Source organism: Mycolicibacterium pulveris (genome assembly GCF_010725725.1).
GTDB classification, from domain to species: Bacteria; Actinomycetota; Actinomycetes; order Mycobacteriales; family Mycobacteriaceae; genus Mycobacterium; species Mycobacterium pulveris.
On sequence record NZ_AP022599.1, the window covers coordinates 2,327,730 to 2,385,400 of the forward strand.

Annotated in this window: 52 protein-coding genes and 1 pseudogene (2 of these 53 cut by a window edge); 27 read left to right on the top strand and 26 right to left on the bottom strand. The window is 68.0% G+C overall.

The window, feature by feature from the left end; genetic code table 11:
* The 3 genes from gnd to dnaA form a co-directional block, all read right to left on the bottom strand.
* On the bottom strand, positions 1-172 hold the 5' portion of the coding sequence (gene gnd, locus G6N28_RS11195) for a phosphogluconate dehydrogenase (NAD(+)-dependent, decarboxylating) (protein WP_163900263.1). Its footprint begins 722 nt before the window's first position; the window shows 172 of its 894 coding nt (coding positions 1-172); it begins with the start codon at positions 170-172; its stop codon lies beyond the left edge, outside the window.
* Between the two features lie 28 nt (positions 173-200).
* The gene (gene dnaN, locus G6N28_RS11200; RefSeq protein WP_179962057.1) at positions 201-1,394 is read right to left on the bottom strand and encodes a DNA polymerase III subunit beta; all 1,194 of its coding nucleotides are present in this window, start codon (positions 1,392-1,394) and stop codon (positions 201-203) included.
* Positions 1,395-1,925: 531 nt separating this feature from the next.
* Positions 1,926-3,431: a chromosomal replication initiator protein DnaA gene (gene dnaA, locus G6N28_RS11205; RefSeq protein WP_163900267.1), complete on the bottom strand. Its 1,506-nt coding sequence runs from the start codon at positions 3,429-3,431 to the stop codon at positions 1,926-1,928.
* Positions 3,432-3,994: 563 nt separating this feature from the next.
* Here dnaA and rpmH point away from each other — a divergent pair.
* From rpmH to G6N28_RS11250, 9 genes are all read left to right on the top strand, one after another.
* Positions 3,995-4,138: a 50S ribosomal protein L34 gene (gene rpmH / locus G6N28_RS11210; protein WP_082933415.1), complete on the top strand. Its 144-nt coding sequence runs from the start codon at positions 3,995-3,997 to the stop codon at positions 4,136-4,138.
* Positions 4,139-4,159: 21 nt separating this feature from the next.
* Positions 4,160-4,519, top strand: coding sequence for a ribonuclease P protein component (gene rnpA, locus G6N28_RS11215; RefSeq protein WP_163900268.1), 360 nt, complete (start codon positions 4,160-4,162; stop codon positions 4,517-4,519).
* 53 nt (positions 4,520-4,572) lie between these two features.
* The gene (gene yidD / locus G6N28_RS11220; RefSeq protein ID WP_220097473.1) at positions 4,573-4,860 is read left to right on the top strand and encodes a membrane protein insertion efficiency factor YidD; all 288 of its coding nucleotides are present in this window, start codon (positions 4,573-4,575) and stop codon (positions 4,858-4,860) included.
* Entirely contained in the window at positions 4,853-5,956 is a 1,104-nt protein-coding gene (gene yidC / locus G6N28_RS11225; RefSeq protein WP_163900272.1) for a membrane protein insertase YidC, read from the top strand. Before yidD ends, yidC begins: the two co-directional genes overlap by 8 nt.
* Positions 5,957-5,990: 34 nt before the next feature.
* Positions 5,991-6,545, top strand: a complete 555-nt coding sequence (locus G6N28_RS11230; RefSeq protein WP_163900274.1) for a Jag family protein — start codon at positions 5,991-5,993, stop codon at positions 6,543-6,545.
* Between the two features lie 55 nt (positions 6,546-6,600).
* Positions 6,601-7,302 (top strand): 16S rRNA (guanine(527)-N(7))-methyltransferase RsmG, encoded by a 702-nt coding sequence (gene rsmG, locus G6N28_RS11235; RefSeq protein WP_170307893.1) that lies wholly within the window; start codon positions 6,601-6,603, stop codon positions 7,300-7,302.
* Entirely contained in the window at positions 7,299-8,300 is a 1,002-nt protein-coding gene (locus G6N28_RS11240; RefSeq protein ID WP_235674538.1) for a ParA family protein, read from the top strand. The genes rsmG and G6N28_RS11240 overlap by 4 nt, the downstream gene beginning before the upstream one ends.
* Positions 8,301-8,348: 48 nt before the next feature.
* Positions 8,349-9,347 (top strand): ParB/RepB/Spo0J family partition protein, encoded by a 999-nt coding sequence (locus G6N28_RS11245; protein ID WP_163900278.1) that lies wholly within the window; start codon positions 8,349-8,351, stop codon positions 9,345-9,347.
* A 218-nt stretch (positions 9,348-9,565) separates the two neighbouring features.
* Complete coding sequence (locus G6N28_RS11250) at positions 9,566-10,336, top strand: acetyltransferase (protein ID WP_163900280.1); 771 nt, start codon at positions 9,566-9,568, stop codon at positions 10,334-10,336.
* Between the two features lie 7 nt (positions 10,337-10,343).
* On the opposite strand, the gene G6N28_RS11255 is transcribed toward G6N28_RS11250, so the two are convergent.
* The 8 genes from G6N28_RS11255 to G6N28_RS11290 form a co-directional block, all read right to left on the bottom strand.
* Entirely contained in the window at positions 10,344-11,540 is a 1,197-nt protein-coding gene (locus G6N28_RS11255) for an N-acetylmuramoyl-L-alanine amidase (protein WP_163900283.1), read from the bottom strand.
* Between the two features lie 135 nt (positions 11,541-11,675).
* Positions 11,676-12,014, bottom strand: a complete 339-nt coding sequence (gene trxA, locus G6N28_RS11260) for a thioredoxin (protein ID WP_163900285.1) — start codon at positions 12,012-12,014, stop codon at positions 11,676-11,678.
* A gap of 15 nt (positions 12,015-12,029) precedes the next feature.
* Positions 12,030-13,001 (bottom strand): thioredoxin-disulfide reductase, encoded by a 972-nt coding sequence (gene trxB, locus G6N28_RS11265; protein WP_163900287.1) that lies wholly within the window; start codon positions 12,999-13,001, stop codon positions 12,030-12,032.
* A gap of 70 nt (positions 13,002-13,071) precedes the next feature.
* On the bottom strand, positions 13,072-13,677 hold the full coding sequence (locus tag G6N28_RS11270) for an RsmA family anti-sigma factor (RefSeq protein WP_163900290.1): 606 nt from the start codon (positions 13,675-13,677) through the stop codon (positions 13,072-13,074).
* 39 nt (positions 13,678-13,716) lie between these two features.
* A complete protein-coding gene (gene sigM / locus G6N28_RS11275) occupies positions 13,717-14,286 on the bottom strand; it encodes an RNA polymerase sigma factor SigM (protein WP_163900292.1) in 570 nt (189 codons plus the stop codon).
* A gap of 67 nt (positions 14,287-14,353) precedes the next feature.
* Complete coding sequence (gene murJ / locus G6N28_RS11280) at positions 14,354-17,956, bottom strand: murein biosynthesis integral membrane protein MurJ (protein WP_235674754.1); 3,603 nt, start codon at positions 17,954-17,956, stop codon at positions 14,354-14,356.
* A 110-nt stretch (positions 17,957-18,066) separates the two neighbouring features.
* Positions 18,067-20,511, bottom strand: coding sequence for a DUF6049 family protein (locus G6N28_RS11285; RefSeq protein ID WP_407664953.1), 2,445 nt, complete (start codon positions 20,509-20,511; stop codon positions 18,067-18,069).
* Positions 20,508-21,302: an NUDIX hydrolase gene (locus tag G6N28_RS11290; RefSeq protein ID WP_179962058.1), complete on the bottom strand. Its 795-nt coding sequence runs from the start codon at positions 21,300-21,302 to the stop codon at positions 20,508-20,510. The genes G6N28_RS11285 and G6N28_RS11290 overlap by 4 nt, the downstream gene beginning before the upstream one ends.
* Positions 21,303-21,387: 85 nt before the next feature.
* On the opposite strand from G6N28_RS11290, the gene G6N28_RS11295 reads away from it, so the two are divergent.
* Both G6N28_RS11295 and G6N28_RS11300 read left to right on the top strand, forming a co-directional pair.
* Positions 21,388-22,824 (top strand): CCA tRNA nucleotidyltransferase, encoded by a 1,437-nt coding sequence (locus G6N28_RS11295; protein WP_163900296.1) that lies wholly within the window; start codon positions 21,388-21,390, stop codon positions 22,822-22,824.
* A gap of 18 nt (positions 22,825-22,842) precedes the next feature.
* Positions 22,843-23,325: a pullulanase gene (locus G6N28_RS11300; RefSeq protein WP_163900298.1), complete on the top strand. Its 483-nt coding sequence runs from the start codon at positions 22,843-22,845 to the stop codon at positions 23,323-23,325.
* Between the two features lie 118 nt (positions 23,326-23,443).
* Here G6N28_RS11300 and G6N28_RS11305 read toward each other — a convergent pair whose 3' ends face one another.
* A complete protein-coding gene (locus G6N28_RS11305) occupies positions 23,444-24,220 on the bottom strand; it encodes a TIGR03084 family metal-binding protein (protein WP_163900300.1) in 777 nt (258 codons plus the stop codon).
* A 5-nt stretch (positions 24,221-24,225) separates the two neighbouring features.
* Positions 24,226-25,515: an MFS transporter gene (locus G6N28_RS11310; protein ID WP_163906120.1), complete on the bottom strand. Its 1,290-nt coding sequence runs from the start codon at positions 25,513-25,515 to the stop codon at positions 24,226-24,228.
* Between the two features lie 127 nt (positions 25,516-25,642).
* Between G6N28_RS11310 and G6N28_RS11315 the strand changes: the two genes are divergently transcribed.
* The gene (locus G6N28_RS11315) at positions 25,643-26,257 is read left to right on the top strand and encodes a YqgE/AlgH family protein (protein WP_163900302.1); all 615 of its coding nucleotides are present in this window, start codon (positions 25,643-25,645) and stop codon (positions 26,255-26,257) included.
* Here G6N28_RS11315 and G6N28_RS11320 read toward each other — a convergent pair.
* Both G6N28_RS11320 and G6N28_RS11325 read right to left on the bottom strand, forming a co-directional pair.
* Positions 26,254-26,628 carry a hypothetical protein gene (locus tag G6N28_RS11320; RefSeq protein WP_163900304.1) on the bottom strand — a complete coding sequence of 125 codons (375 nt, stop codon included), beginning with the start codon at positions 26,626-26,628 and terminating at the stop codon, positions 26,254-26,256. The genes G6N28_RS11315 and G6N28_RS11320 overlap by 4 nt on opposite strands.
* A 92-nt stretch (positions 26,629-26,720) precedes the next feature.
* Positions 26,721-27,719, bottom strand: coding sequence for an LpqN/LpqT family lipoprotein (locus G6N28_RS11325; protein WP_163900306.1), 999 nt, complete (start codon positions 27,717-27,719; stop codon positions 26,721-26,723).
* 176 nt (positions 27,720-27,895) lie between these two features.
* On the opposite strand from G6N28_RS11325, the gene leuS reads away from it, so the two are divergent.
* Complete coding sequence (leuS, locus tag G6N28_RS11330) at positions 27,896-30,790, top strand: leucine--tRNA ligase (protein WP_163900308.1); 2,895 nt, start codon at positions 27,896-27,898, stop codon at positions 30,788-30,790.
* Positions 30,791-30,885: 95 nt separating this feature from the next.
* Positions 30,886-31,743 carry a DUF559 domain-containing protein gene (locus G6N28_RS11335; protein ID WP_163900310.1) on the top strand — a complete coding sequence of 286 codons (858 nt, stop codon included), beginning with the start codon at positions 30,886-30,888 and terminating at the stop codon, positions 31,741-31,743.
* Between the two features lie 34 nt (positions 31,744-31,777).
* Here G6N28_RS11335 and G6N28_RS11340 read toward each other — a convergent pair whose 3' ends face one another.
* Positions 31,778-32,452, bottom strand: coding sequence for an SDR family oxidoreductase (locus G6N28_RS11340; protein ID WP_163900313.1), 675 nt, complete (start codon positions 32,450-32,452; stop codon positions 31,778-31,780).
* A 54-nt stretch (positions 32,453-32,506) separates the two neighbouring features.
* Between G6N28_RS11340 and ggh the strand changes: the two genes are divergently transcribed.
* Entirely contained in the window at positions 32,507-33,847 is a 1,341-nt protein-coding gene (ggh, locus tag G6N28_RS11345) for a glucosylglycerate hydrolase (protein WP_163906122.1), read from the top strand.
* A 7-nt stretch (positions 33,848-33,854) separates the two neighbouring features.
* Here ggh and G6N28_RS11350 read toward each other — a convergent pair whose 3' ends face one another.
* The 5 genes from G6N28_RS11350 to G6N28_RS11370 are packed head-to-tail and all read right to left on the bottom strand — an operon-like array spanning position 33,855 to position 38,432.
* On the bottom strand, positions 33,855-34,298 hold the full coding sequence (locus G6N28_RS11350) for a MarR family winged helix-turn-helix transcriptional regulator (RefSeq protein WP_163900315.1): 444 nt from the start codon (positions 34,296-34,298) through the stop codon (positions 33,855-33,857).
* 56 nt (positions 34,299-34,354) lie between these two features.
* A complete protein-coding gene (locus G6N28_RS11355) occupies positions 34,355-35,092 on the bottom strand; it encodes an amino acid ABC transporter ATP-binding protein (protein ID WP_163900317.1) in 738 nt (245 codons plus the stop codon).
* Complete coding sequence (locus tag G6N28_RS11360; protein WP_163900319.1) at positions 35,092-36,855, bottom strand: ABC transporter substrate-binding protein/permease; 1,764 nt, start codon at positions 36,853-36,855, stop codon at positions 35,092-35,094. Before G6N28_RS11360 ends, G6N28_RS11355 begins: the two co-directional genes overlap by 1 nt.
* Before the next feature lie 44 nt (positions 36,856-36,899).
* Positions 36,900-37,580, bottom strand: a complete 681-nt coding sequence (locus G6N28_RS11365; protein ID WP_163900322.1) for a GntR family transcriptional regulator — start codon at positions 37,578-37,580, stop codon at positions 36,900-36,902.
* A 60-nt stretch (positions 37,581-37,640) separates the two neighbouring features.
* Complete coding sequence (locus G6N28_RS11370; RefSeq protein WP_163900324.1) at positions 37,641-38,432, bottom strand: LLM class F420-dependent oxidoreductase; 792 nt, start codon at positions 38,430-38,432, stop codon at positions 37,641-37,643.
* Between the two features lie 86 nt (positions 38,433-38,518).
* Between G6N28_RS11370 and G6N28_RS11375 the strand changes: the two genes are divergently transcribed.
* Positions 38,519-39,703, top strand: coding sequence for a phosphotransferase (locus tag G6N28_RS11375; RefSeq protein ID WP_163900326.1), 1,185 nt, complete (start codon positions 38,519-38,521; stop codon positions 39,701-39,703).
* A gap of 92 nt (positions 39,704-39,795) precedes the next feature.
* A complete protein-coding gene (locus tag G6N28_RS11380) occupies positions 39,796-40,035 on the top strand; it encodes a hypothetical protein (protein WP_163900328.1) in 240 nt (79 codons plus the stop codon).
* Positions 40,036-40,099: 64 nt separating this feature from the next.
* Here G6N28_RS11380 and G6N28_RS11385 read toward each other — a convergent pair whose 3' ends face one another.
* From G6N28_RS11385 to G6N28_RS11405, 5 genes are all read right to left on the bottom strand, one after another.
* Positions 40,100-42,175 (bottom strand): PhoX family protein, encoded by a 2,076-nt coding sequence (locus G6N28_RS11385; protein WP_163900331.1) that lies wholly within the window; start codon positions 42,173-42,175, stop codon positions 40,100-40,102.
* Positions 42,176-42,244: 69 nt separating this feature from the next.
* Positions 42,245-43,144 carry an Rv0045c family esterase gene (locus G6N28_RS11390; protein WP_163900333.1) on the bottom strand — a complete coding sequence of 300 codons (900 nt, stop codon included), beginning with the start codon at positions 43,142-43,144 and terminating at the stop codon, positions 42,245-42,247.
* A gap of 83 nt (positions 43,145-43,227) precedes the next feature.
* Entirely contained in the window at positions 43,228-44,334 is a 1,107-nt protein-coding gene (locus G6N28_RS11395) for an inositol-3-phosphate synthase (protein WP_163900336.1), read from the bottom strand.
* A gap of 38 nt (positions 44,335-44,372) precedes the next feature.
* Positions 44,373-44,918 (bottom strand): PadR family transcriptional regulator, encoded by a 546-nt coding sequence (locus G6N28_RS11400; RefSeq protein WP_163900338.1) that lies wholly within the window; start codon positions 44,916-44,918, stop codon positions 44,373-44,375.
* 133 nt (positions 44,919-45,051) lie between these two features.
* Positions 45,052-45,921, bottom strand: coding sequence for a DUF1707 SHOCT-like domain-containing protein (locus tag G6N28_RS11405; protein ID WP_235674539.1), 870 nt, complete (start codon positions 45,919-45,921; stop codon positions 45,052-45,054).
* Positions 45,922-46,009: 88 nt separating this feature from the next.
* On the opposite strand from G6N28_RS11405, the gene G6N28_RS11410 reads away from it, so the two are divergent.
* The 10 genes and pseudogenes from G6N28_RS11410 to G6N28_RS11455 all read left to right on the top strand — a co-directional run.
* Complete coding sequence (locus G6N28_RS11410; protein ID WP_163900340.1) at positions 46,010-46,453, top strand: DUF5318 domain-containing protein; 444 nt, start codon at positions 46,010-46,012, stop codon at positions 46,451-46,453.
* Entirely contained in the window at positions 46,446-49,013 is a 2,568-nt protein-coding gene (locus G6N28_RS11415; protein WP_407664954.1) for a transglycosylase domain-containing protein, read from the top strand. Before G6N28_RS11410 ends, G6N28_RS11415 begins: the two co-directional genes overlap by 8 nt.
* Positions 49,010-50,626: a glycosyltransferase family 87 protein gene (locus G6N28_RS11420; RefSeq protein ID WP_163900344.1), complete on the top strand. Its 1,617-nt coding sequence runs from the start codon at positions 49,010-49,012 to the stop codon at positions 50,624-50,626. The genes G6N28_RS11415 and G6N28_RS11420 overlap by 4 nt, the downstream gene beginning before the upstream one ends.
* Positions 50,627-50,828: 202 nt before the next feature.
* A complete protein-coding gene (rpsF, locus tag G6N28_RS11425) occupies positions 50,829-51,119 on the top strand; it encodes a 30S ribosomal protein S6 (protein ID WP_163900346.1) in 291 nt (96 codons plus the stop codon).
* Between the two features lie 90 nt (positions 51,120-51,209).
* Entirely contained in the window at positions 51,210-51,716 is a 507-nt protein-coding gene (locus tag G6N28_RS11430) for a single-stranded DNA-binding protein (RefSeq protein WP_163900348.1), read from the top strand.
* 38 nt (positions 51,717-51,754) lie between these two features.
* Complete coding sequence (rpsR, locus tag G6N28_RS11435; protein WP_046752314.1) at positions 51,755-52,009, top strand: 30S ribosomal protein S18; 255 nt, start codon at positions 51,755-51,757, stop codon at positions 52,007-52,009.
* A gap of 13 nt (positions 52,010-52,022) precedes the next feature.
* On the top strand, positions 52,023-52,481 hold the full coding sequence (gene rplI / locus G6N28_RS11440) for a 50S ribosomal protein L9 (protein ID WP_163900350.1): 459 nt from the start codon (positions 52,023-52,025) through the stop codon (positions 52,479-52,481).
* 485 nt (positions 52,482-52,966) lie between these two features.
* Positions 52,967-55,624, top strand: coding sequence for a replicative DNA helicase (locus G6N28_RS11445; RefSeq protein WP_163900352.1), 2,658 nt, complete (start codon positions 52,967-52,969; stop codon positions 55,622-55,624).
* Positions 55,625-55,869: 245 nt separating this feature from the next.
* Positions 55,870-56,442 (top strand): annotated as a pseudogene (locus G6N28_RS11450) (TnsA-like heteromeric transposase endonuclease subunit); the annotation flags it as partial.
* A 160-nt stretch (positions 56,443-56,602) separates the two neighbouring features.
* On the top strand, positions 56,603-57,671 hold the 5' portion of the coding sequence (locus tag G6N28_RS11455; protein ID WP_235674540.1) for a S8 family peptidase. Its footprint extends 785 nt past the window's final position; the window shows 1,069 of its 1,854 coding nt (coding positions 1-1,069); it begins with the start codon at positions 56,603-56,605; its stop codon lies off the right edge, out of view.

Genomic DNA, 57,671 nt, shown 5'->3' on the forward strand with positions numbered 1-57,671 from the left:
CCATCACCCACACCACCCGCGGTGGCTGGAGCGCGGCAGCAAGGGCACCGAGCGACGGCACGTCACTGACTTCGGGCCTCGGGTCGAAGCCGATGACCTCATGCCCGGCCTTGCGCAGGCGCTCGCGCATGTTGAAGCCCATCTTGCCCAGACCGACCAGACCCAGTTGCATATCCGCCCCTCTCTGGCGATCGGGCCGGTCAGCCGGGAAGCCGCACCGGCATCAACAGGTAGACGTAGTCCGTCTGCGCGGCAGGGAACGGGCCCGTCGCCCCGACCTCGACGTCCTCGTCGCCGGCCGGGCGCAACACGGCGGGCCGACTGGGGGTGGTGAACCCGAACGTCACCCGATCCGAGTGCAATGACCCCAAGCCGTCGGTCAGGTATGTGGGGTTGAACGCAATGGTCAGCGGATCGCCGGCGAACGTGACCGGCAGATCCTCTTCCGCGCGCCCGACGTCGTCGGCGCCTGCCGACAGCCGCAACACATCGTCGGCGAACTCCATCCGCACCTGTGCACCACGGTCGGCGACCAGCGCGACCCGTTTGATGGCCTCGGAGAGCTCGGCGACGCCGATGGTCGCCACCGAGGTGTGCTCGGTGGGCAACAGCTGGCGGAACTTGGGGAACTCGGCGTCCAGCAGGCGGGTGGTGCTGCGCTTACCTTGGCTGCGGATCCCCAGCAGACCCTCCTGCCCGACGGCGGACCCGGCACCCAACGACAGGTGGACCTCGCCGCCGTCGGTGGCCGCCTTCGCCGCCTCGGCCAACGTCTTGGCCGGGACCAGAACCGCGGCTTCCAGATCTGCCGCCGCCGTGGACCAGGTCAACTCCCGAACGGCCAGGCGGAACCGGTCAGTGGCCGCCAAAACCACCTTCTCCCCGGCGATTTCCACCCTGATGCCGGTGAGCATCGGCAGCGTGTCGTCGCGGCCGGCAGCCACGGCGACCTGGCCGATCGCCTCGGCGAACAGCTCCGAGGACAGCACGCCTGTCTCCTCGGGGAGGGTGGGCAGGGTGGGGTAGTCCTCCACCGCCATCGTCGGCAGCGAGAACCGGGCGCTGCCGCAGGTCAGCGACACCCTGGTGCCCTCGACGCTGACATCGATCGGTTTGGCCGGCAGTGCCCTGGTGATATCGGACAACAACCGGCCTGAAACCAAAACGCTTCCCGGAGAGGCTATTTCGGCGGGAACCTGCACCTCGGCCGACACTTCGTAGTCGAAGCCCGAGATCGTCAGACCGTCGTCGGTGCCGGTGAGCAACACGCCGGCCAGTACCGGAACCGTCGGCCGGGTGGGGAGGTTTCGGGCTACCCAGGCCACCGCGTCGGCGAAGTCTTCGCGTACCAGCCGGAACTTCAAATCGGTGAGACCGACCGTTGTCGTCGCCACGTCCATTGGGTCCCTTCGATCATGAACACAACAAGCATTACGCAGCGGTTCACCGGTGTTTCACCCGCATTCGACCGACTGCGTCGCAACGACCGTAACGGCTGCCGCTGAACCACCGTAGAGCTTTCCGCGTCAACTTGAAAGCTAATCGATCGGGCTGACATGCAGGTCGGCGACCGGTTTGAAACCTGGACGAAAGGGTATCTCCCCAGCCGCCTTCTTCTGAGGACAGTCTCTTGAGATAACCAAGCAACAGTATTAGGTCCTGTGCACATTGGGGATAACCCGGTGTTGTCCCCAGCACAACGCGATTCGGTGCTGTGAATGACCTGTGGATGGGTCGTTGATGAAATGACAGCCGCTGTGGAATACGGCCGGGCTGTGTAGGACCAGGCCGGTGATTCAACGGTTGACCCCAGGCTGTCCACACCGATGTGCACAGCCTGCCGGTGTGACGACTGGTGCTGAAGATGCCAAAGATTTTTGCGAATTCTTGGCGGCAACGGACGTCGGGGGACGCCGGGGGTGGGTTCAGCGCTTGGCGCGCTGCCGGATCCTGGTGGTGAGTTCCTTGACGTGATCGAACACTTCGCGGCGCTCGGCCATCTCGGCGCGAATCTTCTTCTCCGCGTACATCACTGTGGTGTGATCACGGCCGAATGCCTGCCCGATCTTGGGTAGGGAGAGGTCGGTGAGCTCTCGGCACAGATACATCGCGATCTGTCGGGACTGGGCCAGTGCGCGGGTCTTTCCGGGGCCACGGAGTTCCTCGACGGTGGTTTCGAAGTACTCGGCGGTGGTGGCCATGATCGCGGCCGTGCTGATCTGCATGGTGCTGGCGTCGGAGATGAGATCGCGCAAGACGATCTCGGCCAGCGACCGGTCGATCGGGGTCTTGTTCAGCGAGGCGAAGGCGGTGACTCGAATGAGCGCACCCTCGAGTTCGCGGATGTTGCGCTCGATGCTGCTGGCGATGAGCTCGAGCACATCGTCTGGCACGTCGAGGCGGTCCATCTGCGCTTTCTTGCGCAGGATCGCGATACGGGTCTCCAGTTCGGGGGGCTGGACGTCGGTGATCAGGCCCCATTCGAACCGCGTCCGCAACCGGTCCTCGAGGGTGGCGAGCTGTTTGGGCGGCCGGTCCGAGGAGATGACGATCTGCTTGTTGGCGTTGTGCAGCGTGTTGAAGGTGTGGAAGAACTCCTCCTGGATGCCTTCCTTACCCTCGATGAACTGGATGTCGTCGACCAGCAGGACGTCGATGTCGCGGTAACTGCGTTTGAAGGAGGCCTTGCGGTCGTCGCGCAGCGAGTTGATGAAGTCGTTGGTGAATTCCTCGGTCGAGACGTATTTGACCCGCATCCCGGGGAACAGGCGCTGGGCGTAATTGCCCGCGGCATGGAGTAGATGGGTCTTGCCGAGCCCGGATTCACCCCAGATGAACAGGGGGTTGTAGGCGCGTGCCGGTGCCTCCGCGATCGCGAGGGTGGCGGCGTGAGCGAATCGGTTCGATGCGCCGATGACGAAGGTCTCGAAGGTGTAGCGGCGGTTGAGGTTGACCGCGGTGTCCTCGTCGGTGGTGGGATTGAGTTGCCGATTGGCGAAGTAGCGCGGCCAACTCTCTTCGGCGCTGGCCAGGGCTTCGGAGACTTCGTCGACCTCATCGGGCTCGACGGCCTGGGACGAGGTGGGTTGGTACCCGGCGGAACTGTCGTCGGTGTCGTCTGAGGACGGAGCGGCGATGCGCACGCCGAGTTCGACGCGCTGACCGAGTTGGCGGCTGAGCGCGGTGATGATCGGTTCGCGCAGGTGTCGTTCGATCTCGTTCTGCACGAACGGGGTGGGTACCGACAGCAGAGCAAAGCCTTCGGTGATGACAAGCGGTTTGACCAGCTTCAGCCACGCCCTTTGCTGAGGGGTGAGGGTGGGGATGGTCGGGTCCCCGTTGGGGGCGTCGGTCGGGCGGGATTCGCCGTTGAGTTCAGCGACGACGGCGTTCCACACCGAAACGAACGGGGGGTCGGGGTCCGCTGTCAATGACTAGTACCCCCTTTTAGGCCGACGCTGGGACGACCAAATGAACGATGACGAACTGTCCACATGGTTATCCACAGATTGTGGATAACGGACAACCGTCGTCGCTCTGTTGTCTGCCTGTCTGCCGGTGAGGAGGGCACGGGCCGGGGCGCGTCACAGTGCTGGTAGTGCCCCCGTGGGCTCGCGACTTTTCGGCCATCCTCATTTCGTTGTCTGTCGCCGTTTCGTTATCGAATCGGCCTTGGCAGAAGCTAACAGTTTTCTGGCCGAGTGCCAACCGTTCCGCGACATTGACGGAAGCGGATTTTCGCCCTGCACCGAGGCGGGGCAGTTGTGACGGATGTGACGATTTGCCCGGGGCGCCGGCGAGGTTTGACCCAGGCAAAACTCGTCAGTACCCTCGAACAGTCGCCCGCACGTGGCGGCACGGCTGCGACCCGGATCAAGTGGGGACCGCGCCGGTCAAGCGGGACGGACGAGCTTACCAACGGCAACCGCGTCCAGCACCACGATCGTCGATCGGTGTGGGCTGCGGATGCAAGACGCAACAAGGAGATAGAGCCGTGGCCAAGGGCAAGCGGACTTTCCAGCCGAACAACCGGCGCCGGGCGCGCGTGCATGGGTTCCGGCTGCGGATGCGGACCCGGGCCGGCCGGGCCATTGTGTCGAACCGGCGCCGCAAGGGCCGTCGCGCATTGTCTGCGTAGCCCGACTCAGGAGCTAGCGCGGTGCTTCCGGCGCGGTACCGGATGACGCGGTCGAGCGACTTCGGGGCGACGGTGAGCCGAGGGGTGCGCTCGGTGCAGCCCGATCTGGTCGTGCACACCTTGCGTGCGGACAATGGGGCAGAAGACGGTCCGAAAATCGGGCTGGTGGTTTCGAAATCGGTTGGTACCGCAGTGCAACGACATCGAGTGGCGCGCCGGTTGCGGCACGTGGCCCGCGCGGTGATCGATGAACTCAACCCGGCCGACCGGGTGGTGATCCGCGCGATGCCGAGCAGCAGGCATGCGATCTCGGCGCGGCTGGAGCAAGAACTTCGCTCGGCTCTGAAACGGCGCCGGTCCACCAGCGGAGCCCGGCGGTGAGGGCGGGTACCGCCGCGCGCGGGGTCATCTTCGTCATCCAGCTGTACCGCAACATGGTCTCGCCTCTGCGGTTGCCGACGTGCCGCTTCATGCCGACCTGCAGCCAGTACGCCGTCGACGCGTTGAGCGAGTACGGGCTCGTCAAGGGCGGCTGGCTCGCGGTGGTGCGGCTGCTGAAATGCGGACCGTGGCATAGGGGAGGATGGGACCCGATACCGGACCGCGAGGGTGAGTCGCACCAAAGTTGTGCGCACGCAAGCGAGTACGGCTCCGACGGGGCCACAGACACCCACCGCCGTGAAGCCCCGGCAGTGCGATCAGGAAGCGAGACGCGTGTTTAACTGGTTCAGCCTCGACATCATCTACTACCCGGTGTCGGCGATCATGTGGGTCTGGTACAAGCTGTTCGCCTTCCTGTTGGGGCCATCGAACTTCTTCGCCTGGGCGCTGTCGGTGATGTTCCTCGTGTTCACCCTGCGTGCGATCCTCTACAAGCCGTTCGTCAAGCAGATCCGCACCACACGCCAGATGCAGGAGCTGCAGCCCCAGATCAAGGCGCTGCAGAAGAAGTACGGCAAGGACCGGCAGCGGATGGCGCTGGAGATGCAGAAGCTGCAGAAGGAGCACGGCTTCAACCCGATCCTGGGCTGCCTGCCGATGCTGGCGCAGATCCCGGTGTTCATCGGTCTGTTCCACGTGCTGCGCTCGTTCAACCGGACCGGCGGCTACGGGATCGGGGCGCAGCACCTCGACCCCGCGGTGAACCGCACGCTGCCCAACTACGTCTTCAGCGCCACCGACGTCGGGCACTTCCTCGATGCGCACCTGTTCGGCGCGCCGATCGGGGCGTGGATGACCCAGCCCGAGGCGAGCACGGCGGCGTTCACCGTCTTCGACCGCGCAGCGGTGATCGCCGTCGGTGTGCCGATCATGGTGCTGGCCGGCGTCGCGACGTACTTCAACAGCCGGGCGTCGGTGGCGCGGCAGAGCCCCGAGGCCGCCGCGAATCCGCAGACGGCGCTGATGAACAAGCTGGCGCTGTACGTGTTCCCGCTCGGCGTCGTGGTCGGCGGACCGTTCCTGCCGCTGGCGATCCTGATGTACTGGCTGGCGAACAACATCTGGACGTTCGGCCAGCAGCACTACGTGTTCGGCAAGATCGCCAAGGAAGAAGAAGCCAAGAAGCAGGAGGCGCTGGAGCGCCGCGCCCAGAACGCGCCGCCGCCGGGGGCCAAGCCGAAGCGGGCGCGCAAGGGCCAGGCCGCGTCCGCGCAGACGACCGCGACCGCGAAGACGGAGAGCGCCAAAGCGGAGGACGACACCGACACCGCGGCCGGCACCAGCCCACGCAAGCCCACATCGGGCCCCAACAACCGCGCGCCACGGCCAGGGGCCACACCACGGCCGGGTGCGCGCCCAAAGAAGCGGAAACGTTGACCGGTCTACGCCGGTGGAATGAGGAGACACAGTCATGACGGACGCTGAGACGACCGAGCGCGACGACGACATCACCGACGAGAGGGACGCCACCGAGGCCGCGGCGACGCCCGTCGACGACGATCTGGAGGAGCGCTTGGTCGCCGAGGGCGAGATCGCCGGCGACTACCTCGAGGAGCTTCTGGATCTGCTCGACTTCGACGGCGACATCGATCTGGACGTCGAGGGGGACCGGGCCGTCGTCAGCATCGACGGCGGCGGGGACCTGAACAAGTTGGTGGGACGCAAGGGCGAGGTGCTCGACGCGCTGCAGGAGTTGACCCGGCTCGCGGTGCACCAGAAGACCGGTGAGCGCAGCCGGCTGATGCTCGACATCGCGCGGTGGCGGCGCCGTCGGCGAGACGAGCTCACGGCGCTGGGCGAGAAGGTCGCGCGCCGGGTGCTGGAGACCGGTGAGCGTGAGGAGCTGGCACCGATGACACCGTTCGAGCGCAAGATCGTGCACGACGCGGTCGCCGCGGTCGATGGTGTGCACAGCGAGAGCGAGGGCGTGGAGCCGTCGCGCCGCGTCGTCGTGCTGCTGGACTGACCGGCGAGTTACATCGATGTAGTTTAGGCGGCAGCGGCGGAGCGGGATCCGGAGGATGTTTCACGTGAAACATGACGAGGTGTCGCCGGCCCCTCCGGCCGCCGAGGCCTTGTTCGGGGGGCGGCTCGACCGCGCGCGGCGGTATGTGGAGTTGCTGGCGGATGCCGGGGTGGAGCGGGGCCTGATCGGCCCGCGCGAGGTCGACCGGCTGTGGGAGCGCCACCTGCTCAACAGCGCGGCGGTGGGTGAGCTTTTGGAGCAGGGATCCGAGGTCGCCGACATCGGCAGTGGGGCCGGGCTGCCCGGGATACCGTTGGCGTTGGCGCGACCGGACCTGCGCTTGACCCTCATCGAGCCGCTGCTGCGCCGGAGCGAGTTTTTGCGCGAGGTGATCGAGGAGTTGGCGGTCGAGGTGACGGTGGTTCGGGGCAGGGCCGAGGAGCCAGCCGTTCGCCGCCAGGTCGGCAAGCAGGACGCCGTGGTCTCGCGCGCGGTGGCATCGCTGGACAAGCTGACGAAGTGGAGCATGCCGCTGCTGCGTGTGGACGGGCTGATGTTGGCGGTCAAGGGGGAGCGGGCCGAGGAGGAGGTCCGAGAACACCGGCGTGTGATGACCACGCTCGGGGCGGCCGATGTAAGGGTGATGAAATGTGGCGCGGATTTCTTGGATCCACCCGCGACCGTCGTCGTGGCACGGCGTCGCGCTCCGGATCCACAGCCACCACAGCGCTCAACGACGGGCAGGAGAAGACCATGACCGCGGTTCCTGAGCGCGGCGGCCCCGCGCCGGGCGGCGCCGACGCCGGCGGGGGCACCGGACATGTTTCACGTGAAACCTGGGATCCGTCCGCACCGCCCGCCGAGGACTGGAAGGACTCGACCGCGGTGGACACCCCGATCGGCGCCGAGGCCGAGCGCGCCGTGCGGTTGTTGCATGCGGCGGCCAAAGGGGGCCTGCCCCGTCCGGCGCGGCAGCGCGTCTTCACGATCGCCAACCAGAAGGGCGGGGTGGGCAAGACGACCACCGCCGTCAACCTCGCCGCGGCGCTGGCGCTGCAGGGGCTGAACACGTTGGTCATCGACCTCGACCCGCAGGGCAATGCCAGCACCGCGCTGGGCATCGAACACCGCCCGGGCACGCCGTCCTCATACGAGGTACTGATCGGCGAGATCCCACTGCAGGAGGCGCTGCAGCGCAGCCCGCACAGTGAGCGGTTGTACTGCGTCCCGGCGACCATCGACCTCGCCGGCGCGGAGATCGAACTCGTCAGCATGGTCGCCCGGGAAGGCCGGCTGCGTACCGCACTGGCCGGGCTCAAGGACTACAACTTCGACTACGTCTTCATCGACTGCCCGCCCTCGCTGGGACTGCTGACCATCAACGCGCTGGTCGCCGCACCGGAGGTGCTGATCCCCATCCAGTGCGAGTACTACGCCCTGGAAGGGGTGGGGCAGCTGCTGCGCAACATCGAGATGGTCAAGGCGCACCTCAACCCGCAACTGGAGGTGACTACCGTGGTGCTGACGATGTATGACGGGCGCACCAAACTCGCCGATCAAGTCGCTGCCGATGTTCGGTCACACTTCGGCGATAAGGTATTGCGGACCGTCATCCCGCGCAGCGTCAAGGTCTCCGAGGCGCCCGGCTACGGCATGACGATCCTGGATTACGACCCGGGCTCGCGGGGGGCGATGAGCTATCTGGACGCCAGCCGCGAGATCGCCGAGCGCGGCCAGCCCGGGCAGGACCGGTAGGCGGGTGCCCGCAGGGGACCACACCCGGAGAACAGGGGAGAGAGTGCAATGACCCAGTCGCCATCACGCAAGCGCAGCGGCCTCGGTCGCGGGCTGGCCTCGCTCATCCCCACCGGGCCCGGTGACGGCGACGGCTCGTCGTACGGGCCTCGAATGGGCGACGCCGCCGCCGACGTGGTCATCGGCGGATCGGCGGACGGCAACGGCGCTTCCGCCGCGACCGATGTCGGCGCGGTCTACCGCGAGATCGACCCCGGCGCCATCGAGCCCAACCCGCGCCAGCCCCGTCAGGTCTTCGACGAGGAAGCGCTCTCCGAACTCGTCCACTCAATCCGCGAGTTCGGCCTCATGCAGCCGATCGTCGTGCGTACCCTGCCCGTCGCGCCCGGCGAGAGGCAGCGTTATCAACTCGTGATGGGGGAGCGCCGCTGGCGGGCCGTCCAGCAGGCCGGGCTCGACACCATCCCGGCGATCGTGCGCGAGACCGCCGACGACGGCATGCTGCGCGACGCCCTGCTGGAGAACATCCACCGGGTGCAGCTGAACCCGCTGGAGGAGGCGGCCGCCTATCAGCAGCTGCTCGACGAGTTCGGGGTCACCCACGATGAACTGGCCGCGCGCATCGGACGGTCGCGGCCCTTGATCACCAACATGATCCGGCTGCTGCGGCTGCCGATCGCGGTACAGCGGCGGGTCGCCGCCGGTGTGCTGTCGGCCGGCCACGCCCGCGCGCTGCTCTCCCTCGAGGGCGGCCCGGAGAAGCAGGAGGAGCTCGCCGCGCGCATCGTGGCCGAGGGGTTGTCCGTGCGCGCCACCGAGGAAGCGGTCACGCTGGCCAACCGCGCCGAAGGCGCCGCACCGTCGCCCCAGCGGCGCAAGCCCATCCACATGCCCGGCCTTCAAGATGTTGCTGAACGCCTCTCCACGGCGTTCGACACCCGGGTCACGGTCAGCCTGGGCAAACGCAAGGGCAAGATCGTGGTCGAGTTCGGGTCGGTCGACGATCTGCAACGCATCGTCGAGTTGATGACCGCCGCAGAGCGCTGACCAGCCACCCGCGGTAATTACGTCACTGTGACGCTGACCCCGGATACCGGCCCGCATGAAGCCCGGTGGGTAGCCAATCCCGCTGTGGCTCAACCGATTTCGTGCCTACGCCGGTCATCGGCACGGTGTGCTGAGGAAACGGAACCGCCGCCGCCGGAGCCTTCTATCCTGGAAGGGCAGCAGTACCTCTCGGCACCGCATGGAACCCGGGGAGTTTAGTGTCAGCACGAATCGCGCCGCTTCGGCTCGACGCCTTCGAGCAGCTACCCAAGCACGCCCGTCGCTGCGTGTACTGGGAGGTCGATCCGTCGACTCTCGAGACGGGTGCTGACGCCGTCCCCGCCAAAAGCGCCCACTTGTCGGACCCCGAATTCGAGAAGGAAGCCTGGCTGTCGATGGTCATGCTGCAATGGGGGCCGTGCGGGCAGATCGCGGTGCAGTGCCCCGACGGAGCCGAGGACGAACCGGTTATCCTGCGCGGTGACGAGCAGTGCCTGGGCTATGCGTTTTACGCTCCGCCGACCGCGGTGCCCCGCGCCCGTCGTTTCCCGACCGGACCGGTCAGCGCCGACGCGGTGCTCTTGACGTCGCTGGGGGTTGAGCCGTGCGACGACGCCGACACCTTGCCGCGCAGCCTGATCGCCGCGGTCGTCGGCGACCTGGTGCGCCGCGGCGCGCGCGCGTTGGAGGCGTTCGGTCACACCGCCGCCGTCAGTGAACTCGCTGACTCCGACGCGGTGACACCGTCGTTGCGCGCGGTGATGGACGTGCTCGGCGATTGTTCGGTGGACCAGTGCGTGATGTCCGTGGACATGTTGCAGGACGCGGGCTTCGTCGTCGTCGCTGCGCACCCGTACTTCCCGCGGCTGCGGCTCGAACTCGAACAGGGCCTCGGCTGGAAGGCCGACGTGGAGGCGGCGCTGGAACGGCTGCTGGAGAACGCGGCGCTGCAACAACCCGTCGGCGCGGGCGCCCGCTGGTCTGAGTAGGCCCGGGTCAGGACCGGCCGACCCGGCCGGCCTTTTCGACGGACAATTCGTGTGCCAGCAGCTCGGCGAACGTGAATGTCCCTGTGGGACGGTCGTTTTTACCGAGCAGGTAGAGCCGTTTGACCGCGGCGAGAATACCCTCGGCGATGGAGTCACGGGTCTGGGTGGACACCAGCATGTCGCGGTCACGGGGGTTGGTGACATAGCCGACGTCGACCTGCACGGTGGGCATCCTGGTCAACCGCAGCAGATCCCATGTTCGGCCGTGCGTGCGGCAGTCCCGTAAACCGGTGCGCGCCACCACTTCTCGCTGAATGAAGTCGGCCAGGTTGCGGCCGATCGTGGACACCGAGCCGTGCGAGTTGCCGAAGTGGAACGAGGCGACCCCGTTCGCCGCGGGCGTGGGTTGGGTGGCGCAGCGCAGGCTGATCATCAGGTCGGCGCCTACGGTGTTGGCGGTGGCGGCCCGTTCGGCGTCGGAGGGCGACGCGTTGGGCGGACGCGACAGAAAGGTCTCCATCCCGATCGCGGTCATCCGGCCCTCCAGCCGACTGGCCAAGTCCCACAGGATGTCTGCTTCGCTGATCGGTCCGTTCGGGCCGTCGATGATCAGCCCGTGGTCGGCGCCGCCGCGGCCCGGGTCGATGATGATGCGCTTACCCGACAGCCGCGGCCCGGACTGGCGCACCAGCTCCTCCTCGCGGATCGCGTGCGGCGAGCCGCCGGTGACGCGAGAACCCAGAAAGTACAAGGACCGCAACGTTTCCGGGCCGCAAATCCCGTCCGGGTACAGCCCGTACTCACGCTGATACGACATCAGTGCGTTGTGCGTACTCAACCCGAAATAGCCGTCGACCAGGCCGGTGTAGAAACCCAGATCCTGCAACCGGGCCTGCAGCGTGGCCACGTCGTCGCCGTACATCGGGGCGCCGAACTGGTGGTTGAGCGTGCGGGCGCCGAGCCGGTACGAAGCTTCTTTGAGCGCACGGTAAGTGGCTTCTCCGACGATGCCGTCGACCAACAGCCCCCGGTGCTGCTGAAAGGCGCGGACCGCATGATCCAGGTCGTCGTCGAACATGTCGGCCGCGACGTGCTTGCCGGTGGTGATCTCGTCGTCGGGGTTTTCGATCATGCCCAACGCAGCCAGCGCAGCCCGTATCTCGGCGACCGCGGCTTCGCGGTCACCGCGACGCAGACTCGACATGGGCGACCTTTCGATCACGGGTGTCAGCGGTTGCTCGCGCGCTGACCAGGCATCAGTGACTTAGCCAGCATTGTCTCAGACACCCGCGTGATTCGAGAAAACGCCAGGCGGGTGTTCGGCCGTCGGGTTGCGGCGTTACACCACGTCGTCGAGTTCGCGCAGCAGCGCGGCCTTGCCTTTTGCTCCGACGATGCGCTTGACCGGTTCGCCGTCCTTGAACAGGATCAGCGTCGGGATCGACACGACCTGAAAGTCGCGGGCGGTTGCCGGGTTGGCGTCGACGTCGATCTTGGCGACGGTGAGCTGGCCGGCCTTCTCGGCGGCGATCTCCTCGAGTACCGGGGCGACCATCTTGCACGGGCCGCACCACGTCGCCCAGAAGTCGACGAGCACCGGGGTGCTGCTTGACAACACGTCCTCGGAGAACGAGTCGTCGGTCACGGCGACGGTAGCGGAGGGGGTGGTCTCAGCCATCGGGTGGTACTCCAATCAGGCGGGGGTGGATGTCTCTTCATCGGCTGGGGCAGAACCGATTTCGGCGAGCCAGCGTTCGGCATCGATGGCCGCCGCGCAGCCGCTGCCCGCCGCGGTGATCGCCTGCCGGTAGACGCGGTCGACGAGGTCGCCCGCAGCGAACACGCCCTCGAGCGACGTGTGCGTCGTGCGGCCCTGGGTCAACACGTAGCCGTCCTCGTCGAGGTGGATCTGGCCGCGCACCAGCTCCGAACGCGGGTCGTGCCCGATCGCGACGAACACCCCGGTGACCGCCAGCTTGGACTCCTCGCCGGTGAGCTTGTTGCGCAACCGCACGCCGCTGACCTTGGGGCTGCCCTCGATCTCGACGACTTCGGTGTTCGTCACGAAGGTGATCTTGTCGTTTGCCCTGGCGCGCTCCAGCATGATCCGCGAGGCGCGGAACTCGTCGCGGCGGTGCACGATCGTGACGCTGCGGGCGAACCGGGTGAGGAAGGTGGCCTCCTCCATTGCCGAGTCGCCGCCGCCGACCACGATGATGTCCTCGTCGCGGAAGAAGAAGCCGTCACAGGTGGCGCAGGTGCTCACGCCCATGCCGATCAGTGCTTCCTCCCCGGGCACGCCGAGGTGGCGCGCCGCGGCGCCCATCGCGAGGATCACCGCGCGGGCCCGGTGGGTTTCGTCGCCGACGGTGACCGTCTTGATCGGCCCGTCCAGCGACACCGCCTCCACGTCCTCCATGCGCAGGTCGGCGCCGAAGCGCAGGGCCTGCTCACGCATCTGATCCATGAGTTCCGGACCGGTGATGCCGTCCTTGAAGCCGGGGTAGTTCTCCACCTCGGTGGTGGTCATCAGCGCGCCGCCGAACTGGGTGCCTTCGAACACCAGCGGCGACAGCTGCGCGCGGGCCGCGTAGATGGCGGCGGTGTAGCCGGCCGGGCCGGATCCGATGACGATCACGTCATGCACCGTGGATGTCGAGGTCATGGGCGCCTTTCTGCCGAGGACGGACGGCACGAGTACCAACACCAGCCTAAGCCCAGGTGTTCCCGGGGAATTACGGGCGGTGCAGCGTGGTGCTGGCCAACAACCCGGTGTGAGCCGCGGTGCAGGTGGGTGGCACGACCACCGCGACGACGGCCCGGTCCGTCTCGCCGGGCAGCAACAGCAGCACCCCGGCGCGGCCGCCGACGTCGACCGGGCCCGCGCCCAGCGGCGTGACCGCCGAGTACCCCAGCCCGTCCAGGCAGGAGGCCAGCGGCTTCGGGTCGGCCAACGGCCCGTAGTCGGCGGGTCGGTCCAGCAGGGCCAGGATCTCGGCGTCGGAAAGCGGGATGGGTGGTGTCGACGGCGACACCGTCATGCTGCGCGCGGTCGGGCCGGGGTCGCGGCTGGTGGGGGGCGTGTCGGCCAGCATCGCCACCCCGACGACGACGCCGACCAGCGCCGCGCCGATGCCCACGACGAGGCCGAGCACCTGCAGCCGCCGCAGCCGCGGCCGTCGCACCGAGTGGGCCGGGCCCGCCCCGGCGGCCCGCAGCGCGGCGACAACCCGCGCGGTGACGCTGTCGTGCACCTCGGGCGCCGAGGCCTGGTCGCGGCCGAGCCGGGCGAGCTCGTCGCGCACCCGCGCCGCCGCCGGGTCCCGATCGTCGTGGTCCATCGCCGTCAGTCTCCACCACCGCGGCGGGGATGCGTCGATTCAGCGTGCGCCCGCGCGGCTGTCGAAGCATTCCAGCGCCTCGGCCAGCTTGCTGCGTGCGCGGGCGCAGCGGCTCTTGATCGTGCCCTGCGGGACGCCGAGCATGTCGGCGGTCTCGGCGATCGAGTAACCCTGCATGTCCACCGCAACCACCGCGGCGCGCTGCTCGACGGGCAACCGCATCAAGGCCCGTTCCACGACGATCGCGGTGTCCACCAACGAGGTCGCATCGCCGACCAAGAGTGCGTCGTCGGGCAGCGGGGTGGTGACGTGAGACTTGTTGCGGCGCAGCCGATCCAGGCACGCGTTGACCACGATCCGGTACAGCCAGCTGCTCACCGAGCTGTCGTGGCGAAACGTGTGCGCCCTGCGGTGCGCGGACAGCATCGCGTCCTGCAGCGCGTCGGCCGCGTCGTCGGGGTTGCGGCTGGTCAGCCGCGCGAGCCGGTACAGCTGGCGGCGATGGCGGTAGAACAGCTCCTCGAAGGCGTAGCGGTCACCGGCGACGTGGGCGGCCAGCAGGTCAGCGTCGCTGCGATGGCGCCCGGCCTGCTCCCCGAAGGTCCCCACAGCCGAACACTAAACGGCGCCGGGGGCGGCCCCTGACACATCTTTGCCCGGCTGGGGATAGCCGCGATCAGTCGGCGGCCTTGACCGTGATCTCGGCGATGTCCGAGCGGCTCTTCCCGTTGACTTGGCCCAGCTTGGACACCCAGACCAGCAGGTTCGACGTCGGCGAGGCGGCGTCCACCGTGATGGTGTTGGAGCCCGGCTTGACCGGGGTGGCCGACTTGAGCACCGTGGTGTCCGCCAGCGACGACGGCGTCGGCGTCGACGCCGAGCGGATCTCGACCTCGGTGCCGGTGCTGTTCAATTCGATGGTGACCTCGCCGACGGTGGTGGGCCGCGGCAGCTGCAGCATCAACCCCACACCGTTCTTGAAGTTCGGGAACGGCACCGGATCGGTGTAGGTGTCGATCGGCCACACCGTGCTGTCGTCGCCGTCGATGGCGAGCCGGGCCAGGGCGGGCGCGTCAGCCTCGCCCTCGGGTGAAAAGACCGTTGCGGAAACGGGTTTCACGGTCTCACCGGCCGTCGCGGTGTCGTCGTCCTGGGCTGTTGTCGGTGCGTTGAGGCCCAGCCGGTCACCGCCGAGCCCGCCGCCGACGTCACCGAAGATCCGGCTGAGCACCGAGCCCAACACCACCAGCGCCACCACGATGATGACCGCGCCGACGGCCAACCCGATCATCAGCCCCTTGCGGCGGCGCGCGATGGTCTCCGGATCCTCGTCGGGCCGGATACCGCTTATCGAGGGCGCCGGCGGCTCCGGTTCGTCGGCCGGGGAGATCACCTCGGTGCGGTCGGCGATGGCGGTGGCCTGCTGGAGCAGGTTCAGCAGGGTGGGGGCGCTGCGGATGCCGCCGCCCTCCTGCACGGCCCGCGCGGCGGCGGCCGAGATCTGGAACGGGATGTTGCGGTCGACAGCGCGGGGCTCGACGGGCTCGCCCGCGGGGTCGCGGTCGGCGGGGGCCAGGCCGCTGCGCACCCCGGCCTCGGGCAGCGGCCAGCGGTTGATCAGCAGCGCGTACAGCGCCGCCCCGATTCCGCGGATGTCGTCCTCGGGATCGGCGTCGGGCATCGTCGCGGGGAAGGCCAGCGCCACGTCGCCCTCGATGCTCACCCGTACGCGGCTGGGATGGTCGATCGACAGCGCGACCCCGGAACGGTGAGCGGCCTCGGCGGCCGCTGCCAGCGATTGGATGGCCCTGGCGCCGCCGATCGGCGACGGCGACGTGTCGGCGACCTCGGCCAGCGAGCCGCCCCGGATCCACTCCGCGACCACCAGACCACCCGAACCCGTGTTGACGACGTCGAGCACCCGGGCCACACCGGGCATGTCGAGCCGGCTCAGCCTCGACGTGCGCGACAGGATCTCCTGCACCTGCGCGTCGGGCAGCGTCGCGTCGGGGTCGACGAACGTCAGCGCGACCTGCCGGTCCAGGGCGGTGTCGAGGGCCTGCCAGAACTGCAGGTTGGGTGGGCCGCCGTGAAACACCAGCAGCCGATAGCGGCCACCGGCGATGACCGCGCCGGGCACCAGGTGCACGTCCTCGTCGGAGGTTGCGGCCTCGATGGCGGGCTCGCGCGGCGGGTCGAACGCGATCGGCTCGCGGGTCGGGTCGCCGCCGTAGTCCGACGGCGGCCTGCCGGACACCGGTACCGGCGTGGTGCCGTTGGCGGGCTCGGGGGCAAACTCGGTGGTCTCCTGGCGGGCGGACGCGCCGGGCCCGGCGCCGCCTCTGGCCACGTCGGGCTGGAAGTCCTCCGGACGCTTCTGCGGAATCTGGGTGGTGGCGGTGCTGTCGGGAATGGGCTTGGCGCCGCCTGCGGGTTCGTCGCTCACCGCTGGTCCTTTCGGCATCCCGTCCCCGGCAAGTGCGGCCGGGGGCTCGCGGCGGACCGCTGACCGGCTGGGTCGACGCTCCGACGCGTACGAATTCGTCTGATCAGGGTACGTGAGCGGGCGCGCCGCCCGCGGCCTCTCGGGGGCCGCCGGGGCCGGTGGCGCCGACGCGGCCCGTCCGAGGCGGCGACGCACGACCGCCAGCGCGGCCAGCGCGTCGGGCACCCGGGCCGCCAACAGCACCCCGACGATGATCGGGACCATGATCAGGCCGAGCGCGAGCAACCGCAGCAACGAGCCGGCGCCGCCCCAGTTGCGGGTGAAGCCTTCCAGGCCGAGCAACTGGTCGGCGACGTGCGCGACGAGCCCGGCCAGCAGCGAGGCCGCGATCGTCACCAGGATGCTGCGCACCACCTCCAGGCTGATCAGCCGCCCACCCGGCGGGTCGAGCGCGGCGCGCAGCAGAAAGTAGCCGACGATCGCCCCGGCCAGGAAGCCCAGACCGTTGGCGGTGCCGAGATAACCGGCGACCAGGTCGGGGTCGTTGGTCAGGTGCGGCGCGAGGAGCGAGCCGATGATCTTGACCGTGGTGATGACCACGATCAACACGATCGGTATCCACGGCTGCTGGCGGGCGTAGAACACCCGAAGCTGCAGCAGCACAAGGGCATACGGGATCAACGTGAACGCCGACAGGCTCAGTGCCATGCCGAGGTAGCCGGCGTCGACGTCGCCGAAGTTGCCGTATGCGAACAGCGCGGAGCCGATGGCCGGGCCGCCCACCGTCGTCATCGCGACGATCGGGATGAGCGTCACCATTGTCAGCCGGGTGGCCAGCGACAGGTCGGCCAGCACCGCGGCGTCGTCGTTGGCGGCCGCGTTGCGGCTCAGCCGCGGCATCACCACCGTCAGCACGGTCACGCCGATGATGCCGAACGGCAGCTGCAGTACCAACCAGGTGTAGTTGTAGATGGCGGGCCCGGAAGCCGCTGCGCCCGCGGCGATCCGGTTGCCGACGATCAGGCCGATCTGGCTGATCAGCACATAGAGCAGCATCGCCACGGCCATCGCGCCGAACTGCTTCATCCGGTTGTCGATGCCCCACAGCGGGCGCAGGCTGATCCGTTCGCGGCGGATGGCCACCAGCAGCACCGCGACCTGGGTGACCGTGCCCATCGTCATGCCGAGGCCGAGCACCAGCAGCTTGGCGCTGCCCATCCGAACCGGGTCGAGCGAAAGCTCGCCGGGCACAAGTACATACAGGCCGAGCGTGGCCAACGCCACCAGGTTGTTGCACACCGGCGCCCAGGCGGGCGGTCCGAATACGTTGCGGGTGTTCAGAATTGCCATGAACACCGACGACAGCCCGTAGAACAGCACCTGCGGTAGCAGCAGGTAGGCGAAAGCCGTTGTGAGATCGCGGTTCACCTCGGGGTGGCTGCCCAGCATGAGGTCTACCAACAGCGGTGCGGCCGTAACCGACGCGGCGGTGGTGATCAGCAGCAGGACGGTGGCCAGGGTGACGAGGCGGCGCACGAACGCGGTGCCGCCGTCGGGGTCGTCGCGCTCGGCGCGGGCGAGCACGGGCACGAAGATGGCGGTGAAGGTGGCCTCCAGCACCAGGGCTGCGATCAGGTTGGGCAGCTGGTAGGCCACCGAGAAGGCGCTGGAGAGCGCGGCGCCCAGGGTGGTGGCCAGCAACACGATGCGGGCGAACCCGGTCAACCGACTGACGAGCGTGGCCACCGCCATTCCCCATGAGCGCGACACCACCGCGGCGTCGGTCAGCTCGGGGCGGCCCGCGCCGCGACGGGGTGCGGGCCCGCGCGGCAGCCGGGGTGGGGGTTGTCTGGGCGGCCTGCCCGGCGGGTGCGGGCCTGCGGGCGCATGCCGTGGCCGAGGCGCCCCGATGCCGACTCGCGGCCGTTGCGGGCCTGCGGTGTTCACAGCTCCTCGCTCGCGCGGCTGCGCGCCGTGGCCGGGCGGTCGTCGTCGTAGCTCAGCGCCACCTCGAGCGGATCGGGGCGGTCCAGATCAGCCCGGTCGGGTTGGCCACGGAAGCGGTGCCAAAGCCGGCGCCCGGCCAACAGCACCAGCACGGCGCCGGCCGACAGCGTGATGATGAACAGCACCTGGCCGTAGGCGTTGGAGTGCACCGACAACCGCACCTGCTCGCCGAGGGGCAGCCCGTCGGCGGTGCGCAGCGCGACGTCGACGGCGACGCGCTGGGTGAAGTGCACCTCGATCGGCACCCGGATCGGCAGGTAACCCGGCGGCAGCTCGATGATTCCCATGTCGGTGACCGTCATCCCGGGTGGGGGGTCGATGTCGAGCTGGACGCGGATCGGCACCGGCAGGTCGTTGCGCAGCGCCAGCGGCAGCGGGCTGCGCTCGGTGGCCAGGGTGTAGGAGCCACCGGGGTTGACGATGGTGACCGAGCGGAACATGTCCTCGACCGTGCGCCCGACCGTGGTCAGCCGTTGCTGGGCCAGGCCGTTTCGCGCGGCGGGCGGCACCGACTGGCTCAAGGCGCGCAGCATGTCTTCGCGCAGCGGGGCGGTGTAGGCCATCCCGGTGAGGCCGGTGCGCACATCGGTGGTCAGCGCCGCCGTCAGCCCCCACAGCCGTCCGGTGACCGCGGCGATGCCCGACACCACGGCGTCGCCGAAGCGGGCGTCGGGGTTACCGAGGTCGGCCTCGGGCAGCGCGGCTTGGGGCTGCGGCGGGACCCCGTCGCCGTCGGCGATCACCGCGGGCAGCGGCCGCGGCTCGGCCAGCCCGGCATTGATGGCGGTGGCCACCGCGGTGAGCACCGCCTGCGCGTCCGCCGGCCGCAGGCTCCAGTTCAGCGGCGGCATCAGGATCTCGGTGCGGGGCGTGAGCTCGGGGTTCAGCCCGCGCCACAGCAGCGCGCCGAGCGCGGACTGCCGCCGGGCCACCTCCGACTCGTTCTGCAGTGAAATGTCAAGGGCCGGATCGAGATACGACGGCGACACCGGATCGGTGCCCGCCGCTGCCAGCGCGGCGCCGACGGCCGGCTCGAACGGCGCCGAGACCAGCTGCGGCGTGTAGCGCCGCGGAGTCAGGTCCGCGGGCGAGGCCAGGCCGGTGTCCGAGCCGTCCTCGGTGGTGGGGGAGTCCGCGGCGGCGACGGCGACCGTGCGGCCTTGGGCCGACAGCAGTTGCACCGCAGCCCCGGTGAGCGGCCCGTCGGCGATCAGGGTGGCGCCCCGCACGGAGGCGGTGCCGAGGATCTGGTCGACGATGTCGCCCGCGGTGACGGTCGCAATCGCGCTGAGCCCGGGATCGCCGACCCGGTGCAGGGCGTCCAGGTCGGCCTGAGCGTAGGTGGTCGGCGCGACGCACACCCGCTGGGCCAGCGCCTTGAGCCGGTTGAGCCAGGCCACCGCGGCCTCCTGGCCGGTGCCGGGCCGGGTCGGGGTGCCCGGGCCGGAGTCGGGCCCGGTGTTGACGACGTAGCCGCCGGTCATCGCGTTGACGGTGACCAGCAGGTCGGGGTCCACGGCCAGGCACGTCGCGGCGCGCAGCTGTCCCTCCGGGTCGACCTCGGGGGTGGTCGCGAACTCGATCGCCGACAACAGCGTGTCCAGCCGCCCGCCGGGTGCCAGCGACGTCGCCAGGTCGTCGTCGACCAGCCGGACCGGGGTGGTGCCGCCCGGCGCGCCGGCGGCCAGCCGCGGTTCGTCGGCGATCGGCCACATCAGCGTCAACCGCACCGGGTCGGAGGTGTCGGGCGGCACCACCGACGTCAACGTCTCGGCCGCGGAGTCGGCGCCGTCGTCGGGCGGCACCCCGAGCACCGGCAACAGGAAGCGGGAGTCGTCCAGCCGCGCGGGCGCCCCGTAATCGGGGGTGCCGTTGACGTTGACCATCACCGGATACACGCCGGGCTCGTCGATGCTCAGCGACGGCCGCTGCGACGACCGCAACGGGTAGGACAGCTCGAACGGGACCTCTTGGCCCCGTTGCAGTTCCGGTGTCAACGTGACGAAGTCACCGACGGGCTCGAACTGGTCGACATTGCCTGCCAGGTTGGTGCGCAACCCGGGCGACGACGTCACCGCGGCGCCGTCCTCGAGCCGCACGACGACGTCGCGCACGGGGCGGTCGCCGACGTTGAGCACCTTTCCCGTCACCGTGACCGTCGGCTCGCTGGTGGTGGTCACCACCTCGGGGGTGATCCGGTCGAGCCGTACTTCGAGGAACCGCGTCGAGCCGGGTTCGCCGGCCGCGGCGCGGGGCAGGGCGACCGGGGCGGCGATCAGGACCAGCAGCAGCACGGCGCCGGCGACGCGCGGCAGCACCGCGGTCCACCGGCGGAGCACCGCCGGCCTGCGCTCGCGCGGCGTCGCGGCGGTCTGTGTCACGGCCCCTGTCCGCAGCCGTTCGTCCGCCGGCCGGGTTGAGGTTGGGCACGCTCGTCGGGGCGACGGTTGCGGGTATGCGAGTGCGTCTGGGCGCGTCGTCGCGGAGCCGTGCGCGGCAGCGGCGGCAGCGCGGCGGGCCCGTCGGCGTGCAGCCGGTCGATCAACTCCCCGGCCACCTCGGCCAGTCGGCGTTCGTCGGCGTAGGCCAGCCGCGACGGCAGCTCCTTGAACGGCACCCACGCCACCTCGGTGACCTCGACGTCCTCGTCGGACAGTTCGCCGCCGAGGAACCGCATCAAATAGTGGTGCACCGTCTTGTGCACGCGGCGGCCCTCGGTGACGAACCAGTAGTCGATGCTGCCCAGGGCGGCCAGCACGCTGCCCTGGACGCCGGTTTCCTCGGCGACCTCACGGATCGCGGTCTGTTCGGCGGTTTCGCCGAGCTCGATGTGGCCCTTGGGCAGGGACCACAGCATCCGGCCCCGCCGGTCGATGCGCCCGATCAGCGCGGCGACCTGTAGCTCCTTCGGCCCGTCGATGCCGTCGATGACCAGGCCACCGGCCGAGGTCTCGTGCACGGTGCGCAGCCGGTCCGGCGGCCGCCGCGGCCGCGACTTCTGCGCTTTGCGTTGCCCGTTGGGCTGCTGTTGCCCCTGGGGCAGGCCGGTGTTGTTGTGGCGCACCGGGGTGATGTCGGCGGCGGGGGAGATGGCGTCGGGTGGGCCGGCAGCACGACGACCACGACGCCGCCTGCGGCGCCGTCGTGGTTTGGCCTGTTCGCCGTCCGACACCCAAGCGATAGTAGCTGCCATGGAGATTCGCTCCGGCCACACTCACCGGTCGTGACAGAGCCGTTGCCGATTAAGCTGTCCGAACGTGCCCGAATCAGCTTCCGACGCCGAACTCCTTGCCACCGCGCAGGTTGCGCTGAACCGCCACCGCGAGCTGCTCGCCGACATCGGCAAGGTGTTTGCTGACGCCGGACACGAGCTCTACCTCGTCGGCGGCAGCGTGCGCGACGCGTTGCTGGGCGACGTCCGCGGCGATCTGGACTTCACCACCGACGCGCGCCCCGAGCAGATGCAGAAGTTCCTGCGGCCGTGGGCCGACGCACTGTGGGACACCGGCATCGAGTTCGGCACCCTCGGCGTCGGCAAGCACGGGTACCGGCTGGAGATCACCACGTTTCGCGCCGACACCTACGACCAGGTGTCGCGCAATCCGGAGGTGCGCTTCGGCGACTGCCTCGAGGACGATCTGGTGCGCCGGGACTTCACCGTCAACGCGATGGCGGTGCGGATCACCGCCGACGGCCCGGCCGATTTCCACGACCCGCTCGGCGGGCTGGCGGCGCTGCGCGCCAAGACTCTGGACACCCCGTCCGCGCCGGAGATCTCGTTCGGCGACGACCCGCTGCGGATGTTGCGGGCGGCGCGGTTCGTCTCCCAGCTGCAGTTCACCGTCGCGCCGCGGGTGATGCAGGCGCTGGTGGAGATGGCGCCGCAGCTGGGCCGGATCACCGCCGAGCGGGTGGCCGCCGAACTGGACAAGCTGCTGCTCGGCGCCGACCCGGTCGTCGGCATCGACCTGATGGTGCAGACCGGGCTCGGCGACGTGGTGCTGCCGGAGGTCGGGGCGATGCGGATGGCCATTGACGAACACCACCAGCACAAGGACGTCTACTGGCATTCGCTGACCGTGTTGCGGCAGGCGATCGCGCTGGAGGACGGCGAACCCGACCTGGTGCTGCGGTGGGCGGCGCTGCTGCACGACATCGGCAAGCCGGCCACCCGCAAGCTGGAACCCGGCGGCGGGGTGAGCTTTCACCACCACGAGGTCGTCGGCGCGAAGATGGTGCGCAAACGCATGCGGGCGCTGAAGTACTCCAAGCAGATGATCGACGACGTGTCCCAGCTGGTGTATCTGCATCTGCGGTTTCACGGCTACGGCGGCGGCCGGTGGACCGACTCTGCGGTGCGCCGCTACGTCACCGACGCCGGGCATCTGCTGCCGCGGCTGCACAAGCTGGTGCGGGCGGACTGCACCACCCGCAACAAGCGTCGCGCCGCGCGGTTGCAGGCCAACTACGACGACCTCGAGGCGCGGATCGCCGAGCTGGCCGAGAAGGAGGATCTGGCCAGGGTGCGGCCCGACCTCGACGGCAACGAGATCATGGAGATCCTCGGGATTCCGCCGGGCCCGGAGGTCGGCGAGGCGTGGCGCCATCTCAAGGAGCTGCGGCTGGACCGCGGCCCGCTGTCGCGCGAGGAGGCCGTCGACGAGTTGTGGAAGTGGTGGAACGCCAGGCAGTAGCGGCGCGTCTGAAGGGGTATGGACTACTGCCTTGGCGACGGGGACGGGTCGGCGACGATCTGGAGCGGGCCACCGGATGTCGACGTGGACGGCGACGGGGCGTTCGACGCGGTCGGATTGGACTTCGATGGGGACGGGTTGCTCGACGACGCGATGGCCGACCTCGACGGTGACGGGCTGGCCGAGCACCTCGTGGTGGACCGCGACGGTGACGCGGCGTACTTCACCGATGACGGCTCCGGTACCTGGGCGGTCGCGGTGGACCGGGGCCTGCGGTGGTTCCGCCTCGACGGGGTTGAGCAGTTCGGCGGGCCGATGGTCGACCTCGACGGCGACGGCCGGCTCGACGACCGGCTGGTGGATGTCGACGGTGACGGGTTGGCCGACCGTGCGCTGGGTTCGGAAGACGCCTACGTCGACGCCGACGGCGACGGCCGCTGGGATGTCAAGCTCAGCGACACCGACGGGGACGGCAAGGCCGACGGCGCCGACGAGCTGTAGCCCCCTTTCAGCCGCCGAGACCGACGCTTTGGGTGCCACCCTGCGCCGAGACCGACGTTTTCGCGATTTCTACTCGCACTTTCCCGCCCGTTTGTCCCTTTGGGCGCCAAGAGTCCCGTCATCCGCGGCCCGGGCCGGGCGGGCCGGCGAACGCCTGCGCGATGCCCAGCCAGGTTGCCGCGTCGTCGCCGGTGGCGGTGACGTCCAATTCGGGGCGGGGCCGTCGCTGGGTGACCAGCAGACAGAAATCCTCGGCCGACCCCGTGACCCGTTGCGCCGCGTCCTCGGGGCCCCACGTCCACGTCGACCCGTCGGGCGCGCGCAACTCCACCCGGAACGGATCCGTCGGCGGCGCGAGCCCGTTGATCGTGAACGCGAAATCGCGGGTGCGCACGCCGATGTGCGCGATCGAACGCAACCGCGCGGTCGGTGGGCGCCGCACCCCGAGCGCGTCGGCGACGTCGAGGCCGTGCGCCCAGGTCTCCATCAGGCGCGCGGTCGCCATCGACGCGGCGCTCATCGGCGGACCGAACCACGGCAGCTTGCGGTCGTCGGCCACCGCCAACAGCTCGGCGTGCAACCGGGTGCGGGTGTCGCGCCAATCGCGCAGCAGTTGATCCGGCGGCGTGGCGGCCAGCTCCTCGGCGCCCGCATCGACGAAGCCGGTCGGGTTCTTGGCGGCTTCCTCCAGCACTGCCGCGAACCCGTCTTCGTCGGTGACCGCGGTCAGCGCCAGCCGGTCGGTCCACAGCAGGTGGGCGATCTGATGGGCGACGGTCCAGCCCGGCGCGGGCGTGGCCGTCGCCCACTGCTCCGGTGTGAGATCGGCGACCAGCGCGTCGAGCTCGTCGCTCTCGGCACGCAGGTCGGCCACTATCGGCGCGGCACCGGACATGGCGGTCACCCTATCGCCACCGGCCGGTCCCTGCGGCCGATGACGGCATGCGCGGCCAGCCCGGCCAGGTAGACGCCCGCGCCGGCGAGCGCCAGCGCCGGTTCCCGCCCATCAGGCGGAATCACCATGGCCGCCAACGCGATCGCGGAGATGAACGACATCCAGAACATCGCGTCCTGCACGGTGAACACGTGCCCGCGCAGCGCGTCGGCCACGTCGAGCTGCATGGCGTTGTCGGCGCACAGCTTGACCACCTGACCCGCCAGGCCGAGCAGGAAGCCGCACGCCACCATCACCGGCAGCCGCAGCCCCGAACCGGCCAGCTGGACCAGCACCGCCGACAACAACGCCCCGTTGGCGGTCGCGTATCGGCCCCAGCGGCGCACGGCCATCGGCGTGACCGGCGCGGCGAGAAACGCTCCCGCCCCGGTGGCCGCGACGAACAACACCGCCGCGCCGAGGCCCGCCACCTCATCAGTGTCGCTGTGGCGCACCATCACCAACACCAGCAAGCTGTTGACGCCGAACACCATTCGGTGCGCCGCCAGCCCGGTGAGCGTGGCGGCCACCGTCGGAACCGTCGCGACGGTGCGCACGCCGTGCATCCAGCCGGTGGCCACCGCGTAGACCACCGAGCCGCGAACCCCGCGCGACCTGTCGTCCGGACCGAGCGCGCCGGGCGCGAAACGCCACGCCAACCACAGCGCCGTGCCGACCGGCACCGCCACGATCAACATGATTGCTGCGGCGCCCGCGTCGTCGGCGCCGAACAGCCAGCGGGGCAACAACATGAAGTTGGCGCCGAGAAACGCCGAGGCCGCTCCGGTCGCGGCGGCAACGGAGTTCATCGCGACCACCTCGGGCCTGGGCACGACGTGCGGCAGCGCGGCCGACAGACCAGACGAGACGAATCGGGTGAGGCCGTTGACGATCAGCGCACCGCACAGGATCACCAGATCACCGGCACCCGACTCGAGCAGCGCGGCGACGGACAGCACCATCAGCAGCCGCCCACTGTTGGCGCCGACCAGGACCAGGCGCCGATCCCAACGGTCCAGCAGCGCACCGGCGAACGGGCCGAGCACCGAGTACGGCAGGAACAGCACCGCGAAAGCGCCTGCGATGGCCCACGGCTCGGCGGCCCGTTCGGGGTTGAACAGGATCGCACCCGCGAGACCGGCGGCGAACAACCCGTCGCCGAACTGGCTGACCAAGCGCAGCTGCAGCAGCCGCCAGAACTCGGGCATGCCGCGCACCGACCGCCACAGTGCAATGGGTGCGCGAAGGTCGGCCAGCGGTATCACGTCCTGGTTGTGCCGGTATTGCGGGTCGGGCGGTGCCGAACCCGACCCACAGTACAAATCTTGCGGCGGGCCGCGCTTGTTCTCCACGTTGTTCCGTTGCTGGTGACATGATGGATACGTGTCGCAGTCGGAGGAGCCGGAGGACCGCAGGGAGGGCATCGCGCCCGCAGCGCACCGCGTGCGGGCCGGCACGCTGCTGTTGGCCAACACCGATTTGCTGGAGCCGACGTTTCGGCGCAGCGTCATCTACATCGTCGAGCACAACGACGGCGGCACCCTCGGGGTGGTGCTGAACCGGCCGAGCGAAACCGCGGTGTACAACGTGCTGCCGCAGTGGGCGAAGCTGGCCGCCAAGCCCAAAACGATGTTCCTCGGCGGACCGGTCAAGCGCGATGCGGCGTTGTGCCTGGCGACGATGCGCGTCGGTGTCGATCCCGACGGGCTGCCGGGGCTGCGGCACGTGCAGGGCAGGATGGCGATGGTCGACCTCGACGCCGACCCGGACTCGGTCGCGCCCGCTGTCGAGGGAGTGCGGATCTTCGCGGGCTACTCGGGTTGGACCATCGGCCAGCTGGAAGGCGAGATCGAGCGCGACGACTGGATTGTGCTGTCCGCGTTGCCATCCGACGTGCTGGTCGGACCCAGGGTCGATCTGTGGGCGCGGGTGTTGCGGCGGCAGCCGCTGCCGCTGTCACTGCTGGCGACTCACCCGATCGACATCAGCCGCAACTAGCCGGCGACCGATTCACTTTCACTGCACGACAGCGTGCAGGTCGCACACGTGCGTCCGCACGCGGCCGTCGACTCCGCGGACCGCGCGCCGATGCGGGCCAGGCTCTTGGCGCTCTGCCAACTCCCGGCGCCGACGGTGCCGACCGCGCCGATCACGCACACGATCACCACGAGCATCGCCGTGCCGGGTTCGGTGAACACCGCGACCGCCCCGCCCACCGCAAGCATCACGGCGGCCGCCAGCTGCGTGGGCACCAGCGAGCGCATCACCTTCTGCACGGGATCCTCGGAGGCCGGCCGGCTCAGCAGCCACAGCGCGGCGACCCCGGCCGCCACCGCGGCGCAGAAGCACAGCACTCCGACGACGAGCATGGGTCACACAATACGAGCCGCACATCCACCCGACGTGATGGTGTCCCCCGGGCGCCAGGCTTCGCCCGGGGGACATGTCCATCGCGGGGGCCCTAGCTGGGCCCCGAGTTCGCAAGCGCCTGCGAGGCGGCCGCCGTCGTCGAGGGCAGGCTGGGCAGCGCCGGCGCGACAGGCGGTGGCACCGCCCCGGGCGGCGCGGGAGCCGGTGGCGCGTCCGGAGCCGGGGGAGCGGCGGGGGTGGGCACGCTCACCCGGAAGCCCCGGACGATGGCCTCGGTGGCCTCGGCGGCCGGGACGACCTGGTCGAGGCTGGTGGTCACCGCCAGCGAGACCAGGTACTTGTCCGGGCCTGCGGTCGCGATGACGTGGCGGCGCGACGTGTTCAGCGTCATCGAGTTCTCCCGGTACGTGCCCTCGATCAACGCCGACGGCATGCCGCCGAAGCTGGCGAACGACGCGTCGGTGGAGCGCCACGCGGGCAGCTGCTGGCTGTCGACGAAGCCGTGGCTGATGGCCTCGACCGGGTCGAAGTCGCCGACCAGCTTGTAGACGGTCACCGCCGCGTTCGAGGTGTATATCCCGTTGCCGCCGACCCGGTCGGCGATCACGGCGAAGGCGTCGGGCACGTTGGGGTCCGGAACGTAGGACCAGCCGCGCGGCATGGGCAACACGATGTTGAGCGCGGTGAAGCCCTGGCTGGTCTGCGGCTCGAGCGTGACGCCCTTCGATTCCAGGAACTCCCGCAGGGTGCCCGAGGCGGCCGGGGTGATGGCCACCGGAGGCGGTGCGTCGACGGGCGCCGCGACGGGGGCGGCCGCGGGGGCGGCAGGGGCGGCGGGGACCGATCCGGGTGAGGCGACGCCTGCCTGCGCGACGCCAGTGGCCGAGCTCACACCGGGTTGACCGAGCGCCTGCGGCGCGGCGTTGGGCGTCACCGTCACCGTCTGTGTCACGGTGGCCGGAGCCGGCATCGGAGGTTGCGGAAGCACAGGTTCAGCCGAGGCGGTGGGGCCCGCGAAGCCCACCACCCCAGCCGCCGCGACGGCGGCTCCTGAAGCCAGAACCCGCCAGCGGCGGGCGATCTCGATCATCGACGTCGGTCCTTTCAGACAGCGCGGTGCACGTCAGGCGCCGACTGTATCCAGCCGACGTCGTTAGCCACCAGAGCCGGAACCGACCTGCAACCTTGTTCTGACTTCTCCGCAATGCAACCGATACCAAGCCGTGGCCGACGCGCCCCGAATCCGGGGGCTTATACCCTGTTCACGTGACCCAACCGCCGACCGCTCAGCCTGCGGCCGCCGCCGCTGAAACCCCGCAGCACCGCTACACCGCGGAGCTGGCCGGGGAGATCGAGCGCGCCTGGCAGCGGCGGTGGGCCGACGCTGGCACATTTCACGTGCCGAACCCGGTCGGTTCACTGGCGCCCCCCGACGGCACCCCGCTGCCCGAGGACAAGATGTTCGTGCAGGACATGTTCCCCTACCCCTCGGGTGAGGGCCTGCACGTCGGGCATCCCCTCGGCTACATCGCCACCGACGTCTACGCCCGCTTCTACCGGATGACCGGACACAATGTGTTGCACGCGTTGGGGTTTGATGCCTTTGGTCTTCCGGCCGAGCAGTACGCGATCCAGACCGGCACGCATCCGCGGGAGCGCACCGAGGCCAATATCGCCAACTTCCGCCGTCAGCTCGGCAGGCTGGGCTTCGGCCACGACCCGCGGCGCAGCTTCTCCACCACCGACGTCGACTACTACAAGTGGACCCAGTGGATCTTTCTGCAGATCTACAACGCCTGGTTCGACTCCGCCGCCGACAAGGCCCGCCCGATCGACGAGCTGATCACTGAATTCGATTCCGGAGCAAGGAAGCTCGACGACGGACGGGAATGGTCGCAGCTGAGCGCCGGTGAGCGCGCCGACGTCATCGACTCCCACCGGCTGGTGTACCGCGCCGATTCGCTGGTCAACTGGTGCCCGGGGCTGGGCACGGTGCTGGCCAACGAAGAGGTCACCTCCGACGGACGCAGTGAGCGCGGCAACTTCCCGGTATTCCGGAAGCGGTTGCGGCAGTGGATGATGCGCATCACCGCCTACTCCGACCGGTTGCTCGACGATCTGGAACTGCTGGATTGGCCGGACAAGGTCAAGACCATGCAGCGCAACTGGATCGGGCGTTCGACCGGCGCGTCGGTGCTCTTCGCCACCGACGCGGGCGATATCGAGGTGTTCACCACGCGACCGGACACCCTGTTCGGCGCGACATACATGGTGCTGGCGCCCGAGCACGAGATGGTCGACGCGCTGGTGGCAGCGGAGTGGCCGGCCGACGTCGACGAGCGCTGGACGTTCGGTGCGGCCACCCCGCCGGAGGCCGTCGCCGCGTATCGGGCGACCATCGCGGCGAAGTCCGACCTCGAGCGCCAGGAGAACAAGGACAAGACGGGCGTGTTCTTGGGTGCGTACGCGACCAACCCGGCCAACGGTCAACGCATTCCGGTGTTCATCGCCGACTACGTGCTGGTCGGCTACGGCACCGGAGCGATCATGGCCGTGCCCGGCGGCGACCAGCGCGACTGGGACTTCGCCACGCAGCTCGGCCTGCCGATCGTGGAAACCGTTGCCGGCGGCGATATCTCGCAGGGCGCCTACACCGGCGACGGCGAGGTCGTCAACTCCGACTACCTCAACGGGCTCAGCGTCGCGGCCGCCAAGGAGGCGATGACCAAACGGCTGGAGGCCGAGGGTCGCGGCCGCGCCCGCGTCGAGTACAAGCTGCGAGACTGGTTGTTCGCGCGCCAAAGGTACTGGGGTGAGCCGTTTCCGATCGTGTACGACGCCGACGGCCGTCCGCACCCGCTGCCCGAGTCGATGCTGCCGGTGGAACTGCCCGACATACCGGACTATTCGCCGGTGTTGTTCGATCCCGAGGACGCGGACAGTGAGCCGTCACCGCCGCTGGGCAAGGCGACCGACTGGGTGAAGGTCGAACTGGATCTGGGTGACGGTCTCAAGCCGTACACCCGCGACACCAACGTCATGCCGCAGTGGGCGGGCAGCTCATGGTACGAGCTGCGCTACACCGACCCGGACAATTCAGAAGCCATGTGCGCCAAGGAGAACGAGGCGTATTGGATGGGTCCGCGACCGGCGGAGCGCGGGCCGGACGACCCGGGCGGGGTGGACCTGTACGTCGGCGGTGTGGAGCACGCCGTTTTGCACCTGCTGTACGCGCGGTTCTGGCACAAGGTGCTCTACGACCTCGGCCACATCAGCTCCCGCGAGCCGTACCGGCGGCTGGTGAACCAGGGCTACATCCAGGCCTACGCCTACACCGACTCGCGCGGCGCATACGTGCCCGCCGCCGAGGTCGTCGAGCGCGACGGGAAGTTCTACTGGCGTCCGTCCGATGTCGCCGACGGGTCGGTTCCGGGTCCCGACGGGGAGATCGAGGTGTTCCAGGAGTTCGGCAAGATCGGCAAGAGCCTGAAGAACTCCGTCTCCCCCGACGAGATCTGCGACGACTACGGCGCGGACACGCTGCGCGTGTACGAGATGTCGATGGGCCCGATCGAGGCGTCGCGGCCGTGGGCCCCCAAAGACGTCGTCGGGGCGCACCGGTTCCTGCAGCGGGTCTGGCGGCTGGTGGTCGACGAGCAGAGCGGGCGGACGCAGACCGTCGACGACCAAGAACTCGACACCGACACGCTGCGGTTGTTGCACCGCACCATCGCCGGGGTGATCGACGACTACACGAACCTGCGCAACAACACCGCCGCGGCCAAGCTGATCGAATACACCAACCACCTGACCAAACAGGGGGTGACCGCCCGCGCGGCGGTCGAGCCGCTGGTGCTGATGCTCGCGCCGCTGGCCCCGCACTTGGCCGAGGAGCTGTGGCGGCGGATGGGCCACGACACCTCGTTGGCGCACGGACCGTTCCCGGTCGCCGACCCGCAGTACCTGGTCGAGGACACCGTGGAGTATCCGGTTCAGGTCAACGGAAAGGTGCGTGGGCACATCACCGTTCCCGCCGACGCCGACGCCGACACGATGGAGGCCGCGGCCCTGGCCGACGAGAAGGTGCAGGCCTTCCTCGACGGTGCCACGCCGAAAAAGGTGATCGTGGTGGCCGGCCGTCTGGTCAACATCGTCATCTAGCGATTTCGGCGTATTTTGTCACGCTCACCGTGACAAACCACGCCCGAATCGCGACGTGGGGAACCGGATAGGCCGTTGGCCGCGTCCTACTCTTCGTGCTGAACGATTATCTGCGTCGACACGACGGCGTGCTGACGCTGGAACATGCCAGGGAACTCGGCATGACACGGCAAGCGGTGAATCGAAGGGTGCGGTCGGGGCAGTGGCGGCAGCTGTCGCGCGGTGTCTTCTTCGTCGACGACCGGCCGCTCACCGAGGCGGCCCGCATCCGCGCCGCGGTATGGGGCTATGGTCCCCGCGCGGTGGCCAGCGGCCTGGCCGCGGCATGGTGGCACGGGTTCACCCGGTTCGCCCCGGCGGACGTCGAGGTCACCGTGCCCCGCAGCAGCAGCGGCCGGTGCCGGGCGGGGTCACGGCTTCGCCGCCGCGACCTGGCGCCAGCCGATGTCGTGGAGCAGGACGGTCTTGCGATGACGGCTCCCGCATTGACCGCTGTCGAGGCGGCCGTCCGGCGAGGCGGCGGCCCGAAGATCATGGACACCGCGCTGTTCGGCGACCTCGACGTGCGTGACCTGTGGCGGGCGCACCTGCGGAACAAAGGCCGCTACGGCTCGCCGGCCGCACGGCGACTGTTGCAAGCCGCGTCGGACGGTACACGGTCAGCCGCGGAACGTTTGCTGGTCAAGCATCTTCGAACTGCCGGCATCACCGGATGGAAAACCAACTACCCGGTGGGAAGGTACAAGGTCGACTTCGCCTTCCTGGCAGCCAAAGTCGTCATCGAGATAGACGGCCTGGCATTCCACAGTTCAACCGACGATTTCCATCATGACCGCGTGCGGCAGAACGACATCATGCTGCTCGGCTGGCAGGTGCTCCGGTTCACCTGGCTGGATCTGACCGAGTATCCCGACCGGGTGATCGCCATCATCAACCATGCGATTCGGGCGTAGAACGTCACGCTGAGCATGACAAACTACGCCGAAATCACGAGTGGCCGCGCGGGCGCACGATCACCTCGTGGATGTGGCCGTCGGGCGGTGAGTGGACCGCGTCGGCGATGACGCGCGCGACCGTCTCGGGCGACAGGAACCGCGACGGGTCGTAGGTTCCGCCTTCGTAGGCGACCAGCCCCTCCTGCATCTCGGTGGCGATCCGGCCGGGATGCACCGACGTCACCCGCAGCGCCGGTTCGTCGTTGCGCAGCGAATCGGCGAACGAGCGCAGCGCGAACTTGCTCCCCGAGTAGGAGGCCAAACCCGGCGAGGCGTTGATCCCCGAGCCGGAGTTCACGAAAACGACGTGCCCACCGACCGCCCGCAGCGCGGGCAGCAGCGCCAACGTGAGCGCCACCGCGCCGATCACGTTGACTTCCATGGTGGTTCGCCACTCCTCGACCGTCGATTCGGCGACCCGGGCCGGAAACGCCACGCCGGCGTTGTGCACCAACACGTCCAGCTCGTCGACGGACTCGACGGCCGCGGGGATCGCGTCGGCGTCGGCCAGATCGACGGTCAGCGTGCTGGCGCCGTGCCGTTCGGCGACCGCGTCCAGCCGCGACGACGGCCGGCCCGCCAGGACCAGGGTGTGGGTGGGCGCCAACGCGGCGGCGACGGCCGCACCGAGACCGCGCGAGGCCCCCGTGATCATTGCGGTCGGCATGTCGTCAACGCTACCGACCTGCAAACCGCCGTCGACCGTCGCATCATGGAACGGATGCCCGCCGATCACAGCTTCGCTCCGACGCAGCTCTCCGCCCGCGCGGCGTACCTGCTGCGTGGCAACGACCTGGGCACGATGACCACGGCCGCCCCGCTGCTCTACCCGCACATGTGGAGCTGGGACGCGGCGTTCGTGGCGATCGGGCTGGCGCCGCTGAGTGTGGAACGCGCCGTGGTCGAGCTGGACACGCTGCTCTCGGCGCAGTGGAGCAACGGGATGATCCCGCACATCGTGTTCGCCAACGGGGTCGACGGCTACTTTCCCGGGCCGGCCCGCTGGGCCACCAGGACGCTGGCCGCGCACGCCCCGCGCAACCGGCTCACCTCGGGCATCACCCAGCCGCCGGTGCACGCCATCGCCGTGCAACGCATCCTCGATCACGCCCGCACCCGCGGCCGGTCCACCCGCGCCGTCGCCGAGGCGTTCCTCGACCGCCGCTGGGACAACCTGGTGCGGTGGCACCGCTGGCTGGCCGAAGCCCGCGACCCGCGATCGCGCGGCCGGGTGACGCTGTATCACGGCTGGGAATCCGGCATGGACAACTCCCCGCGCTGGGACAGCGCCTACGCCAACGTCGTACCGGGCGCGCTGCCCGAGTACCAACGCGCCGACATCGCCATCGTCACCGACGCCAGCCAGCGCCCCACCGACATCGAGTACGACCGGTATCTGTGGCTACTCGAGGAGATGAAGCTGGCCCGCTACGACGATGAACTGCTGCCCAAGGTGATGAGCTTCGCCGTCGAGGACGTGTTCGTCTCGGCGATCCTGGCGGTCGCGTGCGACGTGCTCGCCGAGATCGGCGAGGACTACGGCCGTCCCCACGCCGACGTGCGCGACCTCTATACGTGGGGCCAGCGGTTCCGCGCCGGAGTCATCGACGCCACTGACGAAAGAACCGGCGCGGCACGGGATTTCGATGTGAGGACCGGCAAGTGGGTGGCCACCGAAACGGTCGCGCAGTTCGCCCCGTTGTTGTGCGGGGGGCTTCCCCACGACAAGGAACGCACGCTGGTGAAGCTGCTGGAGGGCCCACGTTTCTGCGGGCACCCCGACCTCAAGTACGCCTGCATCCCGTCGACGTCACCGGTGTCGCGCGACTTTCGTCCCCGCGAGTATTGGCGCGGGCCGGTGTGGCCGGTGATGACGTGGCTGTTCTCGTGGTGCTTCGGCCGGCGCGGCTGGGCCGAACGCGCCCGGTTGCTGCGCAAGGAAGGTCTGCGGCAGGCCAGCGACGGCAGCTTCGCCGAGTACTACGAACCGTTCACCGGCGAGCCGTTGGGCAGCATGCAGCAGTCGTGGACCGCGGCGGCGGTACTGGACTGGCTGGGATGACGGCTGGCTACTCGGCCAGCCGCTCGAGCGGGGCGATCGCCTTGGTCAGCATCTCCAGATCTTCGGGGCTGAGCTTGGCCAGCAGCGTGGCCAGGTGCGCCCGCCGCGCCCTCAACGCCTCCTGATGCTGCGACCGCCCCTCCGGGGTGATGTCGACCAGCACCGCCCGCAGGTCGGACGGGTCGCGTGAGCGTTTGACCAGCCCGAGCTTCTCCAGCCGACGGATCGCGACCGTGGTGGTCGGGGTGCGGACGCGCTCGTGGGCGGCCAGATCGGTCATCCGCAGCGGCCCCTGATCGAGCAGTGTCAGCAGGATCGACAGCTGCGCCAAGGTGAGGTCACCGGCTTCCGCGCGGTTGGTATCGCTGCGCCGCAGCACGGAGAAGACCCGGGACAGCACCCGCTGCAGCTCCCCCGCCAACTCCGTGACCTGCGGTTCCACCTCGGCCATAATTCGGCAGTCTAACCTGTCTGAGCCTGCCAAGTTCGATGACGGCGGATTTCACTTCACAGAACTTGAGACAGGAATCGCCGCAGGCGGTCGGTCTCGGCGGCCTCGAAGATCTGCTCGGGCCGGCCCGATTCGACCACCTGCCCGTGATCCATGAACACCACGGAGTCCGACGTCGAGCGGGCAAAGCCCATCTCGTGGGTGACCACCACCATCGTCATCCCGTCCGTCCCCAGGTCGGCGATCAGGGCCAGGATGCCCTTGACCAGCTCGGGATCCAGCGCCGAGGTGGCCTCGTCGAAGAACATCACCTGTGGCGCCATCGCCAACGCTCTGGCGATCGCGACGCGCTGCTGTTGGCCACCCGACAGCGTCGTGGGCCGCACGTTGGCCTTGTGACGCAGCCCGACGCGCTCCAGCTGCGCCAGCCCGAGCTCGCGGGCCTCGTCGGCGCCGAGGCGTTTGAGCTTGCGCGGCGCCAACGTCACGTTGTCCAGCACGCTGCGGTGCGGAAACAGGTTGAAGCTCTGAAACACCATCCCGATGCGCTGACGCAGCCGGTCGGGGTTGTCCTTGAGCACCGAGCGCCCGTCGAGCAGGATGTCGCCGCGGTCGGGCTCGTAGAGCCGGTTCAACGTCCGCAGCAGTGTGGACTTGCCCGACCCCGACGGCCCGATCACCGCCGCGGTGGTGCCCGCCGGCACGTCGAGGTGCACTCCGCGCAGCACCGGGTTCGGCCCGAACGACAGGTGAATATCCTTGGCGGTCAACGACACCGGCGTAAACTGGGCCATCAGATCATCTCTTGCGACGTGGACAGCTCAAGCGGGTCCTCCTCTGTCGGCGCCCGGCCGCGCCGCAGCCGGGCGTCGATGTAGTTCACCAGATGGGTCAGGGGCACGGTCAACGCCAGATAGAACAGGCCCGCCGCGACGAGCGGGGACAGGTTCCCGGTCTGCGCGTTGAGGTCGCGCCCGACCTGAAACAGCTCGCGCTGATCGGCGACCAGACCCAGGAAGTACACCAGCGACGACGCCTTGAGCAACGAGATGAACTGGTTCATCAGGGCAGGCAACACCCGCCGGATGCCCTGCGGCACCACCACCAGACGCATCGATGCGGAATAGGAAAAGCCAAGCGCGCGCGAGGCTTCCAATTGGCCGGCCTCCACGCTCTGGATGCCGGAGCGGAAGATCTCCCCGACGTAGGCGGCGGCCATCAGCCCCAGCGCGGCGATGCCGAGCGGAAACGGGTTGTTGCCGGTCAGATCGCCGACCACCGGCCCGAGCCCGAGACCGATCAGCAGGATGATCACCACTTCGGGCAGGCCGCGGAAGATGTCGGTGTACACCCGCGCCGGCCATCGCAGCAGGCGGTGTCGCGAGATCCCGGCGACGGCCAGCGCCATGCCGAGCGCCAGCCCGATCACCGACGCGCAGATCGTGAGGATCAGCGTGTTGGGCAGGCCGGTGGTGAACAGGACCGGGATCGCCTGCTTGTACAGGCCCCAGTCCAGAAACGAGTCCTTCAGTTGGGACAGCGTCGATTTCTGTTGCGCGGGTCCGGTGCTGTCGGACTCCTGCTGCTGCGCGGCGATCGCGTCGAAGTCGGGCAGCTGCGGCAGCGGAGCCGCCTTCGAACCCGGCTTCCAGCCCGGCGGCAGCGCACGCGGCACCCAGTCGGAATACAGCCGCGCCCAGGTGCCGTCGGCGATCACCGCGTCCAGGCCTGCGTTCAACGCGTCGATGAGCGGCTGGTTCTCCTTGGCGACCGCGTAGGCGATGAAATTGTCCAAGCTGAACGTGTTTTCGACGATCTCGGCGGGATCGCCGGGCTGCACCGTGCCCTCGGCCTGCTGCGACGGCGCCACCCACGCGTCCAGTTGGCGGGACTTCAGGCTGGCGTAGACGGTGTTGTAGTCGGGATAGATCACCGGCTGCAGGCCCAAGGTGTCGACCACGTAGGACTCCTGCACGGTGCCCTGCACGACGCCGATGCGCTGCCCGGAGGCGAGGTCGCCGAACCCGGTGATGGGCGAGCCGGCGGGCACCACCAGCGAGAAGTAGCCGAAGTCGTAGCCGTTGGTGAACCCGACCGTGCGGCGCCGCGCCTCGGTCGTCGTGATCGAGGAGGAGCCGACGTCGAAGCGCCGCGAGGCCACCTGGGCCAACAGCCCGGAGAACTCGGTACCGACGAAGTTGATCCGCAGGCCCAGCCTCTCGGCGATCGCCCGCAGCAGCTCGTTGTCGAACCCGGTGAACTGGCCCGCGGAGTCGATGCAGATGCTCGGTGGCGCGTCGGAAAGGGTGCCGACGGTCAACGTGCCCGGGGTGCTCAGACCGAGCGCGCCGACATCGACGGTGTCCAGCGGTACGACGGTGGCAGTCGTATAGCGGTCCTCGTCAGGGCCTTTGGCCGCCGCGGCCAGGTTGGTGGGCAGCGCGCTGGCGCTGGCGATCCCCGGCGGCGCGCACTGGTCGACCTGCGCCCGAGCCGGCGAAGCCAAACCCATGCCGCCGATCAACAACGCGATCAGCGCTAAGACGGTTGCCTTCATTCCTGCAACGTAGCGAGCGTCGGCGCCGCGGCGCTGTCTTCAACTCAATTGGAACGCAACGCCGGGTGCGCCGACGGAGTGAACACGCCACGGCGCACCAGCTCGGCGAGCATGATCCGGGCCATCACCTCGGACCGCGCGGCGCAGGTCGCGCGCGCCGCGTCGGGGTCGCCGCGTCGGATCGCGTCGGCCTCGTCTTCGTAGAACGGCAGCATCTCGTCGTGACTGCCCTGGTAGGCGCCCCAGAACGCGCGCGGTACCAGCGCCTGGGACGCCCTGATCAGGGCCAGCAGCCGCGGCCCGGCGTAGGTGTCGTTGACGAGCCGCCGGAATTCCCAGCCGGCTTCGTTGAAGGCGCGCGACTCCGGGTTGTTGCGCATGACGTCGACCAGCCGTTCGAGCTCTTTCAGGATCTCAGGATTCTGGTCGACCGCCGCGCGTGCGGACACGATGCCGTTGAGAACGCCGTACACCTCGTGATGTTCCCGCACCACCGACTCGTCGAACGGTTCGACGTATGCGCCGCGGTGATAGAGCGTGGACAAGATGCCGTCGTGCTCGAGTTGCACCACGGCCTCTTGGATGGGCACTCGGGACAGGCCGAGCGCGCGGGAGATCTCGTTGCGGTCGATCCGGTCGCCCGAGCGGAGTTTGCCCGTCAGTATCAGGTTGACCACATACGAAACCACGAGGTCTTTTTCTTTGACCCCATACTTTTTGGGCATCGCGGCGACAGTGTCTCACGCTTTTTGTATGCATGAAGCCGATACGCCGGTTCGGCGTGGTCAGCCCTGGCGCCGGTCACGCCAGCGGCACAGCGCCTCGGCCTCGGTGAGGTCGTAGTCGGGTCCGTTGGCGCCGACGGTGAGAAGGGTGACCCCGAGATCGGCCAGCGCGTCGGCTTCGGCGAGCAACGCGTCGATGGTCTTGCCGGACACGCCCGCCGACCGCTCGATCGCAGCGGGGTCGCGGCTGACGTCCGAACAGTGCCGGGCGAGGATCTCGGCCTTGCGCGGATATCCGGCGCTGCCGCTGAACGTGTGCCAAATGTCGGCGTGACGCGCCACCAGCCGCAGCGTTTTCCGTTCTCCTTCGCCGCCGATCAGCACCGGGATCTGCCGGGTCGGCGGCGGGTTCAGCTTGGCCAGCCGCGACGTGATCCGGGGCAGGCCGGCGGCCAGGTCGTCGAGGCGGCTGCCCGCGGTGCCGAACTCGTAGCCGTATTCGTCGTAGTCCTTCTGCTTCCAGCCCGAGCCGACGCCAAGGATCAGTCGGCCGTCGCTGATGTGGTCGACGGCGCGGGCCATGTCGGCCAGCAGTTCAGGGTTGCGGTAGGAGTTGCAGGACACCAGCGCGCCGATCTCGATGCGCGAGGTCTGTTCGGCCCAGGCGCCCAGCATCGTCCAGCATTCGAAGTGCGGTCCGTCGGGATCGCCGTACAGGGGGAAGAAGTGGTCCCAGTTGAACGCGATGTCGACGCCCAGGTCCTCACAGCGACGCACGGCGTCGCGGATGTAGTGATATTGCGGGGAATGTTGCGGCTGCAGCTGCACACCGATGCGAATGGGGAAGCTCACCGTTTCAACGTACGTGCGCGCTGAGATGAGAGCACTCTCATCTGAGGTTCATCTGCGATTCCGCGTCGGCGACCACCCTTGGTGGCATGGCTTCGCCTGCGCTGAACCTGCTACTCGGCCCGCACGCACCCGACGTGCTGGCCGCTGCCCTCGCGCAGTACGGCGGCGAGCTCGAACACCTGCAGCCCGGTCACGTCAACGTTCGGCCGAGCGGCGCGGGCACCGTCATGTACTGGGCGGCCGTGCGTCGCGCCGACGGCAGCCGCACCACGGAGATTCTTGCCGCCACCACCGGTAGGCACATCCCGCATGGCGCCGCCGTGATCGCCGGCGAGCATCTCGGTGAACCGGTGCAGATCGGCATCTGGCGGTGGCCGCAGGATCCGGCGTTGCCGGCGCTCGAAGCCGCCACCGACCCGGGGGTGCTTCGCGAACTCGGGTTGGGCACAACGGAAGTCACCGATGTCAAGGTGCGTGCGTACCGGCCTGCGCAACGCGCGGTGCTTCAGGTGTGCGACGGCGAACGCACATGGTTTCTCAAGGTGCTGCGGCCCTCGGCGGCGACGCAGGTGCGTGCCCGCCATGACCTGGCCAGCGCGCACCTGCCGGTTCCGCCAGTGGCTGGGTTCAGCGCGGACGGGATGATCGTGCTGCCCGAAGCGCCGGGAACGCCGCTGCGCAGCGTGCTGGCCGACGGTGCCGTTGCGCCGCTGCCCGAGGCGCTGGAAGCGCTGTTGGACGCGCTGCCCGCCGAGCTGACGGCGATGCCGCGACGACGCTCGCACCTGCAGCTCGTCGACGACAACGCGGCGGCGCTGCGGTGGGCCGCGGCCGACGAGCCGGTGGTGCTGGCCGAGCTGGACGACCTCGTCGACGCGCTGCACACCGTCGAGGAGGTGCCGGGGCCGGTGGTGCCGGTGCACGGTGACTTCTACGAGGGTCAGCTGCTGACCCGCGGTGAACGGATCACCGGGTTGGTCGATCTGGACACCGCAGGACCCGGCGAGCGTATCGACGAGTGGGCGATGCTGCTCGCGCACCTGTCGGGGCTGGATCTCGACGACCAATGGCATCCGACGGCGGGACGGTACGCGGCCGAGGTGCTCGCCCACGCCGATCGACGGGTTCCGCCGCGGCAGCTACGGCAGCGCACCGCCGCGGCGCTGCTCGGCCTGGCCACCGGTCCATTCCGGATCCAGCATCCGCACTGGCCCGAGCACACCGTCGCGCGCCTGGAGCTGGCGAAGAAATGGCTGGCGAGCGCCGGATGAGAAGGCGCTCATCTTCGTCTCCTCCTGCCTTCACCGCGGGGCGAGACATTGGACATGTCGGGGAAACGAGAACGCGAGAAAAGGAGCACACAATGAATCGCAAGTCCACTTGGAAGGTGCTGACCGTGGGCGCCGCGCTGACCGGGCTCGGGGTCGCCGGAGCGGGTGCCGCGCACGCCGACGTCGAACCAACCGCGTTGGCCGCGCACCCGGCGAACATTCAACTGTCCGTGGACGTTCCGCAGATCGAGGGCCCGGTGCAGCTGAACATCCCGCAGGAGTTCCACGGCCTCTACGACAGCGTCGACAGCGGAAGTTACTGGGACAGCTGAGTTTACGGCGGCGAGCAGCGGCGGCGCTTCTAGCGCCGCCGCTTTCGTCGCTAGCTAGTGCACGCTAGACACCGATATTCCCGTTCGACTTCCACACCGCGACCACCGACGGCCGCGCCGTGCCGTTGCCGCCCTCGGGCCAGCGCGACAGCGGGGCGTCGATGCTGTTGTCGTCGTGCTCACCCGGATGCTGGACGCACACGGTGACAAGGTCGTCGGTGACTACGGGACCGCACGTCTCCGCACCGAGCGGAACGGTGAGGAACTGCTTGGTCTCGCCGCGGTTCGGCCCGTTCAGCGCGACGGCGAACAACCCGTCGTTGGAGTCCAGCGCGTTGCCGTCGGTGGAGATCCACAGGTTGCCGTGACTGTCGAAGGCCAGATTGTCCGGGCAGGAGATCGGGCTGACCTTGGTCTTGTCGAACCCGCCGTAGTAGGTGTCGGCGGCCGCCGGATCCCCGCACACCAGCAGCAGTTCCCAGGTGAAGTTCGTACCGGCGTGGTCGTCGGTGATCTCGAGGATCTGCCCGCTCTTGTTGTCGTTGCGCGGATTGGCCGCATCGGGCCCTGGTTCGCCGTCGGCGCCGCGCTCGTCGTTGTTGGTCAGCGCAACGTAGACCTTGCCGGTCCTCGGGTTGGCCTCGACGTCTTCCGGCCGGTCCATCTTGGTGGCGCCGACCTTGTCGGCGGCCATTCGGGTGAAGACGGCGACCTCCACCGGCGAGAAGCCGTCGACCAGCGACTCGGCGCGACCTTCCGGGCCGGATCGCAGCAGCGGCAACCAGGTGCCCGTGCCGCGGAAGGAACCGCCCGATGGCGGCCTACCGGAGCCGTCGATCTCATCGGCGGGCACGTCGCTGGACAGCTTGGCCACATACAGCGTGCCCTCGTCGAGGATCGCCATGTTGTTGGCCATCGCCGCCGGTTCGGTTCCCGGCTGCACCTTGCGGCTGGAGACGAACTTGTACATGTAATCGAAGCGCTCGTCGTCTCCGGTGTAGGCGACGACGGAACCGTCGTCGGTGACGTAGACGTTTGCGCCCTCGTGCTTGAGTCGGCCCATCGCGGAATGCTTGACCGGCGTCGACGTCGGATCCCACGGGTTGAGTTCGACGACGTAGCCGAACCGGTTGGGCTCGTTGGGTGTCTTGGTCAGATCGAAACGGGGGTCGAAGGTCTCCCACAGCAACGCGGTCGGCTCCAGAGAGATGCCGTACCGGTCCAACCGGTCGGTGTCGACGGGACCCGGCTTCGGGGAGCCTTCGGCGGCGCCGAAGTAGTCCTGGAAATTCTCTTCGCCCGACAGCACTGTGCCCCAAGGGGTTACACCACCGGCGCAGTTGGCGAACGTGCCCGCCACCGTGCGCCCGGTCGGGTCCGCGGCGGTCTTGACGAAGTCGGTGCCCGCTGCGGGACCCGTCAGCGTGTGCGGGGTGTCGGTGGTGATGCGCCGGTTGTAGCGGCCCATGACGGGCTTCAGACCTTGCGGTGTGCGCTCGACCTCGACGACGCCCATGCCGACTGCGGCGATCTCGACGTCGAATTGCTCGCGAGTGGGCTTGTCGAAGCCGGGGAACATGAAGATCGGGTCGACGTACTCGAAGTTGGTCACCAGTAGGAAGCGGTTGGGCTGACCAGCCAAATCAGCCGGGATCGGGAGCAACCCGGCGAAGTCGTTGTTGAAGCCGAATTGGCCGCGTTGCGCGGCACCCGTCTGGTTGTTGACGTCGAATTGCGGTGCGCCGTCGAGGATCGGGTCGCCCCAGCTGATCACCACGGACTGCTCGTAGCCCTCAGGGATGACGACGACGTCTTCGCTGTTAGGGGGGACCGACGCGAACCGCATACCGACCGGCGGATCGGGGGGCGCCGCCGACGACGTCGGCGCGGCAGCGGGCGGATCGTCGGTGCCGCACGCGGCCAATGCCGAGCCCGCGCCGACCGCCAGCACCGCGATGCCGCTCGCCCGCAGTACGGAGCGCCGCGAGACGGCTTTGACGACGTCGCCGAAGTACTCGTTGTCGCTGGTGTTGGGTACCGGCTTGGAGCAGGCATCGCCGCACTTGTAGAGGCATGTCACATGCTGACGCTTGGACTTGCCGTTGTGGGAAACGAACAGGTTCAACGGAATGAGGGCCACGGCGGAGGAACTTACGAGAGCCCGGTTAGCAGGCGGTGAACATCAGACCAACGCGCTACGGCGAGAGCGCTACTCGGCGAGCACCTCGCGCAGGATCTCGATCAGCTTGCCCGGCTGGTCGCTCTGGACCGAGTGGCCGGCGTCTTCGACGATGTGGACATCGCGGAAACCCGGTGCCCTACGGGCGAACTCGGCCGCGTCGTCGTCGTTGACGAAGAACGACCTGGCGCCGCGCACCAGGGTGGTGGGCACTTCCAGACGCGGCACGTCGTCCCATAGTCCTTCGAAACCCTCGCCCTTGCGGATCTCGTCGTAACGCCACGTCCAGGTGCCGTCCTCGAGCCGCTTGGCGTTGTGGAAAACCCCGCGCCGCAACGATTCCCGGTCCCGGTGGGGGGCGGCGGCGACGGTCAGCTCGAGCATCGCGTCGAAGCTTTCGAACGTCCGCGGGCCCTGCACCAGGGCGACGGTGCCCTTCTGCGCGTCGCTCATCTCGGTGTGGCGTTCCGGCGCCGACGGGGTCACGTCGACGAGCACCAGCCGCGACACCAGCGCCGGGACTGAGACCGCCAGCCGCAGCGCCGTCAACCCGCCCAGCGACATCCCGACGACGAGGTCGGCGTCGGGCGCGAGCTCACGCAGCACCGGTTCGATGGTGGCCGCGTTGAGCTTCGGGCCGTAGTCGCCGTCGTCGCGCCACGCCGAGCGGCCGTGACCGGGCAAATCCAGCGCCAGCGCGGGCGCGCCGAGACCGAGGGCGACGGTGTCCCAGGTGTGGGCGTTCTGCCCGCCGCCGTGCAGGTACACCACCCGCGGCGCGGCGTCCCCGAACTTCAGCGCGCTGATCGGCCCGGCGTCGATCCGCGCCACCGGCGGCACGGTTTCAACACCGGCCTGGCGCGCGTTCTCCTTGAGGAAGGTGAACTCGTCGAGGGAGGCCAGTTCGTCGTCGGCGCTTATGTCGGTCACAGCGAAACAGTACAAAACGCGATCGGTGGAGCCCCAGCCGCGCTCAACGCGGGTCAGGGCTCTACCGAATCGGAAAGGGAAAGTCAGCCCTCGATGAAGGTCTCCAGCTGCGCGCGGGCGACATCATCGGGCAACTGCTTCGGCGGGCTCTTCATCAGGTAGGCCGACGCCGCCTCGACCGGGCCGCCGATGCCGCGGTCCTTGGCGATCTTGGCCGCACGCACCGCGTCGATGATCACACCCGCCGAGTTCGGCGAGTCCCACACCTCGAGCTTGTACTCCAGGTTCAGCGGCACATCGCCGAACGCGCGGCCCTCCAGGCGCACATAGGCCCACTTGCGGTCGTCGAGCCAGCCGACGTGATCGGACGGGCCGATGTGGACGTCCTTGGTCTTGAACTCACGCTGCAGGTTGCTCGTGACGGCCTGGGTCTTGGAGATCTTCTTGGACTCCAGCCGCTCGCGCTCGAGCATGTTGAGGAAGTCCATGTTGCCGCCGACGTTGAGCTGCATGGTGCGGTCCAGCTGCACACCGCGGTCCTCGAACAGCTTGGCCATCACCCGGTGGGTGATCGTCGCGCCGATCTGGCTCTTGATGTCGTCGCCCACGATCGGCACGCCGGCGTCGGCGAACTTCTTGGCCCACACCGGGTCGCTGGCGATGAACACCGGCAGCGCGTTGACGAACGCCACCCCGGCGTCGATCGCGCACTGCGCGTAGAACTTGTCGGCCTCCTCGCTGCCCACCGGCAGGTAGGACACCAGCACGTCGACGTTGTTCTCCTTGAGTACAGCCACCACGTCGACGGGATCGACGTCGGACACCTCGATGGTGTCGGCGTAGTACTTGCCGATGCCGTCGAGCGTCGGGCCGCGCTGCACCGTCACGTTGGTCGGCGGCACGTCTGCGATCTTGATGGTGTTGTTCTCCGACGCGAAGATCGCCTCGGACAGGTCGAAGCCGACCTTCTTGGCGTCCACGTCGAAGGCCGCGACGAACTTCACGTCGCGGACGTGGTACGGGCCGAGTCGCACATGCATGAGCCCGGGTACGGTGGCCGTCTCATCGGCGTCCTGGTAGTACTGCACGCCCTGGACCAGCGAGGCGGCACAGTTACCCACACCGACAATCGCGACCCGCACTTCCGCGTTTGGTGTCGCCGGCGCGCCGGCTCCGATGTGCTCACTCATGACACGAACTCTTCCCTTCGTACTAACTCGTAAATGCCTTACGGCTGCTCGGCGCGCCTCTGCGCCAGCTGTTCGGCCGCGATCAACTCGTTGAGCCACTTGACTTCGCGCTCACTGGATTCCAACCCGAGCTGGTGAAGCTGGCGGGTGTACCTGTCGATCGAGCTGCTCGCCCGCGCGACGGCTTCACGCAGGCCTTCGCGACGTTCCTCCACCTGACGACGGCGTCCCTCGAGGATCCGCATCCTCGCCTCGGCCGGCGTCCGGTTGAAGAACGCGAGGTGGACGCCGAACCCGTCGTCGGAGTAGTTCTGCGGGCCGGTATCGGCCACCAGTTCGGCGAACCGTTGCTTACCGGCGTCGGTAAGCCGGTAGACGCGCCGGGCGCGACGCATCTTCTGGGTGCCGTCCGGCGCCGGATCTTCCACGATCAGCCCGTCGGCCTGCATCCGGCGCAGCGCCGGGTACAGGGAACCGTAGGAGAACGCGCGGAACGCCCCGAGCAGCCCGGTCAACCTCTTGCGGAGTTCGTAGCCGTGCATCGGAGACTCCAGCAGGAGTCCCAGGATGGCCAGTTCAAGCACCGGGGACACCTCCTTTGCTCGTCCGTTACGGCGGCTCGACACCTCGGCCCATAGTATCGCGCCGATATATTCGACGCGAACTGCGGGTGACCCGCACGCAAACGCCGCCAGGGTCTGAACCGCGGGGCCGTCCCTACCCGGACGGATAGCTGATCCGCTTGACCCTGCCGTCCGGCGCCAACTGGATGTGGCCGCCGCCGAAGTCGCTGGAGACGTACACCGAGATCGACACGTCGTCCGGGGTGGTCGGGTCGGTGCCGGGATCGACGGTCAGATAGGTGCTGGTGACGTCCGTCGGCTTGATTCCCAGCGTTTCCGGCGCCCCGCGCAGCACGCCGACGACCGTCTTGATGTCGAACCGGCCCAGGTCCACCACCCTGGCGCTGCTGCTCTTGGAGGAGGTCGACGGGTCGTCCCAGCCGCCGCGGTAGGTGTAGTTGAGCTCGCGTCGGTCCTCGGTCGGGTCCGGCCGGCTCAGCACCGCGTACTCCGGATACACGGTCAGCCGGTAACCGGTGGTGTCGCCGAACCGGTCGTTCATCTGCTGGAGCAAACCGGTGAGACCGCCAAGGGAATGCAGCTGCCGGGGCGGGGTGAGCACGACGGGCGCGATCCCGTCCGGCTTGGCGCCGGGGTCGGCGGAAGCGCCCAGGGGGGCGGAGCTGCCCTCGAACAGACCCCAGCCGATCGCGATGCCCACGACCACCAGCACACCCGCCACCGCGAGCCGAATGCCCCAGTTGACCGGTTGTGTCACCTGCCGGTTGACCACCTTGGTGATCATCGGGACCACCGGGGTCTTGGCGTTCTGCAGGTCGGCCACCAGATCCTGCAGCTGACCCAGCGTCGTGGCGGCAGTGGCCGATTTCACGCGTTCGCCATGCTCGGTCATCGACAACTGGCCGTCAGCCAGGGCGGTGTCGAGAATCTGGCAGATCTCGGCGCGGTCGCTGTCTTTGGCCCGCATCCCCGATGTTCGCCACGCTGAGCTGCCCGAAGCCACGACGAGAATCGTAAAAGATGGTTTTCGATGGCGCGGGGCGAAGCACGTCGCGCATCGGTCTTCGCCGCACCGACGTACTCTGGTCCTCGTGCGAATGCAGCGACAGGTGGTGGACTACGCCCTTCGGCGACGGTCCCTGCTGGCGGAGGTCTACTCGGGGCGCACCGGCGTCTCGGAGGTGTGTGACGCCAACCCCTATCTGCTGCGCGCCGCGAAGTTCCATGGGAAGCCCAGTTCGGTGATGTGCCCGATCTGTCGCAAGGAACAGCTCACCTTGGTGTCGTGGGTATTCGGTGACCATCTGGGCGCCGTGTCTGGTTCGGCGCGTTCCGCCGAGGAGCTGGTCCTGTTGGCGTCCCGATACGACGAGTTTTCGGTACACGTGGTGGAGGTATGCCGCACCTGCAGTTGGAATCACCTGGTCAAGTCGTACGTACTTGGCGCTGTCCCGCCGACCGGCCCGTCTCGGGGCAGGCGGGCCTCGCGGAGTACCCAGACGGCGCGCAGTCGTGCGCGCACGGCCAGTGAATAGCGAAGGGCGCCACGACCGGTCAGGCAACGATCCCCGTAGGGGACGCGAAACTGATGGCGTGAGCGAGCCCGGATCACGACCGGCTGACGGCGGCGGACGGCACCGCCCGCCGCAGGACGCGCCGTCTGCCAACCGCACCCGACCGGTTGCGCCGGACGACCGGCACACCTCCGTGCTGCCGCCGGTGCACCAGCCCCCGCCGCACCTGCGGGATCCGATCGACGTGGTCAAGGCGGCGCTCGACGGCAATCCGGCACCCAAACCCGCGCCGCCGCCTCCCCCGCCGCCGCGTCGTCCACCGGGCGGTGCGCCGCCGCCGGGGCCGCCGCCGTGGTCGAGCCAGCGCAAGCCGGTCAACTGGATGTGGGTGCGTCGCGGTCTGTTGGCGGCAGCGGTGCTGTTCCTGGTGCTGCCGACGGTGACGTTCGCGATGGCGTACCTGATCGTGGAGGTCCCCAAACCGGGCGACATCCGGACCAACCAGGTGTCGACCATCCTTGCCAGCGATGGCAGTGAGCTGGCGAAAATCGTTCCGCCCGAAGGCAACCGGGTCGACGTGAACATCGACCAGATCCCGGTGCACGTGCGCAACGCAGTGATGGCCGCCGAGGACCGCAACTTCTACTCCAACCCCGGGTTCTCGTTCACCGGGTTCGCCCGCGCGGTCAAGAACAACCTCTCGGGCGAGAACCTGCAGGGTGGGTCCACGATCACCCAGCAGTACGTCAAGAACGCACTGGTGGGCTCCGAACGCGCCGGCGTGGGTGGTTTGATCCGCAAGGCCAAGGAACTGGTCATCTCGACGAAGATGTCGGGCGAATGGTCCAAAGATCAAGTGTTGCAGTCGTATCTGAACATCATCTACTTCGGTCGCGGCTCCTACGGGGTGGCCGCGGCGTCCAAGGCGTACTTCAACAAGCCGGTCGAGCAGCTCACGGTTGCCGAGGGCGCCCTGCTCGCGGCGCTCATCCAGCGGCCGTCCGGCCTTGACCCGGCGGTGAACTTCGACGGCGCCAAGAACCGGTGGAACTGGGTGCTCGACGGCATGGTGGAGATCGGCGCGCTGACACCCAGTGAGCGTGCCGCTCAGGTGTTCCCGGAAACGGTGCCGCCGGAGTTGGCGCAGACGCAGAACCTGACGACCGGCCCCAACGGGCTGATCGAGCGCCAGGTCAAACAGGAATTGCTCGACCTGTTCGACATCTCGGAGAAGACGCTCAACACCGAGGGTCTGCAGATCACCACGACCATCGATCCCAAGGCGCAGAACGCCGCCGAAGACGCTGCGGAAACGTACCTCGAGGGTCAAGACCCGGATATGCGCACCGCGATCGTGTCGATCGATCCGCGTACCGGCGGCGTGAAGGCCTACTACGGCGGCGACGACGCCAACGGTTTCGACTTCGCTCAAGCGGGTCTGCCGACGGGGTCGGCGTTCAAGGTGTTCGCGTTGGTCGCGGCGCTGCAACAGGGGATGGGCCTGGGTTATCAGGTCGACAGCTCCCCGTTGGAGGTCAATGGCATCAAGATCACCAACGTCGAGGGCAACAGCTGCGGCACCTGCAACATCGCCGAGGCGCTGAAGCGGTCGCTGAACACCAGCTACTACCGGCTGATGCTGAAACTGAAGAACGGCCCGGAGGACGTCGCCGAGGCGGCACACCAGGCCGGCATCGCCGAAAGCTTCCCCGGGGTGGAACACACCCTGTCCGAGGACGGCCAGGGCGGCCCCCCGAACAACGGAATCGTGTTGGGTCAGTATCAGAGTCGAGTGATCGACATGGCCTCGGCGTACGCCACACTGGCTGCATCCGGCGTCTACCACAAGCCGCACTTCGTACAGAAAGTGGTCAACGCCCAGGGTGAGGTGCTGTTCGACGCGTCGCAGCAGGACACCGAGGGCGAACAGCGCATCGAGAAGAAGGTCGCCGACAACGTCACCGCGGCGATGCAGCCGATCGCCGCGTACTCCAACGGTCATGCGCTGGCCGGCGGGCGTCCCTCCGCGGCGAAGACGGGCACCAACCAGCTGGGTGACACCGGCGACAACCGCGACGCCTGGATGGTCGGGTTCACACCGTCGTTGTCGACGGCGGTCTGGGTGGGCACCGTCGACGGCACCAAACCGCTGGAAAACAAGTGGGGCTCACCGGTTTACGGCTCGGGTATTCCGTCCGACATCTGGAAGGCCACGATGGACGGGGCGCTGGAGGACACCGACATCGAGACGTTCCCCAAGCCCGAGGAGATCGGCGGCTATGCGGGTGTGCCGCAGGCGCCGGCGCCGCGCACCACCGCGCCCTCGGAGCCCTCGCCGTCCGCGCCGCCGTCGCAGACGGTCATTCAGCCGACTCTTGAACTGGCGCCGGGCATCACGATCCCGTGGGGACCGCCCACCACCGTGCCCGTCGGGCCGCCCCCGCCCGCCGATGCGCCCGCTCCTGCTCCGCCCGCGCCCGTCGGCCAGCCCGCGCCCGTCGGCCAGCCCGCGCCCGTCGGTCCCGCACCGCCGCCGCCGGGGCCGCAAGGGCCCCCGCCCGGTCCGCTTCCGCCCCCGTGACCGAGCCCGACCTCGAATCGCCGGCTCCGCCGGCAGAAGACCGGCGGAGCCTCGACCAACGTGATCTGCCCAGCCGCACCGACACCATCGGTGCTGCGCTGTCCGATGTGATCGGCGGGCCCGTTGGCAAGCATGCGCTGATCGGCAGGCAACGGTTCCTCACACCGCTGCGGGTGATGCTGATCATCGCGCTGGTGTTTCTGGCGCTGGGGTATTCGACCAAGGCCGCGTGCCTGCAGACCACGGGCACCGGCACCGCCGATCAGCGCGTCGGCAACTGGGAGAACCAGCGCGCCTACTACCAGCTGTGCTACTCGGACACCGTCCCGCTCTACACCGCGGAACTGTTGAACCTCGGGAAGTTCCCGTACAAGTCGAGCTGGATAGAGAAGGACGCCACCGGCCAGCCCCATATCCAGTACGACGGCAACACCGCCGTGCGCTACATGGAGTATCCGGTGCTCACCGGGCTCTACCAGTACGTGTCGATGTCGTTGGCCAAGACCTACACCGCGTTGACCAAGCTGGTGTCGGTACCGGTCATCGCCGAAGTGGTGATGTTCTTCAACATCGCGGCGTTCGGGCTGGCGCTGGCGTGGCTGGTGACGGTGTGGGCGGCGTCGCAGCTGGCCGGTCCGCGCCGGGTCTGGGACGCCGCGCTGGTGGCGGCGTCACCGTTGCTCATCTTTCAGGTCTTCACGAATTTCGATGCGCTGGCAACGGCTTTCGCAACCGGAGCGCTCTTGGCGTGGGCCCGGCGAAGACCGGTGCTGGCCGGAGTGCTGATCGGTTTGGGGGTGGCGGCCAAGCTGTATCCGCTGCTGCTGCTCGGGCCGCTGGTTGTGCTCGCGGTGCGCGCCGGCAAGCTGCGCGAAGTCGGCAAGACCGCGCTGTCCGCCTTCGTGGCGTGGCTGTTGGTGAACCTGCCGATCATGGTGTTGTTCCCGCGGGGCTGGTCGGAGTTCTTCCGGCTCAACACCCGCCGCGGCGACGACATGGACTCGCTGTACAACGTGGTGAAGTCGTTCACCGGCTGGCGCGGTTTCGACCCCGACCTCGGCTTCTGGCAGCCGCCGACGGTGACCAACACGGTCTCGGCGATTCTGTTCCTATCGTGTTGTGTCGCAATCGCTTACATCGCGTTGACCGCCCGACACCGGCCGCGGGTGATGCAGTTGGCGTTCCTGGTGGTGGCCGCGTTCCTGCTGACGAACAAGGTGTGGAGTCCGCAGTTCTCGTTGTGGCTGGTGCCGCTGGCGGTGCTGGCGTTGCCGCACCGACGCATTCTGTTGGCATGGATGACGATCGACGCGCTGGTATGGGTGCCCCGGATGCTGTACCTCTACGGCGAGGAGAACCGCGGACTGCCCGAACAGTGGTTCACCGCAACCGTGTTGCTGCGCGACATCGCGGTGATCGCCTTGTGCGCGCTGGTGATTCGCCAGATCTATCGGCCCGAGCTGGACCTGGTCCGGGCCCGCGGCGAGGTGGACGATCCCGCCGGTGGGGTGTTCGATCGCGCGCCGGACGATCCGCCGCGGTGGCTGCCGGACTGGCTACGCCCGGACCGCGATCGGTTGAAGGTGAGCGTTTCACCCGCGCCGGCGCCCTGAGCCCGCGAATTCTGCGTGAGGGTCGTGCCAGTCGGCTCGGGCGCAGCCCTGGCGCAGAAATGGGCGAAATAACGGGTCCAGTCGTCGCCGATTTCGCAGATCAGCGCGGTTTCCTGTAGCCTGGCTCGGTTGCCGACGCAGGCGACCCTCCTGCCGCGGAGCGTCCGTGGCCGACTAGACCGTAGGAGGTGATGAGGTCTTCATGCGTCCATACGAAATCATGGTCATTCTCGACCCCACCCTCGACGAGCGCACCGTGGCTCCGTCGTTGGAAACATTCCTCAACGTGGTGCGCAAGGACGGTGGCGCCGTCGACAAGGTCGACATCTGGGGCCGGCGCCGTCTCGCGTACGAGATCGCCAAGCACGCCGAGGGCATCTATGCCGTCATCGACGTGAAGGCTGAACCCGCGACCGTGTCCGAGCTGGATCGCCAGCTCAACCTGAACGAGTCCGTGCTGCGGACCAAGGTCATGCGGACGGACAAGCACTAGTCCCGAAGAACAGGCTGTACGCGTCGGAGTGCTTCCGTAGGCTCGCCTGCGACCGCTCGCAGACTTACAGCGCCAATCCAGGAGGACATCGTGGCTGGTGACACCATCATCACCGTCGTGGGAAACCTGACCGCCGATCCCGAACTGCGCTTCACGCCGTCCGGTGCCGCGGTCGCCAACTTCACCGTGGCGTCGACGCCGCGCATCTACGACCGCCAGAGCGGGGAGTGGAGAGACGGCGAGGCGCTGTTCCTGCGGTGCAACATCTGGCGGGAGGCAGCCGAGAACGTGGCTGAGAGCTTGACCCGCGGTACGCGGGTCGTCGTGCAGGGCCGCCTCAAGCAGCGGTCGTTCGAGACCCGCGAGGGCGAGAAGCGCACGGTCGTCGAGCTCGAGGTCGACGAGATCGGCCCCTCGCTGCGGTACGCGACGGCCAAGGTGAACAAGGCCAGCCGCAGCGGCGGTGGCGGCGGAGGCTTCGGCGGCGGTGGCGGCGGCGGAGGTTCACGCCCGGCCGAGCAGCCCAAGGACGACCCGTGGGGCAGCGCGCCCGCGACCGGCTCCTTCGCCGGCGCCGACGACGAGCCGCCCTTCTGACACACAACTGATCAAGCAATAGCAAGAAAGAGATAGACATGGCCAAGTCGAACAAGCGGCGGCCGGCACCCGAGAAGCCGGTCAAGACCCGCAAGTGCGTGTTCTGCTCCAAGAAGGGGCAGGTCATCGACTACAAGGACACCGCGCTGCTGCGCACCTACATCAGTGAGCGCGGCAAGATCCGCGCCCGCCGCGTGACGGGCAACTGTGTACAGCACCAGCGCGACATCGCCGTCGCAGTCAAGAACGCCCGCGAGGTGGCGCTGCTGCCGTTCACCTCGTCGGCGCGATAAAGAGGACGACAGAATGAAACTGATTCTTACCACCGATGTGGACCACCTCGGCTCGACGGGCGACATCGTGGAGGTCAAGGACGGCTACGGCCGTAACTTCCTGCTGCCCCGCAAGCTGGCCATCGTGGCCACCCGGGGCGCCGAGAAGCAGGCCGAGGCGATCCGGCGTGCCCGCGAAGCCAAAAGCATCAAGAGCCTCGAGCACGCGGGCGAGTTGAAGGCCGCCATCGAGAACCTGGGCCCGGTGGAGCTGTCGGTCAAGGCGGCACCGGACACCGGCAAGCTGTTCGGGTCAGTGACGCCGGCCGCCGTCGTCACCGCCATCAAGAGCGCGGGCGGGCCGAACCTGGACAAGCGGACGGTCCGGATGCCCAAGGCGCACATCAAGACGACGGGCACCCACGAGATCGAGGTGCGTCTGCACCCTGAGGTCGAGGCCTCGGTGTCGCTGAACGTCGTCGCGGCGCACTAGCACCAGCGTCAATATCGCCGGGTGGAGGCTTGATCAGCCGCCACCCGGCCGTTGCTGTCTGTGCTGGCGAACTTTGCGGGGCGATTGTTTGACAGCGAAGACAACCGGCAGTTAACCGGGCCGTCTTCGGCTCGACACACAACACGCCCGAAACCGCAACCCGGCACGACACGCCGAAGGAATTGTCATCCACAGATTCACAGCCCTGCTGTGGTGCGCTTGCCTGCGGAAATGTATTCAACGAAGGCGTTACTCCACAGGTTCTCCCCAGCGCGTCAACATGGGGAAAGCGAGCTATCCACACGCCATGCACAGGTCTATGAACAGCCCCCCTTTGCCTTCCCTCCAGCAACGTCTAGCGTGAGCCGTCGCGGGGCAGTCCCGGCGGGGACACGGCGAAATTTTGTCGGAGGGCGGTCCTACGGTTGCGGTACCAGGTATCGAATGTGAGTTCGAGCGTCGGGCGAGGGGAGGTGCAGCGCTAGGTGGCTGTTGTAGACGACCTCGGACATTCGGGCATGGATGTGCCGCCGCCGAGCGAAGACTTCGGCCGTCAACCTCCCCAGGACGCAGCTGCCGAACAGGCAGTGCTCGGGGGCATGCTGCTGAGCAAGGACGCCATCGCCGACGTGCTGGAGCGGCTGCGTCCGGGCGACTTCTACCGGCCCGCCCACCAGAACATCTACGACGCGGTCCTGGACCTCTACGGCCGCGGTGAGCCCGCCGATGCGGTGACGGTGGCCGCGGAGCTGGATCGGCGCGGGTTGTTGCGCCGGATCGGCGGAGCGCCGTATCTGCACACGTTGATATCGACGGTGCCGACGGCGGCCAACGCGGGCTACTACGCGGGCATCGTGGCGGAGAAGGCGCTGCTGCGTCGCCTCGTGGAGGCCGGCACGCGGGTGGTGCAGTACGGCTATGCCGGCGCGGAGGGCGCCGACGTCGCCGAGATCGTGGACCGCGCCCAGTCCGAGATCTACGACGTCACCGAACGGCGAATGGCCGAGGACTTCGTGCCGCTCGAGGACCTGCTGCAGCCGACGATGGACGAGATCGACGCGATCGCCTCGCAGGGCGGTCTGGCCCGCGGGGTGCCGACGGGCTTCTTCGAACTCGACGAGGTCACCAACGGTCTGCATCCGGGCCAGATGATCATCATCGCGGCCAGGCCGGGCGTGGGGAAATCGACGCTGGGCCTGGACTTCCTGCGATCGTGTTCGATCAAGAACCAAATGGCCAGCATCATCTTCAGCCTGGAAATGAGTCGGTCAGAAATCGTGATGCGGCTGCTGTCGGCGGAGGCGAAGATCAAACTGGCCGACATGCGGTCGGGCCGGATGAGCGACGATGACTGGACTCGGCTCGCGCGGCGGATGAGCGAAATCAGCGAAGCGCCTTTATATATCGACGATTCGCCGAACCTGACCATGATGGAGATCCGCGCCAAGGCGCGTCGGCTCTCGCAGCGGGCCGGGCTGAAGCTGATCGTCGTCGATTACATGCAGCTGATGACGTCGGGCAAGAAGTACGAGTCCCGACAGCAAGAAGTGTCGGACTTCTCGCGAAGCCTGAAGCTGATGGCCAAAGAGCTCGACGTCCCGGTGGTCGCGATCAGCCAGCTGAACCGCGGCCCGGAACAGCGCACTGACAAGAAGCCGATGATCTCGGATCTTCGCGAGTCGGGATGTCTGACGGCCAACACGCGAATCCTGCGGGCGGACACCGGTGCCGAGGTGACCTTCGGGGAGTTGATGCGCACGGGCGAGCGGCCGTTGGTGTGGTCGCTGGATGAGCGCAAGCGCATGGTCGCACGGCCGATGACCAACGTGTTCTACAGCGGGCACAAAGAAGTGTTCAAGGTGCGGCTCGCGTCGGGACGCGAGGTCGAGGCGACGGCGAACCACCCGTTCATGACGTTGGATGGCTGGATGCCGTTGGGTGAGCTGAAAGCCGGTGACCGCGTGGCGGTGCCGCGACGGGTGCCCGAACCGGTGCAGACGCAGCGGATGGACGACTCCGAAGTGATCCTGCTGGCGCACATGATCGGCGACGGTTCGTGCGTGAAGAATCAGCCGATCCGCTACGCAAGCATCGACGAGGAAAACCTTCTTGCGGTGACGAAGGCGGCACGGCACTTCGGAGTGACGGCCATTCGCAACGAATACCCTGCGGCGCGGGTGACCACGCTTCGGTTGCCGGCGCCATACCACGTGACCCACGGCAAGCGAAATCCGATCGCCGCATGGCTGGACGGACTCGGGTTGTTCAGCAAGCGGAGCCACGAAAAGTTGGTGCCGCAGGCGATTTTCGCGGCACCGAATGATCAGGTGGCACTGTTTCTGCACCATCTGTGGGCGACTGACGGATGTGTTCACTGGGACGCGAAACACAAGCAGGCGCGGATCTACTATGCATCGACAAGCCGACGACTCGTCGATGATGTAAGCCAACTTCTGCTGCGGGTCGGCGTCTTCGGCCGCATCAAACGTACCAAGAAGGCCGGCTATCGCGACTCCTGGCACCTCTACATCTACGGCGCTGAAAACCAGATGCGGTTCCTCCGCAACGTCGACGTCAACGGCGAAAAGTGGCTCACAGCACGCGAAGTGCTCGCTAACCTCGAAGGAATCAGCCGCAATACCAATCTAGATACGGTGCCCAAGGAGGTGTGGGATGTCGTGAGGGCCGGATTGGCGGATCAGACGATGTCACACCGAGCCTTCGCGGCGGCAATGGGCACGAAGTTCTGCGGGTCGACGATGTGGAAGCATGCACCGAGCCGCGGCCGGTTACATCGAGCGCCCGCATTGCTGGACCACCGTGAGTTACACGATCTCGCAACCAATGACGTGTTCTGGGATTCCATCGTTGAGATCACGAGCATTGGTGAGCACGACGTGTACGACGGAACCGTAAGCGGCACACACAACTTCGTCGCCAATCTAATCAGCGTGCATAATAGCCTCGAACAAGATGCGGATATGGTCATCCTTTTGCACCGTCCGGACGCGTTCGAGCGCGACGACCCGCGAGGCGGCGAAGCGGACCTGATTATCGGCAAACACCGTAATGGTCCGACGAAGACGATTACTGTTGCGCACCAACTGCATTTGTCACGATTCACCAACATGGCCAAGGCATAACGCGACCTGTAGGTTCTCACGGATCGTGGCGGAATCTCACGAGTGATGGCGGAGTGTTGGCGAATCCGCCAAGTTCGTGAGACACGCGGGTTGTTCAATCCCGAGCGTGCGTAGATGGCCATGTGACGATCAGGTCACCGAAGCAGTCTGATCCGATTGCAGGGCCGAGGTGATTGCCGTGGGCCACACTGGACTCAAGGCGTCAGGTGTCTCCGTCTCATACCGGCGTGCCGACGACCTGTGTGATGTGGCACGAGAGTGGGCTGCGGCGGGGGTCGACGAACTTGCAAGCGCGACGCCGTGGCGAACCTTCAGGTGGTACCGCGGGCAGAAGCATTACTCGGGACCTACTGGTCGAGCACTCTCGGAAGTCACGTCGTCTACGAATCGCGACTGGAGTTGGCGCGCTTAATTTTGCCGATTTCGACGTAAGTGTGCGAGAGATCGTTGCCCAACCATTCCTGCTTCGAGCTTCGGTTGAACGTAAGCCGCGCAAGCACATACCGGACTTCTTACTAATCACGGACACCGGCCCCGTGGTCGTAGATGTGAAACCCGCTCGCCGCCTGGCAGATCCGAAAGTGGCTTTCACATTCGCGTGGACTCGCGAACTCGTTGAGGCGCGCGGTTGGCGCTACGAAGTCGCGACCGAGCCCGACGCGGTTGAATTGGAGAACATCCGCTTCCTGGCAGGATACCGCCGCGACTGGCTATTCCGCCGGGAACTCCTCGCACAAGTACGGGAGAAGAATCTCGACGGCTCACCACTCGCTGACGCGCTCAAGTGTCTGCCAGGGGAGCCAATCCAGCAGGTTAAATCTGCTGTGCTGCACCTTCTCTGGTGTCAAGAGCTGTTGATCGACCTGAGCGAGCCACTTATACTTCGAAGGCCGAATCGACGACCGCCTCCACTCAGTCGAGATCGAGCTTTGGTATCGCCGCAGTCCCGCTGCACGCGACAAGAGCCAGCGGGAGGTCGTGGCTCTGGTCGAGCAGGCGGGTGGGCGAGTCGCCGCAGTTGCGGTCATCGATCAGATTGGATTTCATGGGCTCAAGTGCGAGGTCCCGACCGCGCTGTTGCGCGAACTGGCAGCAGGCAACTTTGATGGTGTCCGCTTAGTTCGTTCCGCCAACGTGATGTACCTGCGAATCACGGGGCAGGCGCTGCCGATAGTCGGTCCCTCGATCGAGATATCTGAGGAGATCGACGATCCGCTGCCTGGTGGTGATCCCGTTCTTTGCCTTCTTGACGGCGTGCCCATGGCGAATCACGTCCTGCTACGTGATCGTGTAACTGTCTATGACCCAGACGATCTCACCCAGTTGGCGACGGTCGGCGAACGCCGCCACGGAACTTGGACAGCTTCTATCGCTGTGTGGGGCGACCGTGGCTCGAAGCAGGTCCCGGCGGCTCGGCCTGTGTTAGTTCGCCCGGTGCTGGTTCCATCGGACGAAACAGCCGATCGGACAGAGGAATTGCCATCCAACGAGCTGGTACCAGATCTGATGTGGCGGGTATTCCGGGAGTTGTTCGAGGACGGCCCGAGCGGTCCCGCCGCGGCACCCGCCGTTGCTATCGTCAACATCTCAGTAGGTGACCCCGCAGTGCCCTTCGAGACCGTCCTGTCTTCCTGGGCACGCATTCTCGACTGGCTGAGCTACGAGTACGGTGTTCTCGTCGTAATTTCCGCAGGAAACCATGGCAAGCTGACACTAAGTCCAATGGTGTCAGCCGATCTCACGGGAGCGGCGGGAACTAACCGACGTCAGGTACTGCTGGAAGCGATCGATCGTCGACAGAATGAGCGGAGACTGCTTGCTCCGGCGGAATCTGTCAACGCAATCACTGTGGGAGCCACTCACGACGATGATTCGAACGCAGTCGCGCAGGGTTACCTCGTCGACCCGACGGACGGATACCCGAGTATCAGCCCCGTGACCGCGACGGGAAGCGGATACCGGCGCAGCGTCAAGCCGGACGTACTGGCCCGGGGTGGTCGTGCGTTTTATGTTGACGGTGCAACAGCCCAAGAAGTGATCACGCTAC

Coding starts and splice junctions, on each gene's coding strand:
- yidD (WP_220097473.1), top strand. CDS start 4,573: ATGGTCTCGCCTCTGCGGTTGCCGACGTGCCGCTTCATGCCGACCTGC.
- G6N28_RS11230 (WP_163900274.1), top strand. CDS start 5,991: ATGACGGACGCTGAGACGACCGAGCGCGACGACGACATCACCGACGAG.
- rsmG (WP_170307893.1), top strand. CDS start 6,601: ATGTTTCACGTGAAACATGACGAGGTGTCGCCGGCCCCTCCGGCCGCC.
- G6N28_RS11240 (WP_235674538.1), top strand. CDS start 7,299: ATGACCGCGGTTCCTGAGCGCGGCGGCCCCGCGCCGGGCGGCGCCGAC.
- G6N28_RS11245 (WP_163900278.1), top strand. CDS start 8,349: ATGACCCAGTCGCCATCACGCAAGCGCAGCGGCCTCGGTCGCGGGCTG.
- G6N28_RS11255 (WP_163900283.1), bottom strand. CDS start 11,540: ATGTCGAGTCTGCGTCGCGGTGACCGCGAAGCCGCGGTCGCCGAGATA.
- trxA (WP_163900285.1), bottom strand. CDS start 12,014: ATGGCTGAGACCACCCCCTCCGCTACCGTCGCCGTGACCGACGACTCG.
- trxB (WP_163900287.1), bottom strand. CDS start 13,001: ATGACCTCGACATCCACGGTGCATGACGTGATCGTCATCGGATCCGGC.
- G6N28_RS11270 (WP_163900290.1), bottom strand. CDS start 13,677: ATGGACCACGACGATCGGGACCCGGCGGCGGCGCGGGTGCGCGACGAG.
- G6N28_RS11300 (WP_163900298.1), top strand. CDS start 22,843: ATGGACTACTGCCTTGGCGACGGGGACGGGTCGGCGACGATCTGGAGC.
- G6N28_RS11305 (WP_163900300.1), bottom strand. CDS start 24,220: ATGTCCGGTGCCGCGCCGATAGTGGCCGACCTGCGTGCCGAGAGCGAC.
- G6N28_RS11320 (WP_163900304.1), bottom strand. CDS start 26,628: ATGCTCGTCGTCGGAGTGCTGTGCTTCTGCGCCGCGGTGGCGGCCGGG.
- G6N28_RS11325 (WP_163900306.1), bottom strand. CDS start 27,719: ATGATCGAGATCGCCCGCCGCTGGCGGGTTCTGGCTTCAGGAGCCGCC.
- G6N28_RS11340 (WP_163900313.1), bottom strand. CDS start 32,452: ATGCCGACCGCAATGATCACGGGGGCCTCGCGCGGTCTCGGTGCGGCC.
- ggh (WP_163906122.1), top strand. CDS start 32,507: ATGCCCGCCGATCACAGCTTCGCTCCGACGCAGCTCTCCGCCCGCGCG.
- G6N28_RS11350 (WP_163900315.1), bottom strand. CDS start 34,298: ATGGCCGAGGTGGAACCGCAGGTCACGGAGTTGGCGGGGGAGCTGCAG.
- G6N28_RS11355 (WP_163900317.1), bottom strand. CDS start 35,092: ATGGCCCAGTTTACGCCGGTGTCGTTGACCGCCAAGGATATTCACCTG.
- G6N28_RS11360 (WP_163900319.1), bottom strand. CDS start 36,855: ATGAAGGCAACCGTCTTAGCGCTGATCGCGTTGTTGATCGGCGGCATG.
- G6N28_RS11365 (WP_163900322.1), bottom strand. CDS start 37,580: ATGCCCAAAAAGTATGGGGTCAAAGAAAAAGACCTCGTGGTTTCGTAT.
- G6N28_RS11375 (WP_163900326.1), top strand. CDS start 38,519: ATGGCTTCGCCTGCGCTGAACCTGCTACTCGGCCCGCACGCACCCGAC.
- G6N28_RS11380 (WP_163900328.1), top strand. CDS start 39,796: ATGAATCGCAAGTCCACTTGGAAGGTGCTGACCGTGGGCGCCGCGCTG.
- G6N28_RS11395 (WP_163900336.1), bottom strand. CDS start 44,334: ATGAGTGAGCACATCGGAGCCGGCGCGCCGGCGACACCAAACGCGGAA.
- rpsF (WP_163900346.1), top strand. CDS start 50,829: ATGCGTCCATACGAAATCATGGTCATTCTCGACCCCACCCTCGACGAG.
- rpsR (WP_046752314.1), top strand. CDS start 51,755: ATGGCCAAGTCGAACAAGCGGCGGCCGGCACCCGAGAAGCCGGTCAAG.
- rplI (WP_163900350.1), top strand. CDS start 52,023: ATGAAACTGATTCTTACCACCGATGTGGACCACCTCGGCTCGACGGGC.